The organism is Paracoccus sp. NFXS7 (assembly GCF_040148865.1).
GTDB classification, from domain to species: Bacteria; Pseudomonadota; Alphaproteobacteria; order Rhodobacterales; family Rhodobacteraceae; genus Paracoccus; species Paracoccus marcusii.
In genome coordinates, this window is sequence record NZ_JAKEKV010000001.1 from 390124 (window position 1) to 446574 (window position 56451).

The 56451-nt window shown below is 67.3% G+C and carries 53 protein-coding genes and 1 tRNA gene (2 of these 54 cut by a window edge); 30 read left to right on the forward strand and 24 right to left on the reverse strand.

Annotated features, from left to right (window positions below):
- The 4 genes from LZ686_RS01980 to LZ686_RS01995 form a co-directional block, all read right to left on the reverse strand.
- On the reverse strand, nt 1–1026 hold the 5' portion of the coding sequence (locus LZ686_RS01980) for a response regulator (protein WP_349546834.1). 804 nt of this gene lie to the left of the window's left edge; only the first 1026 of its 1830 coding nucleotides appear in the window; its start codon is at nt 1024–1026; its stop codon lies off the left edge, out of view.
- The gene (locus LZ686_RS01985) at nt 1016–1879 is read right to left on the reverse strand and encodes a CheR family methyltransferase (RefSeq protein ID WP_349546835.1); all 864 of its coding nucleotides are present in this window, start codon (nt 1877–1879) and stop codon (nt 1016–1018) included. The genes LZ686_RS01980 and LZ686_RS01985 overlap by 11 nt, the downstream gene beginning before the upstream one ends.
- Nucleotides 1876–4941: a response regulator gene (locus LZ686_RS01990; RefSeq protein WP_349546836.1), complete on the reverse strand. Its 3066-nt coding sequence runs from the start codon at nt 4939–4941 to the stop codon at nt 1876–1878. Before LZ686_RS01990 ends, LZ686_RS01985 begins: the two co-directional genes overlap by 4 nt.
- A 163-nt stretch (nt 4942–5104) precedes the next feature.
- Nucleotides 5105–5653, reverse strand: a complete 549-nt coding sequence (locus tag LZ686_RS01995) for a cytochrome b (protein WP_349546837.1) — start codon at nt 5651–5653, stop codon at nt 5105–5107.
- 102 nt (nt 5654–5755) lie between these two features.
- Here LZ686_RS01995 and LZ686_RS02000 point away from each other — a divergent pair, with 102 nt between their 5' ends.
- The 5 genes from LZ686_RS02000 to LZ686_RS02020 are packed head-to-tail and all read left to right on the forward strand — an operon-like array spanning nt 5756 to nt 10528.
- Nucleotides 5756–6499 carry a CDP-alcohol phosphatidyltransferase family protein gene (locus LZ686_RS02000; protein ID WP_349546838.1) on the forward strand — a complete coding sequence of 248 codons (744 nt, stop codon included), beginning with the start codon at nt 5756–5758 and terminating at the stop codon, nt 6497–6499.
- Complete coding sequence (locus tag LZ686_RS02005) at nt 6496–8073, forward strand: alkaline phosphatase family protein (RefSeq protein ID WP_349546839.1); 1578 nt, start codon at nt 6496–6498, stop codon at nt 8071–8073. The genes LZ686_RS02000 and LZ686_RS02005 overlap by 4 nt, the downstream gene beginning before the upstream one ends.
- The gene (locus LZ686_RS02010) at nt 8070–9014 is read left to right on the forward strand and encodes a lysylphosphatidylglycerol synthase transmembrane domain-containing protein (protein ID WP_045998988.1); all 945 of its coding nucleotides are present in this window, start codon (nt 8070–8072) and stop codon (nt 9012–9014) included. The genes LZ686_RS02005 and LZ686_RS02010 overlap by 4 nt, the downstream gene beginning before the upstream one ends.
- Nucleotides 9011–10060: a glycosyltransferase family 4 protein gene (locus LZ686_RS02015; protein ID WP_349546840.1), complete on the forward strand. Its 1050-nt coding sequence runs from the start codon at nt 9011–9013 to the stop codon at nt 10058–10060. The genes LZ686_RS02010 and LZ686_RS02015 overlap by 4 nt, the downstream gene beginning before the upstream one ends.
- A gap of 54 nt (nt 10061–10114) precedes the next feature.
- Entirely contained in the window at nt 10115–10528 is a 414-nt protein-coding gene (locus LZ686_RS02020) for a VOC family protein (protein WP_139598691.1), read from the forward strand.
- 3 nt (nt 10529–10531) lie between these two features.
- Here the strand turns inward: LZ686_RS02020 and LZ686_RS02025 are convergent, their stop codons facing one another.
- Genes LZ686_RS02025 through LZ686_RS02035 form a run of 3 tightly spaced genes read right to left on the reverse strand, consistent with a single transcriptional unit; the run spans nt 10532 to nt 12839 of the window.
- Nucleotides 10532–11875, reverse strand: coding sequence for a sensor histidine kinase (locus tag LZ686_RS02025; RefSeq protein WP_349546841.1), 1344 nt, complete (start codon nt 11873–11875; stop codon nt 10532–10534).
- Nucleotides 11872–12534 (reverse strand): response regulator, encoded by a 663-nt coding sequence (locus LZ686_RS02030; protein WP_045981723.1) that lies wholly within the window; start codon nt 12532–12534, stop codon nt 11872–11874. The genes LZ686_RS02025 and LZ686_RS02030 overlap by 4 nt, the downstream gene beginning before the upstream one ends.
- Nucleotides 12534–12839: a PepSY domain-containing protein gene (locus LZ686_RS02035; protein WP_052715076.1), complete on the reverse strand. Its 306-nt coding sequence runs from the start codon at nt 12837–12839 to the stop codon at nt 12534–12536. The genes LZ686_RS02030 and LZ686_RS02035 overlap by 1 nt, the downstream gene beginning before the upstream one ends.
- Nucleotides 12840–12971: 132 nt before the next feature.
- On the opposite strand from LZ686_RS02035, the gene LZ686_RS02040 reads away from it, so the two are divergent.
- Nucleotides 12972–13688, forward strand: a complete 717-nt coding sequence (locus LZ686_RS02040; RefSeq protein ID WP_349546842.1) for a calcium-binding protein — start codon at nt 12972–12974, stop codon at nt 13686–13688.
- Between the two features lie 30 nt (nt 13689–13718).
- On the opposite strand, the gene thyX is transcribed toward LZ686_RS02040, so the two are convergent.
- Complete coding sequence (thyX, locus tag LZ686_RS02045; protein ID WP_045999591.1) at nt 13719–14624, reverse strand: FAD-dependent thymidylate synthase; 906 nt, start codon at nt 14622–14624, stop codon at nt 13719–13721.
- A 137-nt stretch (nt 14625–14761) separates the two neighbouring features.
- On the opposite strand from thyX, the gene LZ686_RS02050 reads away from it, so the two are divergent.
- Nucleotides 14762–15190, forward strand: coding sequence for a VOC family protein (locus LZ686_RS02050; RefSeq protein WP_295167121.1), 429 nt, complete (start codon nt 14762–14764; stop codon nt 15188–15190).
- A 45-nt stretch (nt 15191–15235) separates the two neighbouring features.
- Here LZ686_RS02050 and LZ686_RS02055 read toward each other — a convergent pair whose 3' ends face one another.
- The 3 genes from LZ686_RS02055 to LZ686_RS02065 all read right to left on the reverse strand — a co-directional run bounded on the left by LZ686_RS02055 (nt 15236) and on the right by LZ686_RS02065 (nt 16510).
- A complete protein-coding gene (locus LZ686_RS02055) occupies nt 15236–15691 on the reverse strand; it encodes a MarR family winged helix-turn-helix transcriptional regulator (protein WP_127899388.1) in 456 nt (151 codons plus the stop codon).
- Between the two features lie 176 nt (nt 15692–15867).
- On the reverse strand, nt 15868–16170 hold the full coding sequence (locus LZ686_RS02060) for a succinate dehydrogenase assembly factor 2 (RefSeq protein ID WP_045998985.1): 303 nt from the start codon (nt 16168–16170) through the stop codon (nt 15868–15870).
- Complete coding sequence (locus tag LZ686_RS02065) at nt 16163–16510, reverse strand: helix-turn-helix domain-containing protein (RefSeq protein WP_045981718.1); 348 nt, start codon at nt 16508–16510, stop codon at nt 16163–16165. The genes LZ686_RS02060 and LZ686_RS02065 overlap by 8 nt, the downstream gene beginning before the upstream one ends.
- Nucleotides 16511–16591: 81 nt before the next feature.
- Here LZ686_RS02065 and LZ686_RS02070 point away from each other — a divergent pair, with 81 nt between their 5' ends.
- Together LZ686_RS02070 and LZ686_RS02075 are read left to right on the forward strand one after the other, a co-directional pair.
- Complete coding sequence (locus LZ686_RS02070; protein WP_349546843.1) at nt 16592–17794, forward strand: pyridoxal phosphate-dependent aminotransferase; 1203 nt, start codon at nt 16592–16594, stop codon at nt 17792–17794.
- Nucleotides 17795–17847: 53 nt separating this feature from the next.
- Complete coding sequence (locus LZ686_RS02075; protein WP_139598694.1) at nt 17848–18225, forward strand: host attachment family protein; 378 nt, start codon at nt 17848–17850, stop codon at nt 18223–18225.
- 185 nt (nt 18226–18410) lie between these two features.
- Here LZ686_RS02075 and LZ686_RS02080 read toward each other — a convergent pair whose 3' ends face one another.
- A complete protein-coding gene (locus tag LZ686_RS02080) occupies nt 18411–19193 on the reverse strand; it encodes a 3-hydroxybutyrate dehydrogenase (protein ID WP_148912355.1) in 783 nt (260 codons plus the stop codon).
- 244 nt (nt 19194–19437) lie between these two features.
- On the opposite strand from LZ686_RS02080, the gene LZ686_RS02085 reads away from it, so the two are divergent.
- Nucleotides 19438–21294: an extracellular solute-binding protein gene (locus tag LZ686_RS02085; RefSeq protein ID WP_349546844.1), complete on the forward strand. Its 1857-nt coding sequence runs from the start codon at nt 19438–19440 to the stop codon at nt 21292–21294.
- Between the two features lie 130 nt (nt 21295–21424).
- Nucleotides 21425–21757, forward strand: coding sequence for a hypothetical protein (locus LZ686_RS02090; RefSeq protein WP_045981713.1), 333 nt, complete (start codon nt 21425–21427; stop codon nt 21755–21757).
- Nucleotides 21758–21772: 15 nt separating this feature from the next.
- Here the strand turns inward: LZ686_RS02090 and LZ686_RS02095 are convergent, their stop codons facing one another.
- The gene (locus LZ686_RS02095) at nt 21773–22930 is read right to left on the reverse strand and encodes a choline transporter (protein ID WP_045998981.1); all 1158 of its coding nucleotides are present in this window, start codon (nt 22928–22930) and stop codon (nt 21773–21775) included.
- 285 nt (nt 22931–23215) lie between these two features.
- Between LZ686_RS02095 and LZ686_RS02100 the strand changes: the two genes are divergently transcribed.
- Nucleotides 23216–24103: a cation diffusion facilitator family transporter gene (locus tag LZ686_RS02100; RefSeq protein ID WP_045981711.1), complete on the forward strand. Its 888-nt coding sequence runs from the start codon at nt 23216–23218 to the stop codon at nt 24101–24103.
- Between the two features lie 24 nt (nt 24104–24127).
- On the opposite strand, the gene xth is transcribed toward LZ686_RS02100, so the two are convergent.
- The gene (gene xth, locus LZ686_RS02105) at nt 24128–24913 is read right to left on the reverse strand and encodes an exodeoxyribonuclease III (RefSeq protein WP_349546845.1); all 786 of its coding nucleotides are present in this window, start codon (nt 24911–24913) and stop codon (nt 24128–24130) included.
- 58 nt (nt 24914–24971) lie between these two features.
- Here xth and LZ686_RS02110 point away from each other — a divergent pair, with 58 nt between their 5' ends.
- Nucleotides 24972–25505 carry a hypothetical protein gene (locus LZ686_RS02110; RefSeq protein WP_349546846.1) on the forward strand — a complete coding sequence of 178 codons (534 nt, stop codon included), beginning with the start codon at nt 24972–24974 and terminating at the stop codon, nt 25503–25505.
- Here LZ686_RS02110 and LZ686_RS02115 read toward each other — a convergent pair.
- On the reverse strand, nt 25502–25825 hold the full coding sequence (locus LZ686_RS02115; RefSeq protein ID WP_252927258.1) for a HesB/IscA family protein: 324 nt from the start codon (nt 25823–25825) through the stop codon (nt 25502–25504). The two genes, LZ686_RS02110 and LZ686_RS02115, sit on opposite strands and share 4 nt — an antisense overlap.
- A gap of 74 nt (nt 25826–25899) precedes the next feature.
- Here LZ686_RS02115 and LZ686_RS02120 point away from each other — a divergent pair, with 74 nt between their 5' ends.
- Genes LZ686_RS02120 through LZ686_RS02130 form a run of 3 tightly spaced genes read left to right on the forward strand, consistent with a single transcriptional unit; the run spans nt 25900 to nt 28406 of the window.
- Nucleotides 25900–27066 (forward strand): deoxyguanosinetriphosphate triphosphohydrolase, encoded by a 1167-nt coding sequence (locus tag LZ686_RS02120; protein WP_148912358.1) that lies wholly within the window; start codon nt 25900–25902, stop codon nt 27064–27066.
- A gap of 60 nt (nt 27067–27126) precedes the next feature.
- Nucleotides 27127–27549 carry an OsmC family protein gene (locus LZ686_RS02125; protein ID WP_045999588.1) on the forward strand — a complete coding sequence of 141 codons (423 nt, stop codon included), beginning with the start codon at nt 27127–27129 and terminating at the stop codon, nt 27547–27549.
- Nucleotides 27549–28406: a transglutaminase-like domain-containing protein gene (locus LZ686_RS02130; RefSeq protein WP_349546847.1), complete on the forward strand. Its 858-nt coding sequence runs from the start codon at nt 27549–27551 to the stop codon at nt 28404–28406. The genes LZ686_RS02125 and LZ686_RS02130 overlap by 1 nt, the downstream gene beginning before the upstream one ends.
- Here LZ686_RS02130 and LZ686_RS02135 read toward each other — a convergent pair.
- Nucleotides 28403–29998 carry a peptide chain release factor 3 gene (locus LZ686_RS02135; RefSeq protein WP_349546848.1) on the reverse strand — a complete coding sequence of 532 codons (1596 nt, stop codon included), beginning with the start codon at nt 29996–29998 and terminating at the stop codon, nt 28403–28405. The two genes, LZ686_RS02130 and LZ686_RS02135, sit on opposite strands and share 4 nt — an antisense overlap.
- 160 nt (nt 29999–30158) lie before the next feature.
- Here LZ686_RS02135 and LZ686_RS02140 point away from each other — a divergent pair, with 160 nt between their 5' ends.
- On the forward strand, nt 30159–31550 hold the full coding sequence (locus LZ686_RS02140; protein ID WP_349546849.1) for a hypothetical protein: 1392 nt from the start codon (nt 30159–30161) through the stop codon (nt 31548–31550).
- Nucleotides 31551–31555: 5 nt separating this feature from the next.
- Here LZ686_RS02140 and LZ686_RS02145 read toward each other — a convergent pair whose 3' ends face one another.
- The 5 genes from LZ686_RS02145 to LZ686_RS02165 all read right to left on the reverse strand — a co-directional run bounded on the left by LZ686_RS02145 (nt 31556) and on the right by LZ686_RS02165 (nt 38224).
- Nucleotides 31556–33220 (reverse strand): formate--tetrahydrofolate ligase, encoded by a 1665-nt coding sequence (locus tag LZ686_RS02145; RefSeq protein WP_349546850.1) that lies wholly within the window; start codon nt 33218–33220, stop codon nt 31556–31558.
- Between the two features lie 3 nt (nt 33221–33223).
- Nucleotides 33224–33649 (reverse strand): universal stress protein, encoded by a 426-nt coding sequence (locus LZ686_RS02150; RefSeq protein WP_349546851.1) that lies wholly within the window; start codon nt 33647–33649, stop codon nt 33224–33226.
- Complete coding sequence (locus tag LZ686_RS02155; RefSeq protein WP_127898720.1) at nt 33642–36446, reverse strand: TRAP transporter permease; 2805 nt, start codon at nt 36444–36446, stop codon at nt 33642–33644. The genes LZ686_RS02150 and LZ686_RS02155 overlap by 8 nt, the downstream gene beginning before the upstream one ends.
- An 83-nt stretch (nt 36447–36529) precedes the next feature.
- Nucleotides 36530–37495 (reverse strand): TAXI family TRAP transporter solute-binding subunit, encoded by a 966-nt coding sequence (locus LZ686_RS02160; protein WP_139085344.1) that lies wholly within the window; start codon nt 37493–37495, stop codon nt 36530–36532.
- 138 nt (nt 37496–37633) lie between these two features.
- On the reverse strand, nt 37634–38224 hold the full coding sequence (locus LZ686_RS02165) for a uracil-DNA glycosylase family protein (protein ID WP_349546852.1): 591 nt from the start codon (nt 38222–38224) through the stop codon (nt 37634–37636).
- 169 nt (nt 38225–38393) lie between these two features.
- Here LZ686_RS02165 and LZ686_RS02170 point away from each other — a divergent pair, with 169 nt between their 5' ends.
- The 4 genes from LZ686_RS02170 to LZ686_RS02185 are packed head-to-tail and all read left to right on the forward strand — an operon-like array spanning nt 38394 to nt 42946.
- Entirely contained in the window at nt 38394–39047 is a 654-nt protein-coding gene (locus LZ686_RS02170; RefSeq protein WP_045981699.1) for an ABC transporter ATP-binding protein, read from the forward strand.
- Nucleotides 39031–40803, forward strand: a complete 1773-nt coding sequence (locus LZ686_RS02175; RefSeq protein WP_349546853.1) for a capsule biosynthesis protein — start codon at nt 39031–39033, stop codon at nt 40801–40803. The genes LZ686_RS02170 and LZ686_RS02175 overlap by 17 nt, the downstream gene beginning before the upstream one ends.
- Nucleotides 40800–41642 carry a 3-deoxy-8-phosphooctulonate synthase gene (gene kdsA, locus LZ686_RS02180; protein ID WP_349546854.1) on the forward strand — a complete coding sequence of 281 codons (843 nt, stop codon included), beginning with the start codon at nt 40800–40802 and terminating at the stop codon, nt 41640–41642. Before LZ686_RS02175 ends, kdsA begins: the two co-directional genes overlap by 4 nt.
- Nucleotides 41639–42946, forward strand: a complete 1308-nt coding sequence (locus LZ686_RS02185; protein WP_349546855.1) for a mechanosensitive ion channel domain-containing protein — start codon at nt 41639–41641, stop codon at nt 42944–42946. The genes kdsA and LZ686_RS02185 overlap by 4 nt, the downstream gene beginning before the upstream one ends.
- On the opposite strand, the gene LZ686_RS02190 is transcribed toward LZ686_RS02185, so the two are convergent.
- Nucleotides 42943–44112, reverse strand: a complete 1170-nt coding sequence (locus LZ686_RS02190) for a BaiN/RdsA family NAD(P)/FAD-dependent oxidoreductase (protein WP_349546856.1) — start codon at nt 44110–44112, stop codon at nt 42943–42945. The genes LZ686_RS02185 and LZ686_RS02190 overlap by 4 nt on opposite strands.
- 94 nt (nt 44113–44206) lie before the next feature.
- Here LZ686_RS02190 and LZ686_RS02195 point away from each other — a divergent pair.
- Nucleotides 44207–44281: transfer RNA gene (locus LZ686_RS02195), tRNA-Gln, on the forward strand.
- Nucleotides 44282–44334: 53 nt separating this feature from the next.
- Here LZ686_RS02195 and LZ686_RS02200 read toward each other — a convergent pair.
- Nucleotides 44335–45126: an IclR family transcriptional regulator gene (locus LZ686_RS02200; protein ID WP_304613691.1), complete on the reverse strand. Its 792-nt coding sequence runs from the start codon at nt 45124–45126 to the stop codon at nt 44335–44337.
- 78 nt (nt 45127–45204) lie between these two features.
- On the opposite strand from LZ686_RS02200, the gene LZ686_RS02205 reads away from it, so the two are divergent.
- Genes LZ686_RS02205 through LZ686_RS02240 form a run of 8 tightly spaced genes read left to right on the forward strand, consistent with a single transcriptional unit; the run spans nt 45205 to nt 55574 of the window.
- The gene (locus LZ686_RS02205) at nt 45205–46728 is read left to right on the forward strand and encodes a M81 family metallopeptidase (RefSeq protein ID WP_349546857.1); all 1524 of its coding nucleotides are present in this window, start codon (nt 45205–45207) and stop codon (nt 46726–46728) included.
- Nucleotides 46729–46770: 42 nt separating this feature from the next.
- Complete coding sequence (locus LZ686_RS02210; protein ID WP_127898731.1) at nt 46771–48336, forward strand: ABC transporter substrate-binding protein; 1566 nt, start codon at nt 46771–46773, stop codon at nt 48334–48336.
- Between the two features lie 54 nt (nt 48337–48390).
- The gene (locus LZ686_RS02215) at nt 48391–49332 is read left to right on the forward strand and encodes an ABC transporter permease (protein WP_045981692.1); all 942 of its coding nucleotides are present in this window, start codon (nt 48391–48393) and stop codon (nt 49330–49332) included.
- On the forward strand, nt 49332–50207 hold the full coding sequence (locus LZ686_RS02220) for an ABC transporter permease (protein ID WP_045998965.1): 876 nt from the start codon (nt 49332–49334) through the stop codon (nt 50205–50207). Before LZ686_RS02215 ends, LZ686_RS02220 begins: the two co-directional genes overlap by 1 nt.
- Nucleotides 50207–51880 (forward strand): ABC transporter ATP-binding protein, encoded by a 1674-nt coding sequence (locus tag LZ686_RS02225; RefSeq protein WP_349546858.1) that lies wholly within the window; start codon nt 50207–50209, stop codon nt 51878–51880. The genes LZ686_RS02220 and LZ686_RS02225 overlap by 1 nt, the downstream gene beginning before the upstream one ends.
- The gene (locus LZ686_RS02230; protein WP_349546859.1) at nt 51864–53033 is read left to right on the forward strand and encodes a M20 aminoacylase family protein; all 1170 of its coding nucleotides are present in this window, start codon (nt 51864–51866) and stop codon (nt 53031–53033) included. Before LZ686_RS02225 ends, LZ686_RS02230 begins: the two co-directional genes overlap by 17 nt.
- Nucleotides 53030–54160: a M20/M25/M40 family metallo-hydrolase gene (locus LZ686_RS02235; RefSeq protein WP_349546860.1), complete on the forward strand. Its 1131-nt coding sequence runs from the start codon at nt 53030–53032 to the stop codon at nt 54158–54160. Before LZ686_RS02230 ends, LZ686_RS02235 begins: the two co-directional genes overlap by 4 nt.
- Before the next feature lie 7 nt (nt 54161–54167).
- Nucleotides 54168–55574, forward strand: coding sequence for an amidase (locus LZ686_RS02240; RefSeq protein ID WP_349546861.1), 1407 nt, complete (start codon nt 54168–54170; stop codon nt 55572–55574).
- Here the strand turns inward: LZ686_RS02240 and LZ686_RS02245 are convergent.
- A protein-coding gene (locus tag LZ686_RS02245) for an NAD(P)-dependent oxidoreductase (protein WP_349546862.1) crosses the window boundary here: on the reverse strand, nt 55571–56451 show its 3' portion. It continues 100 nt past the right edge of the window; the window shows 881 of its 981 coding nt (coding positions 101–981); its start codon lies beyond the right edge, outside the window; the stop codon is at nt 55571–55573. The two genes, LZ686_RS02240 and LZ686_RS02245, sit on opposite strands and share 4 nt — an antisense overlap.

Sequence of the window (56451 nt, forward strand, 5' to 3'; positions counted from 1 at the left end):
GTCGATCAGCTGATCCAGCGGCGCGCTGGCCCAAGTCGCATCCGACAGGATCGAATGGGCGCGGGCCAGCGCCTGCAGGCGTCCGCCAAAGCTGGTCTCGAACTCGGGCAGGCTGCCGGATTGACGCAGGCTTTGGCGGGCAATGGCCTGAACGTTGGCCAGGGTGTTCTTGATGCGGTGGTTCAGCTCTCCGATCAGCAGGGCGCGGACCTCTTCGGACTGCTTTCGTTCGGTGATGTCCTGGACCTGCAGCGACAGCGACTGGCGGTTCAGACCCTCGGACAGGACCGATCCATAGACCTCGCAGCAGATCGGGCCGATATCGGCGTGATCCAGGCTGATCTCGGCCGAGAAGCGCGGCACGCCGTCCTGCTGGCTGTCCAGCCAGCCGGTCAGCAGCGCGGCCCCCTGTTCGTCCAGCCAGCCCGCCGCGGTGGCGGTCATGCCCAGCATGTCGCCCGCGGGCCGCCCGAACATGCGTTCGGCCCCCTTGGACCAGCTGCGCACGCACAGGTTCCGGTCCAACGTCACAAACGCCAGCGGCGAATTGTCGGCATGCGCCTTCAGCTGCGCCATCGCGCGGTCGCGGTGCAGCGCGATGTCCTGCATCTCGTCGCGCTGGCGCTGCAGGTCCTTGGCCTGGCGGCCGATGCGGAAGAACACCTCGGCCTTGGATTTCAGCACCACGGGGTCGATGGGCTTGAAGATATAGTCGACCGCCCCCGCCTCGTACCCGCGGAACCTGCGGGCCTCGTCCATCTCGGCGGCGGTGACGAAGATGATGGGCACGCCGCGGGTGCGTTCGGTGGACCGCATCAGCTCCGCCAGCTCATAGCCGTCGGTGCCGGGCATCTGCACGTCTAGGAAGGCCAGCGCGTAATCATGCTGCAGCATCAGTTCCAGCGCCTCGGTCGCGGACCGCGCGGTGTCGACCACCAGCCCGTCGCGCCGCAGCAGCGCCTCCAGCGCCATGATGTTTTCCGCGATGTCGTCGACGATCAGGAAACGGATGGGTCTATCGGGCATGAACAGTCTCCTGGTCGGCATTCCGGCGCCAGATCCGGTCCGGTTCGGCAAAGGCCGCGAAGGACGCGGCATGGGTGGAAAAGCGCAACGTCTCGTGAGAGCCGAGGCCAAGAAAGCCGCCCCGCGCCAGCGCCTCGGCGAACAGGCCCACGGCGCGGTCCTGCAGCGTCCCGTCGAAATAGATCAGCACGTTCCGGCACGACACCAGCTGGACCTCGGAAAAGACCTGGTCGGTGGCCAGGTTGTGCTCGGTGAACACCGTGCGCGACCGCAGGCCCCGGTCAAAGGCCGCGCGCCCATAGGCGGCGGTATAGTAATCCGACAGCGACCCCAGCCCCCCCGCCCGCTGATAGTTCTGCGAGAAGACCGGCAGGCGGTCGATGTCATAGATGCCGGCCTCGGCCCGGGCCAGGGCGCGTCGGTTGATCTCGGTCGCATAGAACATCGTGCGGTCGAACAGCCCCTCCTCGCGGAACAGGATGGCCAGCGAATACAGCTCCTCGCCATCGGCACAGCCCGCCACCCAGACCTTGAGCGAGGGGAAGGTCCGCAGATGCGGGATCACCTCGCGGCGCAGTGCAAGGTAATAGGCCGGATCGCGGAACAGCTCGCTGACCTGCACGGTCATCGCGTCGATGATGTCGGGCAGCACCGCGGGATCGTGCAGCAGGCGGCCCTGCACCTCGGACAGGGTCGCGCAGCCAAGCCTTTCGCGCGCCAGTTTGGCGCGACGGGCCAGCGATGCGCGCGAATAGGACCTGAAGTCGTAATGGTGGCGCCGGTTCAGCGCCTCCAGGAACAGGTCCAGCTCGATCGCGTCGGCCGCGCGCAGGGGGACGGGATCGACGCTCATCGCGGCATCCAGACCCGGGTCAGCGACAGTAGCTTGTCGACATCCAGGGGCTTGGGCAGATAATCGTTCGCCCCCGCCGCCAGGCACTGGTTCTGATCCTCGGCCATCGCCTTGGCGGTCAGCATGATGATGGGCAGGCCCTTCCAGCGGTCGATCTTGCGGATCTCGCGCGTGGCGGTCAGGCCGTCCATCTCGGGCATCATCACGTCCATCAGCACCAGGTCGATCTTGGGCGCGGCACCGTCGTTGATGCGGCCCAGGGCCTCCAGCGCCTCGCGGCCGTTCCGGGCGATCTGCACGGTCGCGCCATGCGGCTCGAACACGCCGGTCAGGGCATAGACGTTGCGGATGTCGTCCTCGACCACCAGGATGCGGCGCCCCTCCAGCTGCGCATCGCGATTCAGCGACGCGGCCAGCATGTCGCGCTGTTTCTGCGGCAAATCGGACACGACCTGATGCAGGAACAGCGTGACCTCGTTGATCAGGCGCTCGGGCGATTTTGCACCCTTGATGATGATCGATTTCGAATAGCGGCGCAGGCGCTGCTCCTCGGCCTCGGACAGGGCGCGTGCAGTATAGACGATGACCGGCGGGAAGGACGCAGTGCCGTCCCCGTCCAGCTGCTCCAGCACCTCGAACCCCGATGCATCCGGCAGCGTCATGTCCAGGACGATACAGTCGACCGTCTGGCTGCGGCAGATCTGCAGTGCCTCGGCGGCGGTACCGGCGCCCACCGTCTCGACCCCGTCGCTGGTCAGCAGCGCCTTGAGCCCCAGCATCTGCGCGGGATCGTCCTCGACGATCAGCACGCGGCGCAGGCGCTGTTCCAGGCGGGTCTCCAGGTTGCGGATCGCCGTGGCCAAGTCGTCGCGCCGCACCGGTTTCATCATATAGCTGATGGCGCCCTGTGCCAGCGCCTCCTTGGTGTAATCGTCGGCCGAGACCATGTGCACCGGGATGTGGCGCGTGGTCGTATCGCGCTTCAGCCGGTCCAGCGCGGACAGGCCCGAATGGTCGGGCAGGCCCACATCCATCACGATCGCCTGCGGCAGGAAATGGCGCGCCGCACGCACCGCGTCATCCGCCCGGCCCACGCAGACGCAGCGGAAGCCCAGCTCCTGCGCCAGACCGTAGAGGATGCGGGCGAATGCCGGATCGTCCTCGACCACCAGCATCACCCGCTCTCCGGCGCCGATGTCCGCGCGGTCGTCTTCGACCCCCGGCAGGGCGTCCAGCATCATCGGCGCGGGTTCGGGCATCGTGGGCGCGGGCAAGGACCGCCGCGCAGGCGCCGGCGATTGCAGCGCCGGGGCGGCGGGCAGGATCAGCGTGAAGGTGCTGCCCTTGCCGGGCGCGCTGGTCAGCGTGATGCGCCCGCCCAGCAGATCGGCCAGTTCACGGCAGATCGACAGGCCCAGCCCCGTTCCGCCAAAGCGGCGGGAGATGGTGCCGTCCGCCTGCCGGAACGCCTCGAACACGGTCTCCTGCTGGCTGGCGTCGATGCCGATGCCGCTGTCCTGCACCGACAGCGCGATCCCCTGCGCCGCCGGGGAAATGTGCAGCACCACCTGCCCCCGTTCGGTGAATTTCAGCGCGTTCGAGATGAAGTTCCGCAACACCTGTTCCAGACGCTGCCGGTCGGAGGAAAACGCCGCGACTTTGGGATCGACCTGCGCCGACAGGGTCAGCCCCTTGTCGCGGGCCTGCGCCTCGAAGGCGCGCACCAGCTTGTCGGCCAGCGCCTGCGGTTCGACCGTGTCGCGCGACACGTCCATCTTGCCGAATTCGATCTTGGACAGGTCCAGGATGTCGTTGATCAGCGCCAGCAGATCCTTGCCCGATGCCTCGATCGTTTCGGCCCAGCGGACCTGCTCCTCGGACAGGTTGCGGCCGCGGTTGTCCGACAGCAGCCGCGACATGATCAGCAACGCGTTCAGCGGCGTGCGCAGCTCGTGCGACATGTTGGCGACGAATTCGGACTTGTAGCGGCTCTCCTGCGCCAGCTCCTGCGCCTGATCCTCCAGCATCCGGCGCGACCGGGCCAGCGCATCGCGCTGTTCCTCCAGCTCCTGCGTCTGGCTTTCAAGCTGGGCGTTCTGTTCTTCCAGCTCTGATTGCTGTGCCTCCAACCGGCGCTGGCTGTCCTGCAGGGCGCGGGTCTGCTCCTCCAGCTCCTCGTTGGACGCCGCAAGCTCCTCGGTATGGGCGCGCAACTCCTCGGCCTGACGGCGGGTCTCCTCCAGCAACTCCTGCAGCTGCTGGCGGTACTGGGCGGATCGCAGCGCAATGCCCAGCTTGTCTCCGATACGCTCGAACAGGTCGATCACGCGAGGCGGCGGGGCGGCATCCAGCCCGAACTCCAGCACGCCGTTGATCAGCTGCCCGTCCCGCATCGGCACGATCAGCGCATGCGCCGTGCGCCCCCGCGCCAGTCCCGTCGCCCAGCCCAGCGCCTGGTCCGGCGCCAGGGACATCTGCAGGATGCGACCTTCGGTGACGGCGCGACCCAGATGGCCTTCGTCATCCGCCACGCGTTCCGCCAGGGCGTCACCGTCGGTGCCCCATTGCGCCAGCCGCAGGTGGCCATGTCCATTGCGGGCATAGGCGACGGCGGCCCGCGCACCGATCCGGTCGGCCAGCACCTGCAGGACCTGGCGGGCCAGCTTTTCCGCGGTCAGGTCGCCCTGGACGGCACGGGACACCGCGACCTGGGTGCCGGTGATCCAGTCGGTGTCCAGCAGCTTGCCGCGGGTGACGATCAGCCTTCGCCCCAGAAATCCCAGGCACAGATACACGATCCCGGCCAAGCCGCGGTTCACGGCCGCCACGGTCGGATCGATGCCGGTGTTGTCCTTCTGGAACGCCAGCGCCATCGCCATGCAGACCAGCACGGCCGTGGCCACCGGCAGCGCGGGCCAGCGCGCGAAGACCGCAAGGCTCAAGGGCAGGATATAGATCAGCCAGACCGCCGTCCCCAACGGCACCATCAGATCAAGGGTGAACACGCCGGCAAGTGCCGCTGCGATGACGACCAGAATCGTCAGGTCTTGGGTCTTGGTCACGATCTCTCCTGGTCGGCGGCATTTTCGACGTCACCGTCGAACGCCGCGACAGGACCTTTCGTTCAACCGCCTGTGATCAATATTTGATAATCTGGTGCGACCCGACGGTCCCCGTCATTCGCGCCGCATGGCCATATCCAAACCGGGCGGTCCTGTCGAGGGCTCAGCGCGCCCGCGGCGGCCACATCCGCGCCCAGACCCCGTCGCGCCGGATCAGCACATGGTGCAGCGCCGCGCCGACATGCAGGGCCAACACCGCCATCAGCGCCCAGGCCGCCAGTTCGTGCAGGCTGCTGGCGGCGTCGGCCAGGGGCTTTGAACGGGGGACCAGCGTCGGCAGGCCAAGCGCATCCAGCCCCTCGATCGGAAAGCCGCCTGCGCGCACGCGGACGTACCCCGACAGTGGCATCACGATCATCAGCCCGTACAGCGCCAGATGCGACAGCCCCGCCACCCGCCGCTGCCAGTCTGGCATGGTCGCGGGCAGTGGCGCGGGCGGATGCGTCAGCCGCCAGACCAGCCGCAGCGCGATGATGACGATCAGCAGGCTGCCCACGTTCTTGTGAAACAGGTACAGCGCGTCGCCCAGGCCGCGGTCCAGCCCGTCCTGCACCATCAGCAGACCCACGGGGATCATCGCCAGGATCAGCGCCGCGACCAGCCAGTGCAGCATCCGCGCCGTGGTGCCATAGCCTGCGGGTCGGTGATCCATGGCGCAGCCCTCCTGTCGCGACAGGATAGCCCGGGATCGTGCTGAGGCAAGCCTGTTCAGAAGTCAGCTTGACGCGTCATGCCCCTGTCATATGTTCACCCGATGCAGATTTCCCGCCCCGACCTTGCCGATCCCACCGTCAGACCGGCCCCCGCCGCAGGCCGCCGCCTGCCCGAGGGGTTGATCCTGGCCATTCCCGCGGGGCTGGCCCTGAACCTGGGCATCGGCGTGATGGTCCTGGGCCAGGGCACGGGTGCCCTGGTCGCGGGCGTCGTCTATCTGGCGGGGGCCGCGCTGGTCTGCGTTGCGATGCGCAGGCATTATCCGCATGCCAGGCTGGGGTCGTGCAACGCGGTGACGCTGATGCGCATGGCGCTGACGACGGCGTTGATCGCGCCCCTGGTCGGCGGGGTCGCGGCGGGCTGGGCAGTGGCGGCGATCGCGACCATATCACTGACGCTGGACGGGGTGGATGGCTGGCTGGCGCGGCGCAGCGGGCTGTGCTCCGATTTCGGCGCCCGCTTCGACATGGAGGTCGACGCCGCGCTGGCCCTGATCCTTGCGCTGCACGCCCTGGCCGGCAGCCCCGTCGGACCCGAGATCCTGGCCCTTGGCGTCATGCGCTATCTGTTCATCGGGGCGGGGCTGGCCTGGCCGTGGATCATGGCGCCGCTGCCGGTCAGCTATGCCCGCAAGGCCGTCTGCGTGCTGCAGCTTGCGACGCTGATCGCGCTTCAGGTGCCGGTCCTGTCGGACGATCTGGCAATCACCCTGGCGCGGATCGCGGCAGCGGCGCTGATCTGGTCCTTTGGCCGCGACGTGCTGTGGTTGCGGGGCCATCGGTGACCCCCCGGCCCTTGTCGGTCCTTGCCGCCATTTTGCTGCTGCACGTCCTGCTGGTGCTGCCAGCGCATCCCGATCAACTGGCCTGGGCCGCGCTGGCACGCCCGGCGCCGGAACTGGCGGTGCTGATCCTGCTGGCGCTGGCCGCGGGCCGGACGGTCGCGGGGCGGCTGCTGCGCGTGGCGGCGACCCTGGCCCTGACGCTGGTCACCGTGCTGAAGGTCGCGGACCTGGCAATGCTGGAAAGCCTGGGCCGCAGGTTCAATCCGGTCGCGGACCTGCCCCTGATCGATGCATCCGTCCGGCTGATCGCCGGCAGCCTGGGCCCCTGGCAGGCGGCGGGTGCGGTTCTGGCCGCACTTCTGGCCACGTTGCTTATCGTTGCGGGCACATGGTGGGCGATGGGCGTGCTGATGCGCCAGGGCCCGCGCGCCGCCTGGATGCGGATCGCCGGTCTGGCAGCCTCTGTCGCGGGGATCGCACTGCTGGCGGTAATGCCGCCCCCGACGGCCGCCTATGCCATCGACCGCGCGCAGCTGTCGGCACGCACCGTGACAGAGCTGCGCCAGTTCAACGAACAGGCGCGCCAGGACACGCTGGCCGGGCTGCAGGATCCTCTGGCGCTGATCGATCGCGACGTTCTGGTGATCTTTCTGGAAAGCTATGGTCGCACCAGCTTTGACACGCCCTTCTTTGCCGACACGCATCTGCCCCGGCTGCGCCAGGGACAGCAGGTGCTGCAAGATCGCGGATTGGCCATGGCATCGGGGTTCCTGACGTCGCCGACGCATGGCGGACAAAGCTGGCTGGCGCATGCGACACTGGCCAACGGGCTGTGGGTCAATGACCAGACGCGCTATCAGGCGGCCATCGCCAGCGGGCGCCGCACGCTGTTCCATCACGCCGCCGATGCCGGGTTCCGCACTGCGGCCGTGATGCCCGCCATCGTCCGTCCCTGGCCCGAGGCGTCGACGATGGGGTTCCAGCGAATCCTGGCCGCGCCCGACCTGGGCTATCGCGGGCAGCCGTTCAACTGGGTCACCATGCCCGATCAGTTCACGCTGGCCGCCACCGACCGCCTGTTGCGCGACGGCAGCGACCCCCGCCGCCTGTTCGCGCAGATCGCCCTGATCTCGTCCCACGCGCCCTGGACCCCGGTCCCCGAAATGCTGCCCTGGGAGGATCTAGGCGACGGCACCGAATTCGACGCGATGGCGCAAGCGGGCGATCCGCCGAACGTCGTCTGGCGCGACCGCGATCGGGTGCGGGCCCAGTATCGTGACACGATCAACTATACGCTGCAGGCGGTGCTAGACTATGCCGCGCGGCAGGCAGAGGACGCGCCCCTGATGATCCTGGTCGGCGATCACCAGGCCGCCACCACCATCGGCCTGGACGACCGCCGAGAGGTTCCGATCCACGTCATCGGCCCGCCCGATCTGGTCGCGCGGACCGACGGTTGGGGCCTGACGCGGGGGTTGATCCCGGAACCGGGCAGCCCGGCGATGCCGATGGAAGCACTTCGCGACCGCTTCATGCGCAACTTTTCCGGGTCCCTGGACGTGCCTCCTGCATGAACGTGACACGCAGTCTTCAAATCCTGGTCGCCTTGGCGGTGATGGCGCTTCTGTGGTTCGGCCTGGACGGCCAGCAGGCGCTGCACCTGCTGGTGCGTGCCGATCCGCTGTGGCTGGCGGCCGCCGCGCTGGCCCTGACGGCACAGACGGTGCTGTCGGCAATGCGCTGGCGGCTGACGGCGCGGCAGCTGGGGCAGACGATCCCCCTGACCCGGGCCATCGGCGAATATTACCTGGCGCAGGTCGTCAACCAGTCGCTGCCCGGCGGTGTCGTGGGCGATGCCGGCCGCGCGGTCCGCGCGCGTCATCAGGCAGGCCTGCGCCGCGCCGGCGCCGCCGTCGCGATCGAGCGCCTGGCGGGCCAGGTCGCGCTGTTCCTGGTGCTGGCTGCGGGCGCGCTGACCGTGACGCTGATGCCGGGCGGGCTGACGCTGCCGTCCTGGGTCATGGGCCTGATCGGCGCGCTGCTGAGCGTCGCGCTGATCGCGATGCTGGCCATCGGCGGTGCGGGACAGCTGCCTGGGCGCGCGGGCACAGCCGCACGCGATCTGCGGGGCGCGTTGCGCGTCACGCTGCTGGCGCCGGGCGCCCTGCCGCGTCAGGTGGCGCTGAACCTAGCGATCACCGGGGCCAACCTTGCGGCCTTTGCCTTCTGCGCCGCGGCCACCGGCACGATGATGTCCCCGGTCGAGACCGCCGTTCTGGTGCCGCTGATCCTGCTGACCATGATCCTGCCGCTGACCGTCAGCGGGTGGGGTCTGCGCGAGGGTGCGGCTGCCGGGCTGTTCCCCCTGATCGGCGCCAGCGCGCAGGCGGGGCTTGCCGCCAGCCTGGCCTTCGGCCTGATGTTTCTGGCCAGCACCCTGCCGGGGCTGCTGGTCCTGCTGGCGCAGCGCCGCGTCAACCGTCCCGCCCCCGCAGCCATACAGGCAGACCCGTGACCGACCCAAAGACCCTGACCTTTGCCTTGCCGGGCGACATCACCACCCTGACCGGCGGCTATATCTATGACCGCCGGATGGTGCAGGGGCTGCGCGACCAGGGCCGGCATGTCGATGTCCTGGCCCTGCCCGACAGCTTTCCAACCCCGTCCGACAGCGACATGCGCCAGGCGCTGGACGCGCTGCAGGCGCTGCCCGCGGATCGGCCGGTGATCATCGACGGGCTGGCCTTTGGCGCGCTGGACCCGCAGGGGGTGGCCGCGATCCGCGCGCCCATCGTGGCGATGATCCATCATCCCCTGGCCCAGGAAAGCGCCCTGCCCGCCGATCTGGCCGACCATCTGTGGCGGACCGAACGCGCGAACCTGGCCCATGCGCACCACGTGATGGTGCCCAGCCCGCATACGCGCGACATGCTGGTCGACCGATATGACGTGCCCGCCGACCGGATCACCGTCGCCCGCCCCGGCACCGACCGCCCGGAACAACCCGCCACGACGCAGGACCCGCCGCTGATACTGTCGGTGGGCATCCTGCACCCTCGCAAGGGTCATGATGTCCTGATCGCCGCGCTGGCGGCGTTGGCCGATCTGGACTGGCAGGCGGTGATCGTGGGCAACCCCTGGGACGCGGCCCATGTGGCCGACCTGCAGGCGCAGATCGCCGCCAGCGGACTGGGCGGACGGCTGGAACTGGCCGGGCGGGTCGAGGCGGATCGCCTGGCGGACCTGTACCGAAAGGCCTCGATCTTTGCGCTGGCCACCCGGTACGAGGGTTACGGCATCGTCTTCGACGAGGCGCTGTCCCATGGCCTGCCTATCGTCAGCACGCGCGCGGGCGCGGTGCCGGGAACGGTTCCGGCCAATGCGGGCCTGCTGGTCGCACCCGACGATGCGCCCGCGCTGGCGCAGGCGCTGCGCCGCATGCTGACCGACCCGGCCGAGCGTGCCGCACGGGCGGCCGCCGCCGCACGGGCGGGGGCGGCGCTGCCGGGTTGGTCGGACACCGCGCGCGTGGCGGGCGGCGTTCTAGACGCGCTGGACTGACTTGCGGGGCGCGGCCCGCGCGTGCATCACTGCCCCGCAACCACGGAGGCCGCGATGAAATCCCTGTTCCACCTTGCCATCCATGTCACCGACCTGGACGCGGCCCGTCGCTTCTATGGCGACATCCTGGGCTGTGCCGAGGGTCGGTCCACCGACACCTGGGTCGATTTCGACTTTTTCGGCCATCAGCTGTCGCTGCATCTGGGCACGCCCTTTCCCACCACCCGCACCGGTCGGGTGGGCGATCACATGGTGATGATGCCGCATCTGGGGGTCGTGCTGCCGCTGGCGGATTGGCTGGCCTTGGCCGACCGCCTGGCCGCGGCGGGCGTGTCCTTCGACATCCCGCCCCAGATCCGCTTCGAGGGCCAGCCGGGAGAGCAGCGGACGATGTTCTTCTTCGACCCCTCGGGCAACCCGATAGAGGTCAAGGGCTTTGCCGATTTCGACGGTCTGTTCGCATCCTGACAATCAGTCCGGGTGGCGCGGCAGGTGCAGTTCCGCCGCAAGGCCCGGCAGCATGTTGATCAGCTCCAGGCGACCGCCCGCGGCCTCGGCGATGTCGGTGACGATGGCCAGACCGATCCCCTGACCGTCGCCGCCCTGGTCCAGCCGCACGCCGCGCTGCGCCAACCGCGCCAGCTCGGCATCGAGCACGCCCGGCCCGTCGTCGCGGATGATGACGGCCGTCCGATCGTCATCCGCACGCATCCCGACCCACACCCGCGACCGCGCATGGCGGGCCGCGTTTTCCAGCAGCGCGCCCAGGGCCTCGGTCAGGTCGTCAGGGTCGATGCGCAGCGCGACCGCCTGCGGCAGGTCGACCTGCCAGTCCAGCCCGGCACCCGCGGGCGTGCGCCGCAGCACCTGCACCAGCCGGGCGACGATCGGGGCGGGATGCGCGCGGGCCTGTGCGGCGTCGGTGCGGATGCGGGCGCGCGCCAGTTCCCGGTCGACATGGCGGCGCATCACGGTGACGACATGTTCGATGCTGTCGGCCTGTTCGGTTCGTCCCTGATTGCGCAACGCCTCGGCATCGCCCAGCAGCGCCTGCAGCGGCGTCTTGAACCCGTGCGCCAGATCGCCGGCGCGGTGGCGCGCACGATCCAGCTCTCGGTCGCGGTCGTCCAGCAGATGGTCCAGCTGGCGGGCCAGGGGCGCGACCTCGGAGGGCAGATCGTCGCCCAGGCGCCGCCTGCGCCCCTGCGCCAGCCCGCGCAGATGCGCGCCGACCTGGGCCAGCGGGCGCAGGCCAAGCGTGACCTGGACGAAGGACGCCGCCAGCAGCAGCGCCGCCAATCCCGCCAGCCAGGGGACAAGGTCGCGCAGAAAGGCCGCGCGGGCCTGCGCGGAATCCTCCATGTCCTCGGCCACGATCAGTCGGATGGGGGACGCGGTCGCGCCCTGCCCGATCAGCACCTGCTGATCCAGCGCCAGCAGGCGCTGGTCGCCCGGCCCGTCCAGCTGCAGCACCCGCCCCTCGCCCGGCGGCGGCGCATCCGCGGGCACGGGCAGCGTCACGTCCCACAGCGACCGCGACCGCAGGGGCTGGTCCCCCAGCCACACCTGCCAGTAATGCCCCGAGAATGGCAGCTGCCACGACGGGTTGCGCGGCTGGTCGCGCATCTGCGGTGGCGTGCCGGGTTCGATCACCGACAGCAGAACAAGCGCCCGATCGCGAAGGTCCGACACGGCGACGCGCTGGACATGGCGGTCGAACAACACCGCCAGCATCGTCACCGACAGCGCCATGACCAGCAGGATGGTCGCCCCGCCCAGCAGCATCAGCCGCAGGCGCAGCGACAAAGGCCTCATGCACCGCCCTCCAGCAGATAGCCGAAGCCGCGCCGCGTCGCGACGATGCCCGGACCCAGCTTGCGGCGCATGCGGGTCACGACCGCCTCCAGCGCGTTGGCCTCGCGCGCGTCATCGTCGCCGTAAAGGTGCTCCAGCAGTTCCGTGGGCGACACGACGCGGTCGCGGTGAACGGCCAGATGCGCGATCAGGCGGAACTCCAGCGGGGTCAGCGGGACCGGCACGCCATCGACCAGCGCCGTCATGCGGTTCAGATCGACGGTCAGGCGGCCCGCCTCGATCCGCGGTTCGGCACGGCCGCCTGCCCGGCGCACCAGGGCGCGGGCCCGCGCCACCAGCTCCTCCATGCGGAACGGCTTGGGCAGATAATCGTCGGCACCGGCCTCGATCCCCTCGACCCGCTCGGTCCAGGCGCCCCGTGCGGTCAGGATCAGCACCGGCGAATCGCACCCCTCGGCCCGCCAGCGTTTCAGCACGGTCAGACCGTCCAGGTCGGGCAGCCCCAAGTCCAGCACGATCAGGTCGTACCCCTCGGTCCCGCCCCGGAACCAGGCGTCCTGGCCCGATGCGGTGCCGTCCACGCGGAACCCGGCCGCCGTCAGCGCCCGGCCCAGATCGGCGGCGATCCGGCTGTCATCCTCGACCACAAGGGCGCGCATTAGTCGTCGTCTTCCTCGTATCCCAGAATCGCCCCCGTGCGGGCGTCCAGCTCTATCTCGATCAGGCGGCCCTCGGGGGTCAGCACCTCGATCTCATAGAGCCACAGGCCGTCCTCGTCTTCCAGCTCGACCTCGACGATGCGGCCGGGATGGCGCGCCTCGATCCGCGCCAGGATCTGCTCCAGCGGCAGCATGTCGCCGCGGTCGACCGCCTGGCGGGCGGTCTCGTAATCGGGGGCGATCGGCTGCGCCGCAAGGGTCAGCGGCAGCAGGATCAGCATCAGGCTGGACAGGGATCGTTTCATTTCCGCGTCCTAGCACGGCCAAGCTGACAGCCCGCTGACAGCCCCCGTCAGCCGGCTGTCAGTGGGCCCGTGATATCGCGATTCGCACAGGGCCGCCGCATGGGAGGCCGACAACATGAAAGGATCGCTTGAATGGGACGCTATAACGGAACCTCGGGTGCGGACCGGATCAACGGCAGCGCGTTGGCCGACCTGATCTATGGGCGCGACGGCAACGACGTGCTGAATGGCAACCGCGGCTTCGACCGCATCTGGGGCGAGAACGGCAACGACGTGCTGAACGGCGGCGCGGGCAATGACAGCCTGGCGGGCGGTGCGGGCAACGACCTGCTGCGCGGCGATGACGGGAACGACGATCTGTGGGGCGGCTTCGGCTTCGACACCCTGTTCGGCGGCCGGGGCGACGACGAGTTGGAGGGCAATCAGGGCAACGACCTGCTCTATGGCGGTCAGGGGCGGGACGACCTGGAGGGCGACGGCGGCAATGACCGGCTGTTCGGCAACGAGGGCAATGACGAGATCGAGGGCGATGACGGCGCCGACATCCTGCACGGAAACCAGGGCAACGACACGCTGGACGGCGGTCGGGGCAACGACATGCTGGCCGGGGGGATCGGCGCCGACCGGTTCGAATTCGACCTGGGCGACGGGCGCGACCGTATCGTCGACTTCCAGAACGGCCTGGACCGGATCGAGATCGACGACCTGGACCGCGGCCAGGTCCAGCGCGCCATCAACGGCGCGGTGCAGCAGGGCGGCGACACGATCCTGACGGTGAACGCGTCCACCGTGATCGTGCTGGAGGATTTCAACCGCGCCAACCTGGACCTGAACGACTTCACGTTCTGATCCGGACGGGGGCGCGTGACGCGCCCCCGCTCAGCCCCAGACGGCTTGAAACTCGCGCCATTCACGCGCGCCCATGCCGGCATTTTCCTGCGTGACGACCTCTCCGGCCAGGCGCCGCCGCAGCGCATCGGCGGCTTGCGCGGACAGGTTCACGGCATTCATCCGGTAATCCTGGAATGCACCAAAGGCGGCGGGCACCCAGTCGCGGGTGATGTCGCACATGATGTCGGCATAGGCCCGGATCTCGTACTGGGCATGGCTGTCGGCGCGCAGGCGCAGGAAATGCAGCAGGTTGTGCAGGTCCACCTTCCAGTACCACTGAGTATAGATGTTTGCGGGCAGGTTCATGCGCGCCAGTTCCCGCGCCAGACCCTGCTGCCCCTCCTGGCTCAGCATCGCCTCATAGCTGTCATAGCTGCGCATCGCGTCCTCGCGCAGCAGGTCCAGCACGCGCTGCGCCTCGGCGCCCTGCAGCACCTCGCCCCGGCCCTGGTGGTTCTGCGACGACTGCGCGGCCAGATGCTCGGGCGCGGGGATGTAGAATTCCCGGTCCAGGATCGAATAGCGGCCGGAATACTCGTTCACGTTGGCGGTGCGGTGACGGATCCACTGGCGGGCCACGAAAACCGGCAGCTTGACGTGGAACTTGACCTCGCACATCTCGAAGGGCGTCGAATGCCAGTGCCGCATCAGATAGCGGATCAGCCCCTCGTCGTTCTGCACCGACTTGGTCCCCTTGCCATAGCTGACGCGCGCCGCCTGACAGATCGCCGCATCGTCGCCCATGTAGTCGATGACCCGCACCAGCCCGTGATCCAGAACCTGATGCGCCACGTACAGGTGGTTCTCCATCCCCTCGGACACGGCGCGCAGCGTCTGGCGAGGCGTGGCGCGCTGGCTGTCGATCTCGGCCTGCTGTTCGGGCGTGAGGGGCATTGCGGCGGTCCTTTCAGGCGGTGCGGTGACCCTCGTCCTAAGTCAAGAACGCGACTGCGGCAACCGCCCCCGCGGGGGTTGCGTTGCGCCGGCGCCAAGACCATGTCTCCTTCAACCCAAACGTCAAAGGATACTCTATGAACATCCGCTATCTGCACACGATGGTCCGCGTGAAGGACCTGGACAAGACGATGGACTTCTTCCGCCTGCTGGGCCTGGAGGAAACGCGCCGTATCGACAACGACAAGGGCCGCTTCAGCCTGGTGTTCATGGCGCCTCCGGGCCAGCCGGAATGCCCGGTGGAACTGACCTACAACTGGGACGGCGATGACGGCCTGCCCTCGGACAGCCGCCATTTCGGCCATCTGGCCTACCGCGTCGGCAACATCTACGAGATGTGCCAGAAGCTGCAGGACGCCGGCGTCACGATCAACCGCCCCCCGCGCGACGGCCACATGGCGTTCGTGCGCAGCCCGGACAACGTGTCGATCGAACTGCTGCAGGAAGGCGATCACCTGCCCCCGCAGGCGCCGTGGTCCAGCATGGAGAACACCGGCACCTGGTAAGGCGCCAGGAAAAGGCACACCCGGCCCCGCAGGGCCGGGTTCAATTCAATAGATATAGCGGATCTGCTCGGTCCAGAACCGCTCGATGCGGCGGCATTGCAGGTTCACCTGATCCAGCGGCGGATCCTCCAGCACACCCGACATGGCCAGCCCTTCGGCGTGGCGGATGAACAGGCGCTGCACCAGGTCGCGCACCGCCTGGCCCTCGGCCGTCAAGCGCACCCGGACCGAGCGTCGGTCCATGTCGCAGCGTTCGTGATGGACATAGCCCATCGCGACCAGCTTCTTCAGGTTGTAGCTGACGTTCGATCCCTGATACATGCCGCGCGACCGCAGCTCTCCGGCAGAGACCTCGGCCTCGCCCAGATTGTACAGGATCATGGCCTGGACCGGGGTCAGGTCGCCCCGGTGCAGGCGTTCGAATTCGTCCTTGACCAGATCCAGCATCAGCCGGTGCATCCGCTCCAGCAGCTGCAGGGATTCCAGATAGGCGTCGGTCATGTCCGACAGGGGCACGTCCAGGGCCGTGGGATCGACTGTCGGATGCTGTTCGCGGGGTGCAGGTGCAAGCATGGCTTCGGGATGTCCTGTCCTGTTCGTCATGACCTCTCAATGACAGAGAAAAGACAATCTTCGGTTAATTGCCGCCTCTTCCTGCGCCAGGAATGCCGAAATTTTTAGCGATCGGCCGCAAAGCGGGTCGCGGCATGTCGCGCGATCCGATCCAGCATCGGGGTCAGCATCTGCGGTGCCTCGCGGGTGGGACCGTCGCCGATCCGCGCGGTGACCCACAGGTACAGATCCTGATCGTTCTCGGCCAGCATGCGTTCGTACAGGTCCAGATCGGGGCCGGACAGCCCGGACAGGCAATCATCGGCGAAGCGGCCCAGAATCAGGTCCATCTCCTTCATGCCGCGCCGCCAGCTGCGCATGTGCAGACGTTTCAGGCGGTTCTCGGGGGTTTCCAGCGTATCAGCCATGCGACAGTGCTTCCTCCAGACGGTCCACGCGGGCGGCGGCCTCGGCCAGAAGGCGGCGCAGATCGGCCAGCTCGGCACGCAGGGCCGCCCCCGCGCTTGCGTCTTGCGGTCCCGCGCCCTGCCCCGTCAACAGCCAAACCGGCGAGACGCCGGTGACCGTGGCGATCCGTCCCATCAGGCTGGCCGTCGGTTCGGCCTGATCGACCTCCCACCCCTCCAGCGTCTCGGGGCGCAGGCCAAGCGCATCGGCCATGGCGGCAATGTCCAGGCCCGCACCTTCGCGCGCGGCGGTCAGGCGGTCGCCAAGGGTCGCCACCGGGTCGGCATAGCTGTCGATCATGTCTCTCGTCCTTGTGAGGGCGTGCGGCGCAGCGTATGCCATGCGGGCCGACAGTTCAAACCGACAGCAGCAAGGTGTCTCATGGCGTTCATCTCGGACCGGCTGGCCCGCATCAAACCCTCGCCCACCATCGCGATGACCACCCGCGCGGCGGACCTGCGCGCACAGGGACGCGACATCATCAGCCTGTCCGCCGGAGAGCCCGATTTCGACACCCCGGAAAACGTCCGTGACGCGGCAAAGGCCGCGATCGACGCGGGCCATACCCGTTATACCGCCGTGGACGGCACGCCGTCCCTGAAACGCGCCATCGTCGACAAGTTCGCGCGCGAGAACGGGCTGGACTATGCGCCTGCCCAGATCACCGTCGGCACCGGCGGCAAGCAGATCCTCTACAATGCGCTGATGGCCACGCTGGACGACGGCGACGAGGTGATCGTGCCGGCACCCTATTGGGTCAGCTATCCCGACATGGTTCTGCTGGCGGGCGGCACGCCGGTCGTCGTGGAATGCGACCAGGCATCCGGGTTCCGCCTGACCCCCGACGCGCTGGAGGCCGCGATCACCCCGCGGGCCAAGTGGCTGATCCTCAACTCGCCCTCGAACCCGTCGGGCGCGGGCTATGACCGGGCGCAGATGGCGGCGCTGTGCGATGTGCTGCTGCGTCACCCGCAGGTCTGGGTGCTGGCCGACGACATCTATGAGCATCTGGTCTTCGACGGCTTCGAGTTCTGCACCCCCGCACAGGTCGAACCCCGGCTGAAGGACCGCGTCCTGACCATGAACGGGGTCAGCAAGTCCTATGCCATGACCGGCTGGCGGATCGGCTATGGGGCGGGCCCCGAGGCGCTGATCAAGGCGATGGCCAAGCTGCAGTCGCAATCGACCTCGAACCCCTGCTCGATCAGCCAGTACGCCGCAGAGGCCGCGCTGACCGGGCCGCAGGATTACATCACCGACAGCCGCGCGGTATTCCAGCGGCGGCGTGACCTGGTCGTGGCAGGGCTGAACGCCTGTCCGGGGCTGGACTGCCCGGTGCCGCAGGGGGCGTTCTACGTCTATCCGTCGATCGCCGGGCTGATCGGCCTGACCAGCGCCGGCGGCACCCCCATCGACAGCGACGAAGCCTTTGCGAACGCGCTTCTGGACGAAACCGGGGTTGCGGTCGTCTTCGGTGCGGCATTCGGCCTGTCGCCGCATTTCCGCATCTCCTACGCCACCAGCGACGCCGTGCTGCAGGACGCGATGGCACGCATCCGCCGCTTTTGCGAAGGCTGCAACTGACCGGTCCCGGCTTGCGTTGAACTCGTGAAAGCGAACGCAAGAAGGAGCTGACCATGCTGCCCCACAATGCCTTGGTCGTCGTCGCCGACGGCCACTCTGCCACCCTGTTCCGCAATACGGCCAAGTCCGGGCTGGAGCTGTCGGAAACGACCAAGGTGACGCAGGAGAGCCTGTCGGGCGACGGCGCGCAGATCGACGAAGGGTCACCCCGGGATGACGAGGAGGCAACCTTTGCGGCCCAGTTGTCGCGTCACCTGAACGCGATGGTGCTGAAGAACAAGTTCGAGGATATCGCCATCATCGCGGACCCGTCGACCTTGGGTGTCATGCGCAAGCACTATCACAAGGAACTGCAGCTTCGGCTGCGCAAGGAAGTCGCCAAGACGCTGACAAATTCCGACATCCAGACCATCCAGAACAGTCTGTCCTGAAGACCCCGGACAGACCAAGGGCGCCCCTCATCACGGGGCGCCCTTTCGCATCAAAAGATGCCCAGAACGTACAAGATCACGATCACAACGACCGGAACCCCCAGAAACCATGCCACAAGACCCTTCATCACCATCTCCTCACATTGTGTTGATATGGAACGGCAAGGGACGCAGCGCGGTTCCCGTCACAGGGCGGTCCAGCCCCCGTCGACGCTGATCGTGGTCCCGGTGATCTGGGCCGCGGCGTCGCTGCACAGGAAGACCGCTGTGTCGCCCAGCTGATCGGTCGTCGCGAACTCCTTGGACGGCTGGCGTTCCAACAGGACCTTTTCGATCACCTCATCCCGGCCCATGCCGTATTTCTCCATCGTGTCCGGGATCTGGCTTTCCACCAGCGGCGTCAGCACATAGCCCGGACATATGGCGTTGGCGGTGATCGCCTCGCGCGCGGTTTCCAGACCCGTCACCTTGGTCAGACCGACGATGCCATGCTTGGCCGCCACATAGGCCGACTTGTAGGGACTGGCCGTCAGTCCGTGGGCCGAGGCGATGTTGATCACCCTGCCCCATCCCGCTGCACGCATCAGCGGCAGGGCCGCCGCGGTGGTGTGGAAGGCGGACGACAGGTTGATCGCGATGATCGCGTCCCATTTCGCCGCCGGGAAATCGGGGATTGCCGCGACGTGCTGGATGCCGGCATTGTTTACCAGGATATCGCAGGCGCCGGCCTTTTCGATCAGCGCGCGGCAGTCGTCGCCCTTGGACATGTCGGCCCGGATGTAGCGGACCTTGACCCCGTGTTCGCCGGACATGCCTTCGGCCAGCGCGTGATCCTCGTCGGTGTCGCTGAAGCTGTTCAGGACCACGTCCGCGCCGGCGCGCGCCAGCCTGTGGGCCACTCCCAGCCCGATGCCAGAGTTGGATCCGGTGACGACGGCGGTTTTGCCCTTGAGGAATTTCTCGAACATCGGCTGCTCCTTGACGGCCCCGAAAGGCGGTTTTCAGGTGCAGCATGGGCAAAAAAAAACGCCCGCACAAGGCGGGCGCAAGTTATGAGGCAGGTTTCATACAGGCAAGAAACCTATCGAGCAGTGCCCTATTTATACGCGAGGAACCGCGCGAGTCCAACAGCGATCTTGCCACCTTGGTTGACGCCCCCCGGTCAAGCCTGTTGATAATGCGGCCAAACAAGAAACGACCGGGCGGCAGGCAATGCGAATCTTCGAAAACCTTAACAAATCCGCGATCAGGGGGGCTGCCTTGGGTCTGCTGACCCTGACGGGCGGTGTTGCATCTATGCCGCTGGCAACCCTTGCCGAACCTGTCCATGGCATTGCAATCTATGGAGAACCTGCCCTGCAACAGGGCTTTGCACATTTGCCCTATGCCAACCCGGACGCGCCCAAGGGCGGTACGATTCGGCTGGCGGAACCGGGCGGGTTCGACAGTCTGAAACCTTGGGTGCTGAAGGGCAATGCCGCATGGGGCGTGGGCGTTCACGTGACAGAGTCCCTGATGATGCGGTCGATCGACGAACCGTTCACCCTTTACGGCCTGCTGGCCGAGACGATCGAGGTCGCGCCCGACCGGCAATGGGTCGAGTTCACCCTGCGCGAGGAGGCGCGGTTTTCCGACGGCAGCCCGGTCACCGTCGACGACGTGATCTGGTCCTATGAGACGCTTGGGACGCAGGGCCATCCCCGCTATCTGGCGGCTTGGTCGCGCGTCGACAGGATCGAGGCCACGGGCCCACGCAGCGTGCGCCTGACCTTCACCGAACCTGACCGAGAGCTGCCACTGCTGATGGGGTTGCGTCCGATCCTGAAGAAGGCCCAGTGGGAGGGGCAGGATTTCGCCGCCTCCTCGCTCGAGGTGCCGATCGGCAGCGGCGCCTATGTCGTCGATCAGATCGAGCCGGGGCGGTCGATCAGCTTTCGCCGCAACCCCGACTATTGGGGCCGCGATCTGCCCCTGATGGCGGGAGTGAACAATTTCGACGTCATCCGCTATGACTATTTCGCCGATGCCAATGCAATGTTCGAGGCGTTCAAGGCCGGTGCCGTCACCGTCTGGCGCGAACTGTCGGCGCAGAAATGGGCCCGCGAATACGGCTTTCCACTGATGACGGACGGACGCGCGGTCCAGGCAGAGATCCCGAACGAACGCCCCTCGGGCATCGTCGGCCTGGTGATGAACACGCGCAACCCGGCCTTCGCCGATTGGCGCGTGCGGCAGGCGCTGATCGAGATGTTCAACTTCCGTTTCATCAACCAGACCCTGAACGGCGGTGCCGATCCCCGGATCACGTCCTATTTCTCGAACTCGGTCCTGGCGATGCAGGACGGGCCCGCGACGGGGCGCGTGGCGGAACTGCTGGCGCCCTTCGCGGCCGACCTGCCGCCCGGCACGCTGGACGGCTATACCCTGCCCGAAGGATCGGACCGCGCGATGGACCGCGCCGGCGTCCGCCGCGCGATGGCGCTGATGGCCGAGGCCGGCTGGACGGTTCAGGACGGCCAGCTGAAGAACGCGCAGGGCCAGCCCTTCGCCTTCGAGATACTGCTGAACCAGAACGGCACCGCGATGCGCAGCGGGTCCGAGGTTCAGCAGATCGTGAACATCTATGTCGAGGCGCTGCGCCCCCTGGGGATCACCCCGCGCATCACCCTGCTGGATTCCGCGCAGTACATCGAACGCACGAACAACTATCAGTTCGACATGACATGGTACGAACGCGGCCTGTCGCTGTCGCCGGGCAGCGAACAGCGCCTGTACTGGGGTCGCGACGGCGTGTCCACGCCCGGCAGCCGCAACTGGATGGGCATCGACAGCCCCGCGGCCGAGGCGATGATCGACGCCATGACGGCCGCCGACACGGCCGAGGATTTCACCGCCGCGGTCCGGGCGCTGGACCGCGTGCTGACGGCGGGGCGCTATGTGATCCCGGTCAGCTTTTCGCCGATCTCGCGGCTGGCCCATGCCGCGGATCTGAAATACCCAGAGGAAATACCCATGTACGGGGACTGGCCGGGCTTTTTGCCCGAAGTCTGGTGGCAGGAGACGAACTGATGCGAATGTTTTGGGTTACTGTAGCGGCTTGCACGATGCTGGCCGGTTGCAACACCGTCGCCGGTGTCGGCGAGGACATTACAGGGACGGCGCGCTGGTTCCAGGGCAGCCTTCCGACAGGAGGTTATTGATGAAGTGGCACCATGTTCAGGAAAACTGGGCGGCCTTCTATGAGGCGATCATCGACAAGTGGCCCGAGGCCGAGGACACCGAGCTGGACGAGATCGACGGCGACCAGCGCGCCTTCATCGCCTATCTGGTCGAGGTGACCGGCCAGGAGCCCGCCGAGATCCGCGAGGAGCTGCGCGAATGGCTGGTCGGAGAGATCCCGTCGGACGTCGTGATGGACCCCGTCCATGACAACCATTCGATCGCGCTGTCGTCCAAGTTCGTCAACGAGGGCGAGGACGAGTTCTCGGACGATTCACGCTTTGGCGACGACGACAGCGACAAGGACGACTGAGAGGACGTCCGCCCCCTATCCCGCGGCGGGGCGGCCGATGCCGCCCAGCTTGCCCATGTGCCGCGCCAGCAGCACATAGATCACCCCGTACAGCGCCGCGACGATCAGGCCGACCCACTGGATCTCGAACGGGGTGAAGACATAGGCGCCGACCAGACCCAGCTGCAGCAGGAAATGCAGCGGGTAATAGCGCCGGTCCCCCAACGTCTCGCGCGACCAGTTCAGGTTCGTCGAATACAGCCGGATCAGGCTGTCCAGAGAGTTCACGACGAAGACCACACCGACAGCGATCATGAACCAGTTCAACCAGCCGGGGATCACGATCCCGCCCTGGTGATAGACGAACAGCACGCTGAACCACAGCCCCAGGGGGATCGCCGGCAGGGCCACCATCGCCAATGCCAGCTGCCAGACCCTCAGCCCACCGACGAAGCGCGCGACGAACTGGCCGATCATAATCGACCACGCGAACCACCAGAACAGATAGAATTCATGGTAATCCGAAATGGGCGTGGCAAAGCGCGGCAGATGCGCGAAGTACCCGCCCAGCAGGCCGACGCTGTCGAAGAAATCGCCCAGACCCACGCGGCTGTAGACGAAGGCGATCATCGCCAGTGCGGTGAAGGCCAGCATGCCGAACCCATAGCTGGAGATGATGGCCAGCCACTTCATCACCGCCATGTTGCCGCTGGACAGGACGGCGGTGGCGATCACCACCACAACCAGCGCCCAAACCGCGCCCTGCGGCAGGTCCGGGGCATAGGTCGGCAGGTTCGACATGAACAGATAGCAGGTGAACGAGCAGGTGGCGATGACCGTCAGGTTGTAGACCCACTTGACCGCCGGGATCTGGAACAGCTGCAGGCGCGGCTCCAGCGCGATGAAATAGAAGGTGGCCACGAAATACATCAGCCAGACCAGCGGCCCCCACATGCCGAATTCCACGGCCAGCGCGTTGGTGAACCCGAAGGCGGGGTCCTCCTCATAGATCGGGAATTCCGCCAGGGGCAGCATGACCAGGCCCATGTCCAGTCCGGCGGTGAACAGCAGGGCGATCAGGGTGAACAGGCCGACGGGCTCTTCGCCCTGCAGCCGCAGGCGGGGCCAGCGGATCAGGACGAACAGCGCGCAGGCCAGAACGCTGAGATAGGCGACGGTGATGATTGGCGTCATGGGCGCAATCCTCCTTAGACAGATGAACGATCAGCGCCACAGTGCAGCCGGGCATGTGGCCCGCTGCACGCGCATGATCGCAGCCAAGTGGCCGCATGTTTCTTTGATACTCTAAGGATGCTTTATATTGAGTGACGGGTCAATCAACAAATGAAATGCGTGTCTATCCGGCAGCCGAACGCCTATTGTGCGCAAATGGCTGCAACCGTGGCTTGAGATTTCACAAAGCATCTGCGACATGCTGCGCCTCATACCCATCCCGTCCATGGCCAAGGGGACGATCTGATGTCCAGCAGCCTGAAAATCGCCGTCGGCAGCATCTTTGTCGGCTTGATCGTGCTTGGGCTGAAGACCCTGGCCTGGTACCTGACCGGGTCGGTGGCGCTGCTGTCTGACGCGCTGGAAAGCATCGTGAACGTGGCGACCGCGGTCGCGGCGCTGGTCGCGATCTCGGTGGCGCAACGACCGGCCGATCAGTCGCATCCCTATGGCCATCACAAGGCCGAATTCCTCAGCGCCGTGCTGGAAGGGGTGCTGATCATCGTGGCAGCCCTGCTGATCCTGCGCGAGGCGTGGCACGCCTTCCAGAACCCGCGCGAAATCCAAGCCGTCGGCATGGGCATGGCCATCAACGCCAGCGCGGGCGTGCTGAACGCGATCTGGTGCAGCATCCTGATCCGTCAGGGGCGGCGGCTGCGCTCTCCGGCGCTGGTCGCGGACGGCAAGCACCTGCTGACGGACGTGGTGTCGTCGGGGGGCGTCCTGCTGGGCGTGGGGCTGGCGGTGGCGACCGGCTGGTCGATCCTGGACCCGGCGCTGGCGATGCTGGTGGGGGTGAACATCCTGTGGTCGGGATGGAAGGTCATGGCGTCGTCCGTCTCCGGCCTGCTGGACGAGGCCGTGCCCGAAAAGACGCTGGTGACCATCCGCGACATCATCTCGGACAAGGCCAGCGGCGCGCTGGAGGCGCATGACCTGCGCACCCGTCATGCGGGCGCCGTCACCTTCATCGACTTTCACCTGGTCGTGGACGGCCAGACCACCGTGTCCGACGCCCATGACATCTGCGACCGGGTCGAGGCCAGCCTGAAGGCCAAACTGCCCGACGCCCAGATCACCATCCATGTCGAACCGGAACACAAGGCCAAGCATTCCGGCGTTCTGGTGATCTGACCCGCCGCCGGGCGCCGCCTGCCGTCAGGCGGCCAGGCGCACCCAGACCGGGACATGGTCGCTTGGCTTTTCACCGGCCCGCGCATCGCGGTCGACGCCCGTCTCGATCATCAGGTCGGCCGCCTGGGGCGACAGCAGCAGATGGTCGATGCGGATGCCGTTGTCACGCTCCCACGCGCTGCCCTGATAGTCCCAGAAGGTGAACGGCCCGCGCGTGGCCCAGGGGTCGCGGATGCGCACCGCATCGGTCCAGCCTTGGTTCACGATGGCACGGAACGCCGCCCGGCTTTGCGGCAGGAACAGCGCATCCTCGGTCCAGCGGTCGGGATGGGCGGCGTCGCGCGGCTCGGGAATGATGTTGTAGTCGCCCAGCATCACCACCGGCATCTCGGATGCCAGCAATTCCGCCGCGCGCAGGCGCAGGCGTTCCATCCATGCCAACTTGTAGTCGTATTTCGGCCCCGGCGCGGGGTTGCCGTTGGGCAGGTACAGCCCGGCGATGCGCACCGCGTGGGTGCCGACCACGGTCGCCTCGATATAGCGGGCCTGTTCATCGGCATCGTCGCCGGGCAGGCCGCGGGTCACGTCCTCCAACGGCAGCCGCGACAGGATCGCCACGCCGTTGAAGCCCTTCTGGCCGTGGGTTTCCACCTGCCATCCCAGGTCCTGGAAATGCTCGCGCGGGAACCCCTCGTCCACGGATTTGATTTCCTGCAGCACGACCAGATCGGCATCGGTCGAGGCCAGCCAGTCGGTCAGGGCCTGCACGCGGGCCTTGACGCCATTGATGTTGAAGCTTGCGATTTTCATGGGCGGCATCTTTAGCGCCGCCTGCGCGTTTGGCAACACGAACCGGAAAGGGGCCGCGATGATCCGACTGCTGATCCTACTGATGGTCCTGCCCGTGGCGGCCGCCGCGCGCCCGGTCACCGGGCTGTTGGAAAAGGCAAGCCCCCTGCCCGCGACGATCCCCCTGCAGGTCCGCGCCCCCGCCGACATGGATCACGCGATCATCCTGACGGATGACCAAGGCACGCCCGTCATCAGCGGCTATCTGCGCGGCGGCGCGGTTCTGCGGCTGCTGGTGCCCCCGGGAGATCACCGCCTGACGGTGGCCAGCGGGCCCGCGCAGGACTGGCAGGGTCTGCCCGACATGTTCGGCGCGCCTGCCATCGCGTTGCCGCAACCCTTGCCCTTCTTCATCGATGGCACGCGGCGCGAGGGGCAGGCGATCACGCTGTCGAAGAAGGGTGACGGCCTGCGGATCACCGACCGGCAGAACCGTGTCATTTGTCAGAACGCCGGATGGGACAGCACGCGCATCGTCAAGACGCTGCCCTCGGGGACCCAGTTCCGTTATGTGGAGCAGCGGCTGGACCCGCGCAGCATCCCCTGCGACTAGATTGAGAAGCTGGTCCCGCAGCCGCAGCTTGCCGTGGCGTTCGGGTTCTCGATCACGAAGCGCGCGCCGATCAGCTCGTCGGTGAAATCGATAACCGCCCCCGCCAGATAGGGCAGCGACACCGGATCGACGACAACCTTCTGTCCCGATTTCTCCAGGATCAGATCGTCGGTCTCGGACGCGTCCAGGCGGATGTCGTACTGGAACCCGGAACATCCCCCGCCCAGCACCGCAATGCGCAGCGGTACCGGGTCCTTGCCCGCATTGATCTGGGACAGGCGGTCAAAGGCGCGGTCGGTCACTTTGGGCGGCAGGTTCATGGGGCGTTCCCGTTTTCGTCTGGTCGCATCAAATATAGGGTCCGCCGGGTGAACCCGCAAGGAAGGCTGACCCCGTGACCGCACTCGCGCCCTATGCCTGCCATCCGCAAGACAGCCGCGGGCGATTGCAGGACGAAAGCCTGTCCACCTTCCGGTCGCCTTGGCAACGCGACCGCGATCGCATCATCCATTCCAGCGCCTTCCGCCGGCTGAAACACAAGACCCAGGTCTTTGTCGAACATGATGGCGAAGGCTATCGCGGCGATTATTTCCGCACCCGCCTGACCCATACGATCGAGGTCGCGCAGGTCGCGCGCACCATCGCCGGGGCGCTGCACCTGAACACCGACCTGGCCGAGACCGTGGCCCTGGCCCATGATCTGGGCCACCCGCCCTTTGGTCATACCGGAGAGGACGCGCTGTCCGCGCTGATGGCGCCCTATGGCGGGTTCGACCACAATGCGCAGGCGCTGCGCATCGTCACCAAGCTGGAACGCCACTATGCCGATTTCGACGGGCTGAACCTGACCTGGGAGAGCCTGGAAGGCATCGCCAAGCACAACGGCCCAGTAACCGGGCCGCTGCCCTATGCCCTGGCCGAGGTGAACGCGCTGTGGGATCTGGAACTGCACACCAATGCCAGCGCCGAGGCGCAGGTGGCGGCGGTGGCCGACGACGTGGCCTACAATCACCACGACCTGCATGACGGGTTGCGCGCGGGCCTGTTCACCGAGGACGATCTGGCGGAACTCCCCGTGATCGGCCCCGCCTTTGCCGAGGTCGACCGCCTGTATCCCGGCCTGGACCCCACGCGGCGCCGCTACGAGGCGCTGCGCCGCGTCTTCGGCGTCATGGTCGAGGATGTGATCGCCGTTGCCCAGAACCGGCTTGCCGGGCTGCAGCCGCGATCGGCGGACGACATCCGCGCGATGGACGGGGCGATCATCCGCTTTTCCAAGCCGCTGTACCAGAACATCAAAGCGATCAAGTCCTTCCTGTTCCAGCGCATGTATCGCGCGCCCTCGGTCGTCGTCGAACGTACCCACGTCACGCAGATGCTGAACGACCTGTTTCCGCTGTATCTGGATCATCCCGACCGCCTGCCCGACCAGTGGCGCGATGCGGCCATGCGCCTGAACGATCCGACCGAACGCGCGCGTCTTGTGCTGGATTACGTCGCAGGGATGACCGACCGCTATGCGATTGCGGAACATCAACGTCTGATTCAGCCACAGTCCTGAACCTTGGATGGTGTTGCCGCGTTGGGCGGGCAACACTGACCAAGGAAAAGGATGGATCACATGATTACCCGCACCGGATCGGCTGAATGGACTGGCGGCCTGAAAGAGGGCAAGGGCCAGGTCTCGACCAAGTCGGGCGCGCTGTCGGCGCAGCCCTACGGCTTCAACACCCGCTTCGAGGACAAGCCCGGCACCAACCCCGAGGAACTGATCGGCGCCGCGCATGCGTCGTGCTTCTCGATGGCACTGGCGATGATGCTGGAGCAGGAAGGCATCTCGGGCGTGTCGATCAAGACGAAGTCCGATATCTCGATGGACAAGGAAGGCGACGGTTTCGCGGTCAAGAAGGCCCACCTGACCACGACCATCACCGCTGATGCGGACCAGGCGAAGATCCTCGAAGTCGCCGAAAAGGCCAAGGAAGGCTGCCCGATCAGCAAGCTGCTGAATGCCGAAATCACGATGGACGCGTCGGTTTCCTGATGCGCGTCCGGGTCGGTCACGAGTTCCGTATCAAGGTCGAGCAGCCGACCCCCCTCATCTGCCTTGTGGCCCCCGAGGCGACACGGCACGACGATTTCACAGCCCCCGAACAGGTCACGACCGTTCCTCATGTCGACGTGCATGAGTACCGCGACCTGTTCGGAAACATCTGCCGCCGCATGGTTGCCCCTGCAGGCGAATTTGTCCTTCGCGGGGATGTCACCCTGAATGACGATGAAATGTGGGACGATGTCGATTTCGCGGCCCAGGAAACGCGGGTAGAGGATCTGCCCGACGATGCGCTGATCTACCTGATGGCGTCCCGCTATGTCGAAAGCGACGTCCTGTCCCAGCAGGCCTGGGACCTGTTCGGTCATCTGCAACCGGGCTGGGGCCGTGTCCAGGCGGTGCTGGACCATGGTCACAAGGTGCTGACATTCGACTATGGCACGGCGTCGGTCTTTCGCACTGCCCATGATGCCAGCAAGGGCGGCATGGCCGTCTGCCGCGATTTCGCACACCTGGCGCTGGCCTATCTGCGGGCGCTGAACATCCCGGCCCGCTATGTGAACGGCTATGTCGGCGATATCGGCGTGCCCAAGGTCGACGCGCCGATGGATTTCGCCGCCTGGATCGAGGTCTACCTATCTGGCCGCTGGTGGACCTTCGACCCGCGCAACAACGAACGCCGCCTTGGCCGCGTCGTCGTCGCACGGGGCCGCGATGCGGCCGATGTGGCGATGCTGGCCAGCTTTGGCCCGCATCAGCTGCTGGACTTCACCGTCTGGTGCCACCCGGTCGACGAGACCGGGCAGGAGTTGGACGGCATGGCCTTCGGTCAGGAGACGCGGCGCTAGACCATCATCTCCTTGGTCGCGGTCAGCCTCAGGTCCGGGTGATCGCGACCGATCCGGTCGATGTCCCATTGCAGGCGGGTCAGATAGACCAGATCGCCATCATGGTCATGGGCCAGATGCGCCTTGTTCGTTTCGGCAAAGGCTTCGACCACCGATTTGGCGCCACTGACCCAACGGGCGCTGGTGAACTGGCTGCCCTCGAACCGCACCGGGATGCCGTATTCCAGCTCGATCCGGCTGGCCAGCACCTCGAACTGCAGCGCGCCCACGACGCCCACGATGAAGCCCGATCCGATCGCGGGCTTGAAGACCTTGGCGGCCCCCTCCTCGGCGAACTGCATCAGCGCCTTTTCCAGGTGCTTGGCCTTCATCGGGTCCGTCGCGCGCACCGTCTGCAGCAGCTCGGGCGCAAATGACGGGATGCCCGTGAAACGCAGCGTCTCTCCCTCGGTCAGGGCGTCGCCGATGCGCAGTTGGCCGTGGTTCGGAATGCCGATGATGTCGCCGGCCCAGGCCTCCTCGGCCAGTTCGCGGTCGGCGGCTAGGAACAGGACCGGGTTCGACACGGCCATCGGTTTCTTCGTACGGACGTGGACCATCTTCATGCCACGTTCGAAATGCCCCGATGCCAGCCGAACGAAAGCCACGCGGTCGCGGTGCTTGGGGTCCATGTTGGCCTGAACCTTGAACACGAAGCCGGTCACGGTGTTCTCGTCCGGGGAAATCTCGCGCTCGGCACTATTCTGGGGCTGCGGCGGCGGGCCATAGGTGCTGATGCCCTGCATCAACTCCTGCACGCCAAAGCTGTTGATCGCGCTGCCGAACCAGATGGGCGTCATGTGCCCCTCCAAGAACGACCGATGGTCGAATGTCGGCAGCAGCTCGCGGGCCATCTCGACCTCCTCGCGCAGCTTGGCCAACAGGTCGGCGGGAACGTGATCGGCCAGCCGCGGGTCGTCCAGCCCCTTCATCGAGATCGACTGCGCCACCTTGTTGCGGTCGGCCCGGTCCATCAGCTCCAGCCGGTCGCCCAGCATGTCATAGCAGCCGATGAACTCTCGCCCCACGCCGATCGGCCAGGATGCCGGCGCCACGTCGATGGCCAGGTTCTCCTGGATCTCGTCGATGATCTCGAACGTGTCACGGGATTCGCGGTCCATCTTGTTGCAGAAGGTCAGGATCGGCAGGTCGCGCAGGCGGCAGACCTCGAACAGCTTGCGGGTTTGCGATTCGACACCCTTGGCCCCGTCGATGACCATGATCGCCGCATCCACCGCGGTCAGCGTGCGATAGGTATCTTCGGAAAAGTCGCTGTGGCCCGGCGTATCCACCAGGTTGAAGCGATGTCCGTCAAAATCGAACGACATCGCCGACGCGGACACCGAGATGCCGCGATCCTGCTCCATCTTCATGAAATCTGATCGCGTGCGCCGCGCCTCGCCCTTTGCGCGAACCTGCCCGGCCATCTGGATGGCGCCACCGTACAGCAGGAACTTCTCTGTCAGCGTTGTCTTGCCGGCATCGGGATGCGAGATGATCGCAAAGGTCCGGCGGCGGGCGATTTCGGGTGGAAGCTGGGGGCGGTTTGTCATGCCGCCGCTTTATCCTGCGCGCGCGTCCGACGCAATTCCCGGCATCATGCCGCCAATGGCGCGAATTGTCTGCATCCGGTTCTTGAACCCGCGCGTCCTTGTCGCATGATCAACCGCGAAACGGACGAGGGCGCAGATGGACGGATCATGGGACCAATTGATGCGGCTGCTGTCCAACCGCGGCCTTGAATGGCTGCGCCAGCGCATCATGGCCCTGCCCGATCCCTGCCCGCTGGATCATCCCGACATCGGCGCGCTGGCGCTGGTGGGACAGATCGCGCCGGTGCTGTCGGGCCTGCGCGGGCGCATCTCGCCGATCGAGGTGATCGTGCTGCGTCGCCTGACGCCCGATCTGGTTCGCCAGGGCGCCTTGCGCGTTCTTGACGGCGCGCGGGACGATGCGCTGGTTCGCCTGACGCTGGCGGGCGGTCTGGTCGGCCAGACCGACCCCCTGTGGCAACTGGCCTGCGAGGCGCTGGCCGACGACCCCGCCCTGCCCCTGCCGCACAGGTTAGCGCTGTCCGACGACCCCGTCCTGTTGGCAGAGGCCGAGGCCGTGCTGACAACGCTCCCGGCCTCGATCACCCCCGATCACGTGGCACAGGTGGCGCAGCTGCTGAAGCAGCTTTATCATCATGGCGCGCGGCGTCCCCGCCTGTCCCACCCGCGCGCCTATACGCTGATCTTCGACCACCTGAGAATGCTGGCAACCTGGGCACAGGGCGCGGGATGCACGGGGTCGGTTGCCCGGATCGCGTTTTGCCTGCGGCTGCTGGACGACGACCACCCGGTGGCGGACATGCTGTCCGACCTGATCCAGGTCCAGCGACCCGACGGATCATTTCCCGTCAGGCTGGGTTTTGCCACCGCGGACCAGACATTCGCGGATGCGGTCCAGCCGACGGTCCATGTGGCGATGGCGCTGCACATGGCGGCGTGGAAACGCTGGCGCGGTCCCGCGCCCGTCTGGCTGCAGCCCCATCCCGTCCAGACCACCGCCCGCCAGCTGGCCGACCGGATCGCCGCGATGGACATCCCCAAGGCGCAGGCCCTGCACGCGGCAACCAGCCTGACCCGCGCGACCGGAGAGAACTGGTTCGCCCGCCTGTCCCCCTCGCGCCAGGCGATGCCCGATGACCTGACCCGATTGGGGCGCATCTGCTTTCGCGACGCGGTCGCGGCCCGGCATCTGCGCGCATGGCTTGGCCTGACGCGTCACGGTGACCGCCCCTCCGGCCTGGACGGACCCGAGGCCGCATGGCTGACCGGGCGCATCGTGGCCATCGCGACCCCCCTGCCGGATGCCGTGATGCGGCTGTGGGACCGCGCCGCGCTGGCCGGTGACGTCGCGGCCTTCACCGACTGCGCCCGCATCGCGCAGCATCACGCGGACGGCCCGGCCAGCCCCGCAGTCCGCGCCATGACCCGCCGCCTGTGCGTCGAGGCGCTGACGCAGGATGCGCCCCTGCCCCGGATGCTGGACAGCCTGGATCGCCTGACCCTGCTGTCCCGCCTGTTCGAACCGGAAGCCAAGGAAGTGGCCGCCGCCTGATCGGGTCAGAACAACCCCTCGACCTGTCCCAGATCGTCCAGCCGGATGACCTCGGCTGCGGGATGGCGCGGCAGGCCCGGCATGGTCATGATCTGCCCGCAGATCGCCACGACAAAGCCCGCGCCCGCGTTCAGCCGCACCTCTCGCACCGGTATGACATGCCCGGTGGGCGCGCCGCGCAGGTCCGGATCGGTCGAAAAACTGTACTGCGTCTTGGCGATGCAGACCGGCATATGCCCATGGCCCGCCGCCTGCCAGGCGGCCAGTTGATCCAGGACGCCGGGACCGGGTTCGACCCGCGCGGCGCGGTGGATATGGGTGCAGACCGTCTGGATCTTGTCCCACAGCGGCATCGCGTCGGGGTAAAGCGGCGCGAATGCCGCAGGCTGTTCCGCCAGGGCGACGACCGCGCGGGCCAGATCCTCGGCACCGGCGCCACCCATGGCCCAGTGCCGCGCCAGGATGGCCTGCACCCCCTGTTCGGCGCAGTAGTCCTGCAGGGCCGCGATCTCGGCCGGGGTGTCGCCATCGAAATGGTTCAACGCCACGACGACCGGCAGGCCAAAGCTGCGGATGTTCTCGATGTGCCGGCCCAGATTGGCGCAGCCCGCGGTGACCGCCGCGACGTCTTCCGCCGCCAGATCGGCCTTGGCCACGCCGCCGTTCATCTTCAGCGCCCGCACCGTGGCCACCAGCACGACGGCCGCCGGCGCAAGCCCCGCAAGGCGGCACTTGATGTTCAGGAACTTCTCGGCCCCCAGATCGGCGCCGAAGCCCGCCTCGGTCACCACGTAATCGGACAGGCGCAGGGCGGCGCGGGTCGCGATGACGCTGTTGCAGCCATGGGCGATATTGGCGAAGGGGCCGCCGTGCACCAGCGCTGGGTTGTTCTCCAGCGTCTGGACCAGGTTCGGCTGCAAGGCGTCCTTCAGAAGGACGGTCATCGCGCCATCTGCCTGCAGATCGCGCGCGGTGACGGGTTGGCGGTCGCGGGTATAGCCCACGACGATCCGGCCAAGCCGGTCCTGCAGATCGGCCAGATCGCGCGACAGGCACAGGATCGCCATTACCTCGGACGCGACGGTGATGTCGAAACCGGTCTGGCGCGAAAACCCGTTCGCCGGACCGCCCAGCCCCACGACCACATCGCGCAGCGCGCGGTCGTTCATGTCCATGACCCGCCGCCAGGTGATGCGGCGCGTGTCCAGGTCAAGCGCATTGCCCCAGTGGATGTGGTTGTCGATCATCGCGGCCAGCAGATTGTGGGCCGAGGTGATGGCGTGGAAATCGCCGGTGAAATGAAGGTTCATCTCCTCCATCGGCACGATTTGCGCGCGCCCGCCCCCGGCCGCCCCGCCCTTCATGCCGAAGTTCGGGCCAAGGCTGGCCTCGCGGATGCAGATGGTGGCGCGGTGGCCAATCCGGTTCAGGGCATCGCCCAAGCCCACGGTCGTTGTGGTCTTGCCCTCTCCCGCAGGGGTCGGGTTGATGGCGGTGACCAGGATCAGGCGGCCTTCGGGGCCGGTCAGACCGGCCAGCGCGTCATGCGTGATCTTGGCCTTGTCATGGCCATAGGGCAAAATCTGGTCGGGGGTCAGACCAAGACGGGCGGCGATGTCGTTGATCGGCCGCTTGGTCGCGGCGCGCGCGATCTGAAGGTCGGTCTGCATGTCCTAGCGCACCACCATGACCGAGACCGGCGAATGGCGCACGACGGCGTTGGCATCGCGGCTGACCAGGATGCTGCGCAGCTCGTCCGGCTTGTCGCTGGCCATCACGATCAGGTCCGCCTTGTGCCGGGCCGCGGCCTTGAGGATCGTCTCGGCCACATGCCCGTGGCCGACATGCACCTGCACGCGCGACTGGTCGGGGAAATGCTGGCTGGCGAAATCGTCCAGCGCGCCCTTCATCTTCTGCAGGGCCTTCTGTTCGTACCCCTTGGGCAGGAAGGTCGCCACCATCGAGCTGCCGAAATCATGCACGATCCCCAGCAGGTGGATCACGCCCTCGTCCCCCGCCAGCCGCATCGCGGCCGGCAGGGCCTTTTCCCAGCTTTCGGGATGCTGAAGGTCGATCGGCAGCAGCACGACGTCATGCATGGCGCGGTCCTTTCACGGGCTGGGGGCGCGTCTCGCGCCGACGCTGCGACCAGATCACCAGCCCCATCAGCAGGAAGGCCGGGATATAGATCCAGTACCGCGACGGCGCTGCCGCCGGGGCGTTCACGGCAAGCACGGTCTGATCCCAGTCCAGCCCCGCCGCCTGCGCCGGGCTGTCGAACGCCACGTTATCGATCAGCGTGCGATCACCGTCCTGGATCAGGGTGATGCCGGCGGCCTCCAGCCGTTCCTCTCCGGTGGCGCCTTCGGGGACGGGCAGCAGGGCCGTGAACTCAACGGGGTTGCCGATGTCGTTCAGCCCGGCGATGCGCAGGCGCAGGCCGTCGCCGACCTCGCTGTCCTCCAGCGCCTGGACCAGTTCCGCGCCCGAACGCTCCTCGAACGGCGGGAAGACGTAGCCCCAGAAGAAGCCGGGCCGGAAGATGGTAAAGGCGATCACCAGCAGCAGGACCGTCTCCCACAGCTTGCTGCGGACCAGGAACCAGCCCTGGGTCGCGGCCGCGAACAGCAGCATCGCGATGGTCGCCGTGATGAAGACGAAGATCCCCTGCCCCCAGCCCACGTCGATCAGCAGCAGATCGGTGTTGAAGATGAACAGGAACGGCAGGACCGCCGTGCGCATGCTGTAGCCGAAGGCGACGACCCCGGTCTTGATCGGATCGCCCCCCGACACGGCCGCCGCGGCAAAGGATGCAAGGCCCACGGGCGGGGTCACGTCGGCCATGATGCCGAAGTAAAACACGAACAGGTGCACCGCGATCAGCGGCACGATCAGCCCGTTCTGCTGACCAAGCGTCACGATGACCGGCGCCAGCAGTGCCGAGACGACGATATAGTTCGCCGTCGTCGGCAGACCCATCCCCAGGATCAGCGACAGGACCGCGGTCAGGCCAAGGATGGCCAGCAGATGGCCGCCCGACAGGACCTCGACCACTTCGGCCAGGGCCGATCCGACGCCGGTCTGACTGACCGCGCCCACGATGATGCCCGCGGTCGCCGTGGCGATGCCGATGCCGATCATGTTGCGTGCGCCCGAGATAAGCCCGTCCACCAGATCGTCGAACCCGGCACGCAATGCGCGCCCGGTGCGGGCGTTTCCGGTGCGGTCGGACCCGCGCAGCAGCACCATCAGCGGTCGCTGCGTCAGCAGGATGAAGATCATGTAGGCGGTGGCCCAGAAGGCCGACAGGCCCGGCGACAGGCGGTCGACCATCAGCGCCCAGACCAGCACGACCACCGGCAGGATGAAGTGCAGACCCGACCGGACCGTCGGCCCCGGCAGCGGCAGTTCCGTCACCGGCGCGTTGGGATCGTCGATCTGCAGCGGCTCCTCGCGCGAGGCGACCCACAGCAGGCCGACATAGGCCGCCGTCAGGACGGCAAAGACCACGTAGGGGGCGGCCGCACCGAATGCGGGCCGGATCCAGCCCATCAGGTAATAGACCGCCAGCGACAGCGCGCAGATGCCCGCGATAAGGAAGGCCGCGAACATCAGCCGGCGCAGCAGCGGCGGCGGCGTATAGGCACGTGGCAGGCCCTGCATCCCGGCCTTCATGGCCTCCAGATGCACGATATAGACCAGTGCGATATAGCTGATCGTGGCGGGCAGAAACGCGTGCTTGACGACGTCGAAATAGGGAATGCCCACATACTCGACCATCAGGAAGGCTGCGGCGCCCATGACGGGTGGCATGATCTGGCCGTTGACCGACGACGCGGTTTCGACCGCCCCGGCCTTTTCGCTGGAAAAGCCCACCTTCTTCATCAGCGGGATGGTGAAGGTGCCGGTGGTGACCACGTTGGCGATGGACGAGCCCGAGATCAGGCCGGTCATGGCGCTGCTGACGACGGCGGCCTTGGCAGGCCCGCCGCGCAGGTGGCCCATCAGCGAAAAGGCGACCTGGATGAAATAGTTGCCCGCGCCCGCCTTGTCCAACAGCGCGCCGAACAGCACGAACAGGAACACGAAGCTGGTCGACACCCCAAGGGCGATGCCGAACACGCCTTCGGTCGTGACCCACTGGTGGTTGGCGACCTCGGCCAGCGAATTGCCGCGATGCGCGATGATCGACGGCATATAGGGGCCCAGGAAGGTATAGGCCAGAAACACCGTGGCGACGATCATCAGGGCCGGCCCAAGGCTGCGGCGCGTGGCCTCCAGCAGCAGCAGGATGCCCACGACCGCCACGATCAGGTCCGTGGTGATCGGCGCGCCGACCCGGCGGCCAAGCGCGTCGCTGTTGATAAAGACGTACATGGTGACGACCACGCCGGCCAGCGCCAGCAGCCATTCCCATGGCGGAACGCGGGTCTTGGGGCTGCCCAGCAGCACGGCCGCCACGACGCCAGCCCCGGCCAGTGCCAGCCACCACAGCGGCATCGCGGCGGGCGCGCCATAAATGAACAGCCCGGACAGGATCACCGGAACCGACACACCAAGGGCCAGCTGGAAAGGCGACTTTTCAGCAGGATAGGCCATGAAAGCCAGAAACAGCGCGAAGGCCAGATGGACCGCGCGGGCATCCGTGGCGCTGATGATGGCAAAGTTCAGCATGAAGGGCAGCGGCGAGGCGATCCACAGCTGGAACAGCGACCAGCACAGGGCCACCCCCAGGATCAGCTTGCCCACGAAACCCGGCGGAGTGCGCGCGCCCGTGTCCGACGAGGCGACCAGTTCGTCCAGTTCCTCCTGGGTCAGGGCGCCGTGGCCCGACGCCTGCATCTCGACCGCGCTGGCCTGCTGCTGGCGTTCCCTGGTCTTGTCGTCGTCGCTCATCACGGCACCCCCTGCGATGCATCTTGTTGTTCGTTGGTCATGATGAAGGGCGGCCCGATGGGGCCGCCCCGGTCAGGCCTGGATTACTGGATCCAGCCCTGTTCGCGATAGTAGCGCTCGGCACCGGGGTGCAGGGGCGCGCTGTTGCCATCGGCGATCATCTCCTCGGGGGTCAGCGAGGCGAAGGCCGGGTGCAGGCCCTTGAAGCGATCGAAGTTGTCGAAGACCGCCTTGACGACCTGGTACACCGTCTCGTCCGGGATCGCGGCCGAGGTCACGAAGGTCGCCTTGACGCCGAAGGTCTCGGTGTCGTCGTCGTTGCCGGCATACATGCCGCCGGGGATCACGACCTTTGAGTAGAACGGATTGTCCGCGATCAGCTTGTCGATCGCCTCGCCGGACACGTCGACCAGGGTCGCGTCCACGGTCGAGGTCGCCTCCTGGATCGAACCGTTGGGATGGCCCACGGTATAGCTGATGGCATCGACCTGGTTGTCGCCCAGGGCAGCCGACTGTTCGGCGGGGCGCAGTTCCGACGACAGCGCAAAGTCGTCCATGCTCATGCCCATGGCTTCCAGGACGACCTCGAACGTGCCGCGCGATCCGGAACCGGGGTTGCCGACGTTCACGCGCTTGCCCGCCAGGTCGGTAAAGGTCTCGACGCCGCTGTCGGCACGGGCCACGACGGTGAAGGGCTCGGGGTGGACGGCGAACACGGCGCGCAGGTCGGTGAATGCATCGCCCTCATAGTCCGAGCTGCCGTTATAGGCGTGGAACTGCCAGTCGGACTGGGCCACGCCCATCGTCATGCCGCCGGACCGGATCTGGTTGATGTTGTCGATGGATCCACCGGTCGCGGGCGCGGTGCAGCGCAGGCCAGTGGTCGCCGTGTCGCGGTTCACCAGGCGGCAGATCGACTGACCCACGACGTAATAGACGCCCGTCTGGCCGCCGGTACCGATGGTGATGAACTGTTCTTCCTGCGCCATCAGCGGCGTGGCACCCAGTGCCATGGCGGTGCTCAGCAGGATCGGTTTCAATTTACCCATGTCGGCGTCTCCCTAACGATGATTGGCGGGAAGGCATGACAGGCGCGTTCCCGCTGGATGGTCTTATCGTCACGGATGCGTGTGCGAAACACAAGCCCGCACGGCCACAAAGCGTCCCGGGCGTGGACCTGGCCTTGATCAGCCCAGCAGGGTCGCCACCCGGTCCCGCAGCACGGGCAGCAGGTCGGTCGCGAACCACGGATTGGCGCGCAGCCATCCGGTGTTGCGCCAGCTGGGATGGGGCAGCGGAAACACCGCGGGCGCATGGGTGCGCCAGTCCCGGACGGTCTGCGTCACGTTGCGCCCGCCCAGATGCCACCGCATCGCATGCCCGCCGACCAGCAGGGTCAGCTGCGGGTTCAGCTGGTCCATCACCTGCCGCCGCCACGTCGCCGCGCAGATGGGCGGGGGCGGCAGGTCCGACCCCTTGGCGTCGTAACCCGGAAAGCAGAAGGCCATCGGCACGATCGAGATCCGGTCGCGGTCATAGAAGGTGTCCGGCTCCACCCCCATCCAGTCGCGCAGCCTGTCGCCGGAACGGTCGGTGAAGGGCCGCCCGCTGTCATGGACCCGCGCGCCCGGCGCCTGCCCCACGATCAGGATCCGCGTTCCCGGCCGGAACCAGACCACCGGTCGGGGCGCATGGCGCGTGGCGGTCACGGCAAAGCGGTCCGCGCACAGCCTGCAGGCACGGATACGGTCGGCCAATGGGGCGTCGTGATCATACATGCGTCGCATTTATGGCGAAATTGCGGCGATATAAGGCTGGTCAGATCACAAATTATCGGGCCCGATGGCAAGACTGGACACCCCGTCCGCCCCACCCTAATGTCGCCTTGGCAGTCGAGGCACCCGGCATGGCACGCCTCGTGCCGAAACGCGTTGGTATAACAAGGCCATGCTTGAATTCGACAATGTGTCCAAATCCTTCTGGACCGGCAAGCAGCACAAGATCATCCTCGAGCAGGCCTCGTTCAGGGTCGAGCTGGGGCAATCGCTTGGCATCCTGGCCCCCAACGGCACCGGCAAGACCACCCTGGTGAACATGATGTGCGGGCTGGAAAAGCCCGACGAAGGCAAGATCCGCCGCGAATGCCGCATCTCGTTTCCCCTGGGGTTCATGGGTGGCTTGGTCACGCGCCACACCGGCAACGAGAACGCGCGTTACATCGCGCGCATCTATGGGCTGGACCCCGATTACGTCGCGGCCTTCACGCGGTGGCTGTGCGACATTCACGAATATTTTGACATGCCGGTCGGCACCTATTCCACGGGCATGCGGCAACGGTTCAACTTCTCGCTGCTGCTGGCGCTGGATTTCGACATCTACCTGATCGACGAGGGCATGCCCCAGACCACGGATGTGGAATTCAATCGCAAGGCCGGTCGCGTCCTGTTCGAGCGGCTTCAGACCGCGACCACGGTGATCGTGTCCCACCAGCCCAGCACGATCGAGAAGTTCTGCAACCGCGCCGCGATCCTGCGTGATGGCAGGTTGTATCTGTTCGAGACCCTCGACGAGGCCAAGCAATATTATGACTACACCTCCTAAAGCGCGCCGGTACAACACGCAGGCGATGGCCTCGATCACGCCCCAGACGCCCCCGCCGGCAGAACCGACCGCATCGGACAGCCCCGCGCCGCCCCGGTTGGAGGTCGCGCGCCGCAGCGATGCCCCCGCCTCTGACGCGTCCGAACGCCAGGCGCGGCTGGAACGGTTCCTGGCCACCGAACCGATCGACGACGGCCTGGGTGATTTTCGCCTGACCAAGCCCGCAGCGCCGTCCCCCGAAAAGGACATGCCGGCCGCACCCTCTGCGGATTCTGGCGACATGGAGGCGCGACTGGCCGCCATCCGCGCGGAGAAGCTGACCGAACGCCAGCTGCGCATCGCCAAGCGCATCGCCGCCCTGCACCAGATCGAGGTTTCCTCGGCCGAGGAGGCCGTGCTGCGTCTGCGCGAGCGGGGGATCGATCCGTCCCACCGCACCGCCGTCGGCAGCATCCTGTCGTCGGAGGGCACGCGCGCGCAGGCCGCCCCCTCGCCCAACGCGCCCGCCGTGCGGCAGGCCCCCGTGCCGTCGATCCTGCCCGACCGCAGCCCGGCGCCCCCCGGCCGCCCCGCCCTGCCGTCCCGCGAAGAACTGACCGAGGAAAAGCGCGCCGCCGAAATCTATCGCATCCAGCGCGACCTGGCCCGCCGCCGCCGCCGCCGCATGGCAATGCTGGCGATGCGGCTGGCGCTGTTCGTGTTCCTGCCGACCGCACTGGTCGGCATCTATTACGGCCGCTATGCCTCTCCGCTTTACGCCACGGTGTCGCAGTTCCAGATCCAGTCGGCCGAAAGCGGATCCGGCGCCAGCGGGCTCAGCGGGATGCTGGGCGGGTCGGGGTTGGGCACCAACCAGGACGCGGTCGCGGTGCAAAGCTATCTGACATCGCGCGACGCGATGCTGCGGCTGGACGAGGATCTGGGCTTCCGGCGCGCCTTCCAGGACCCGTCGGTCGATGCGATCAAGCGCCTGCCCGAGGATGCCACGAACGAGGCCACGTTCAGCCTGTACAAGGATTCCGTCAAGATCGGCTATGACCCGACCGAAGGCGTGCTGAACATGGAGGTCATCGCGCCCGACCCGCAGCTGAGCGAACAGTTCTCGCGCGCGCTGATTTCCTATGCGGAACAGCTTGTTGACGCCCTGACCTCACGCATGCGCTCCGACCAGATGGACGGCGCGCGCGAGACCTATCAGGACGCCGAGGAGAAGATGCTGGCCGCCCAGCTTCGCGTCCAGGAGTTGCAGGAGAGGCTGGGCGTCCTGGACCCCGTCGCGGAAAGCGGCGTGGTCATGGCGCAGGTCAGCATGCTGGAGGGCCAACTGGCCGAAAAGCAGCTGGAACTGGGCCAGTTGCAGTCGAATGCCCGCCCCCTGCAAAGCCGCGTCGATGCGGTGGAGGGCGACATCGCCCGCCTGCGCGACCTGATCACGCAGACCCGCCAGCAGCTGACGCAGGGCAACGACACACGCAACTCTCTGGCCGCCATCGGCGGAGAGCTGCGCGTCGCCGAGGCCGAGATGCTGACGCGCCAGGAAATGCTGGCCGCCGCCGCCGCCCAGATGGAAACCGCGCGCATCGAGGCGAACAAGCAGGTCCGCTATCTGTCGCTGTCCATCGCGCCCATTCCGCCGGATGAGGCGACCTATCCCCGCGCGTTCCAGAACACCCTGGTGGCATTCCTGGTGTTTTCGGGTATCTATCTGATGCTGTCGCTGACGGCCTCCATCCTACGCGAACAGGTATCGACATGACGACTGCCAAGCATATCCCCATCGGTTCGATCACTTGCGGCAACGACCTGCCGCTGACGGTGATCGCCGGACCCTGCCAGCTGGAAAGCCTGGACCACGCGCTGATGATCGCCGAAGTGATGGCCAAGGCCTGTACCGATGCCGGGGCGTCCTTTGTCTTCAAGGCCAGCTATGACAAGGCGAACCGCACCTCTTTGTCGGGTCGCCGGGGCTTAGGCATCGACGAGGGGCTGGAGATCCTGGCCGCGGTCCGCGAAAGGTTCGGCTGCCCCGTGCTGACCGACATCCATGACGCGGACCAGGCGGTGCGCGCCGCGCAGGTGGTCGACGTGATCCAGATCCCCGCCTTTCTGTGCCGCCAGACCGACCTGTTGCTGACTGCGGGCCGCACCGGCGCGGTGGTCAACATCAAGAAGGGTCAGTTCCTGGCCCCCTGGGACATGCCCAACGTCGCGGACAAGGTCGCCTCGACCGGGAACAGTAACATCCTGCTGACCGAACGCGGGGCCAGCTTCGGCTATAACACGTTGGTGGCCGACATGCGGTCGCTGCCGATCATGGCGCGCACCGGCTATCCGGTGATCATGGACGCGACCCATTCGGTCCAGCAGCCGGGCGGTCAGGGCGGCAGTTCTGGCGGACAACGTGAATTCGCCCCGGTCATGGCACGGGCCGCTGTGGCCCTGGGCGTGGCCGGCGTCTTCATCGAAACGCACGAAGCCCCAGACACCGCGCCGTCCGACGGGCCGAACATGATCCCGCTGGACCGTATGCCCGCGCTGATCGCATCGCTGATGGCCTTCGACCGGCTGGCAAAGGCCGACCCGCTCCCGGCATGATCCGCGTTCTGCTGATCCTGTTGGCGCTGGCGGCCCCCGTGGCCGCCCAGGTCGCCGATCCGTCAGCACCGTCGACGCCAAGCGGCGCGATCTCCACACAGGACAATCGGGCGACCGACCTGGCAATCCTGTCGAGGATTTCCAGCATCCTCGCGCAAGTCCCTGAATTCGATGGCGTCCGTGCCAGTGTCGATGCGGGGATCGTGACCCTTGTCGGCGAGGTGACCGAACAACAGACCATTTCGCGCCTTGAATCGCTGCTGGCACGTGTCGAGGGGGTCGTCGCGATCGAGGATCGGGTGACCCTGTCCACCGACCTGGGCACGCGGCTGGTTTCGGTCCGCGATAGGTTTCAGTCCCGCCTGACCGCTGTTATCGCGGGACTGCCCTTCATGGCACTGGGCTTGGCCGTGGGGGCGATAATCGTGCTGGCCGGCGGCTGGCTGTCGCGGCGGGAACGAACCCTGTCGGGGATCGCACCGAACCCGTTCATCGCCGGGTTTCTGGCACAAACGATCCGGCTAACCGCATGGATCGTGGCGCTTGTCGTGGCGCTGGACCTGATGGGTGCGCGGGCGCTGTTGGGGACATTGCTGGGTGCGGCGGGCATCTTCGGCCTGTCGCTGTCCTTTGCCGCCCGCGACACGATCGAAGGATTCGTGGCCACGATGCTGCTGTCGCTGCGCCAACCCTTCAACCCGAACGACCTGATCGAGGTGAACGGCCTGCGCGGTCGGGTGATCCGCCTGACCAGTCGCGGCACCACCCTGCTGACGCTGGACGGCAATCATATCCGCATCCCGAACCAGATCATCTACAAGGCCGTTCTAACCAATTACACGCGCAACCCCGAACGCCGGTTCATGGTCGACCTGACCATCGACCCTGGCGCCGATCTGGGCCGCGCGCGCGATCTGGTGCTCAGGGCGCTGGCGGGGATGGATTTCGTGCTGAAGCGTCCCGAACCCGTCGCCTGGCTGGATGCCCAGGGGCCGGATCACGTTGTCATCCGCGCCGGGGGGTGGGTCTCGCAGGACGGCACCGATTTCGACCTGGCGCGCGGAGAGGCGTTTCGCCTGCTGCGCCATGCGCTGGACAGCAAGGGCTATCTGGTGCCGGAACCCGTCCACCGCATCCGCCTGGAACAGCCCGAGGCGGAGGCGCGTCCAAGCCCTGCCCGCCCCTCACGCCCCGCCGATGCGCGCCTGTCCGACCTGAACCCCGACGCCGCGTTCGAGGAGATGGTCGAACGGGGTCGTATCGATGACGGGCGCGACCTGCTCAGCCCGACGCCACGGACCTAGGCGGCGCGCCCGGCGGCATCCGCTGACGCCCAGGCCCACTGAAAATTATAGCCGCCCAGCCACCCCGTCACGTCGACGCATTCGCCGATGAACGCCAGACCGGGTACTTGGCGCGCCTGCATGGTCCGCGCGTCCAGATCGCGGGTATCCACGCCGCCCAAGGTGACTTCGGCGGTGCGATAGCCTTCGGTCCCCACGGGTCGGACCTGCCACCGGTTCACGCGCGCGCCCAGCGCGTCCAGCCGGGCGTTCGGCTGATCGGCCAGCCGCGCCTGTGCCAAGCCCGCGTCCGCCGCCACGGATTGGGCAAGGCGTTCCGGCAGCATCTGGGCCAGGATGGTCGCCACCTGCGCCTTGCCGCCGCGTGCGGCCTTCAGGTCGGCGGCGATGTCGCGGTCGGGCGCAAGATCGATCGTCAGCACCTCGCCCGCCTGCCAGAAGCTTGAGATCTGCAGGATCACCGGGCCGCTCAGCCCGCGATGCGTGAACAGCAGCGCATCGCGAAAGCTGCCCCTGCCATGCGTGATCCGCGCCTCGACCGACAGTCCGGCCAGCGGACGGCACAGCGCCAGATCCTGTTCCGCAAAGGTCAGCGGCACCAGCGCGGGCCGCGTTTCGACAAGACGCAGCCCGAACTGGCGCGCCAGATCATAGCCTAGCCCCGTCGCGCCGATCTTGGGAATCGACTTGCCGCCCGTCGCCACAACGACCCGTCCCGTGCTGATCGGCCCGCCGGAGCTCGCGACCACGAACTGATCACCATCCTGGCTGACGCCGTCGATGCGCGTGCCAAGGCGCAGGTCCGCCCCAGCCATGCGGTCCAGCAGCATGTCGGTGATCTGCGTGGCCTTGCCGTCGCAGAACAACTGGCCTTGGGTCTTTTCGTGCCAAGCGATTCCCGCCCCGTCGACCAGATCGACAAAGGCCTGCGGACGATACCGCGCCAACGCACTGGCTGCGAAGCGCGGGTTGTCCGACAGGAAACGGTCCGGCCCGGTCGCGAGGTTGGTGAAATTGCACCGCCCGCCGCCGGAAATGCGGATCTTTTCGGCGGGCGTCGGCGCATGATCCAGCACCACGACCCGCCTGCCCTGCGCGACGGCAGAGCCTGCGCAGAACAATCCGGCCGCCCCGGCCCCCAGAATGACGATATCGGCGTGTTCCATGGCGCGTCGATACCGGGGCTTTGGGACGGGGGCAAGATTTCTGCATTTTTCGTCTTGCACCCATCTGCGGGCTTGGGTAATCACCCTCCACAGTTGGGGCGTGGCCAAGTGGTAAGGCATCGGTTTTTGGTACCGTGTACCGTAGGTTCGAATCCTACCGCCCCAGCCAATATCCAGAAAGTCGAATGATCAGCCGTACTTGGCGGCCATACATGATGTCGCCTACGCTGACATGATGCTGCGCACGGCCTCTGCGGCCAAGGGTGCGTTGCGGCGGCGGAACTCCTCCGGATCCCATTCCGACAGCGATCCGGCGATGTGGATCGCCGCGATCGGGCGGCCCGATGCGTCCGGGATCGCCACGCCAAGGGCCACCTCTCCCATCAGGATCTGCTCCAGCGCCAGCGCGTGGCCGGCCTCTCGCGCCAGCGCGACCTGATCGCGGATCGCGTGGGGATCGGTCAGGGTCCGGGGCGTCAGCGGCCGAAGACTGGCCTGGTCCAGGATCTGGTCGACCTCGGTCGGGGGCAGCATCGCCATGACGGCCCAACCGCCCGACGTGCAGGTCGTGGGCACGCTGTTGCCCACCAAAGTCGCAAAGAACGTCTCGCGCTTGCTTTGCATCCGGGCGGCATAGACCATGCGCTGACCATCGAACAGTGACAGGTCGACCCGTTCGCGGACGTTGCGACGCAGGTCCAGCAGGATCGGACTGGCGCGACGTACCAGCGGGTTCAGGCGCAGATAGTCGTGCGTCAGGTCCAGGATCGGCAGGTCCAGACGAAAGCCGCGACCATCCTCGGCCAACGTCAGATAGCCCAGCGTGCGAAAGGTGTGCACCAGACGCTGCGCCGCGCTGCGCGTCAGCCCGGTCCGCGTGGCGATCTGGCCAAGCGACAGTGCCCCGTCGGCATCGCGAAACGCTTCCAGAACGCTCATTCCGCGGGCAAGGGATTGGACGAACAAGGCATTCTCTGCCTGCGGACCGTCCGGATCGTGATTCTTGCGCTGCATGCAATCTCCGACATTGACATGATCAATTTTGGGTTAATACACTCGTGATACAATGCAACTGTATCGGAAGACAATACATTGCTGACCCAGACGATTCCTGCCCGTCCTTTGCGGATCGCCCTTGCGGGCTTCGTTCATGAGAGCAATTCCTTTGCCCCAAGCCCCGCCGACATGGCGGCCTTTGAACAGGGCGGCGGCTATCTGCCTCTGTGCCGCGGGGCGCAGATCATCGATCGGGCGCGGGACGTGAACCTGCCGATCGCCGGCGTCATCGCGCATGGCGAAAAGCAGGGCTGGCAGATGGTGCCTGTCGTCTGGGCCGGCGCGGTCCCATCCGCGCCGGTGACCGCCGATTGCTACGCCGCCCTGACCGAGGAGATCGTCCAGGGCCTGCGCGATGCGGGGCCACTGGACGGCGTCTTTATGGACCTGCATGGCGCGATGGTGGCCGATGGGGCGCCGGACGGCGAAGGCCTGCTGTTGGAGCGGGTGCGCCAGGCAGTCGGGCCGAATACGCCTGTCGTCGCGGCGCTGGACCTGCACGGCAACATCACGGCGCGGATGGTGGACAATGCCGACCTAATGGTGGGGTTCCGCACCTATCCGCATGTCGACATGGCCCTGACCGGGCATCGTGCGGCTCAGCAACTGGACCGCCTGATGAGCGGCGCGCCCAACGCCAAGGCATTCCGGCAGCTGGATTTTCTGATCCCGATCGCGTGGCAGGCGACCGATGCACAACCCGCAGCCGGGCTTTATGACCGGGTTGCCGCCTGCGACGGTCAGGGCTGTGCGTCGCTGTTCATGGGGTTTCCCGCGGCCGATTTCGCCGACTGCCGCCCCTCGGTCATCGCCTATGCCCAGACGCAGGCACAGGCCGACGCGATGGCCGACGGCCTGGCACAGGCCCTGCGCGAGGCCGAACCCGCGTTCCGCGGCGAATGCCTTAGCCCCGCGGGCGGGGTGGCAGAGGCAATGCGCCGCGCCACCGATCGGCCGGTGATCCTGGTCGACACGCAGGACAATCCCGGCGCAGGCGGCAATTCCGACACGACCGGCATGCTGCGCGCCCTGGTCGAGGCCGATGCCCGGGACGCGGCCATCGGCCTGATCATCGATCCGGAGGCGGCGGCGGCGGCCCATGCCGCGGGGGTGGGCGCGACCATCGATCTGGCCCTAGGCGGTCGGTCCGGCATTCCGGGCGATGCGCCATTTCAGGGCCAATTCACCGTGGACGCGCTGTCCGACGGGGCCTGCCATGCCACGGGCCCGTTCTATGGCGGCGCGCATCTGGCGCTTGGGCCGTCCGCCTGCCTCAGCGTCGGGGGCGTGCGGGTCGCCATCGCGTCGGAAAAGGCGCAGATGGCCGATCGGCAGATGTTCCGCTTCCTGGGGATCGTCCCCGAGGAGCAGGCCATCCTGGTCGTGAAAAGCTCGAACCATTTCCGTGCCGATTTCGCCCCCATCGCGGCGGCGATCCTGACCTGCGCCGCGCCCGGGCCCATGCCCGTCAGCCCGGCCAGCCTGCCCTTTCGCAACCTTGCCCCGGGCATCCGGCTGGAGCCGGGCGGCGCACCCTTCACACCCCCCGCGCAAGGCTGACGCCAAGATCACCCCGCGGACCCGTTCAACAGAGAGGACACCATGCTCAAGAAATTGACTGCCACGCTTCTGGCCTCGACCATGCTGACAGGCGCGGCCTGGGCCGAGACCACCGTCAAGGCCGTGATGCATTCCGGCCTGCGCGTGCTGGACCCCGTGATCACCACCGCCCACATCACGCGCAACCATGCCTACATGATCTACGACGTGCTGATCGCGCAGGATTCCGAATTCCAGCCGCAGCCGCAGATGGCCGACTGGACCATCTCGGACGATCAGCTGACCTATACCTTCACGCTGCGCGACGGGCTGACCTTCCATGACGGCGCGCCGGTGACGGCGGCCGATGCCGTGGCCTCGCTGCAGCGGTGGGGGCAGAAGGACGCGGGCGGACAGGTCATCATGGACCGCACCGCCAGCCTTGAGGCGACCGATGACAAGACGATCACCTGGACGCTGACCGAACCCTTCGTGCCGATGCTGGACGTGCTGTCCAAGCAGTCGGCCCTGCCCCCCTTCATCATGCCCGCCCGCGTGGCCGAGACCTCGGCCGACGAGGCGATCACCGAATATGTGGGCTCGGGGCCGTTCCGCTTTGTCGAGGCGGAGTTCCAGCCGGGGCTGATGGTCGTCTATGAGAAGTTCGACGAATACGTGCCGCGCGACGAACCCGCCGACTGGATGGCCGGCGGCAAGGTCGTCAATGTCGACCGCGTCGAATGGGTCAACATGCCCGACGTCCAGACCGCCGTGAACGCGCTGTCGGGCGGAGAGATCGACTATATAGAGGCGATGCAGGTCGACCTGATCCCGCTGCTGGAGGGTGATCCGAACATCGTCGTCGAAACGCGAGAGCCGACCGGCATGCAGACGATGACGCGGATGAACTTCCTGCACCCGCCTTTCGACAACGTCCAGGTCCGCCAGGCGGCCATCAAGGCGATCACCCAGGAACCGGTCCTGGCCGCGATGGTCGGCAACCCCGAATATTATTCGGTCTGCGGCGCCATCCTGGGCTGCGGCACGCCACTGGAGAACGCCACCGGCACCGAAACCCTGACCCAGGGCGGCGGCGCCGAGGAGGCGCGGGCGCTGCTGGAACAGGCGGGCTATGACGGCACGCCGGTCGTGCTGATGGCACCCACCGACATGGTGGCGCTGGCCACCCAGCCCGTCGTCGTGTCGCAGATGCTGCGCGAGGCCGGGTTCCAGGTCGAGCTGCAGCCAATGGACTGGCAAACGCTGGTCACGCGCCGCGCCAGCCAGGCGGCCCCGGCCGAGGGGGGCTGGAACGTGTTCATCACAAACTGGATGGTGCCGGAGATCTCGAACCCGATCTCGAACCCGATGCTGAACGGACGCGGCGACGACGCTTGGTTCGGCTGGCCGACCGACGAGACCATTGAGGGTCTCAAGGAGGAGTTCATCGACGCCCCCGACGCAGCAGCCCAGGCTGCGGTCGCCGAGAAGATCCAGGCCCATGCCCTTGAGAACGGCCTGCTGATCCCTCTGGGTCAGTACACCCTGCCGCAGGCCCGCCGCACCACGATCACCGAGATGATCAACTCGCCCGTGCCGGTCTTCTGGGGCCTGCAGAAGTCCGAGTGATCGAAAGCAGGGGGCGGTCCCGCCGCCCCCCACCCACCTGATCGGAGAAACCTGATGCTGGGGTACATCCTGCGGCGCATTCTGGCCGTCATCCCGGTGATGCTGCTGGTCGCCGTCTTCGTCTTCCTGCTGCTGCGCCTGACGCCGGGCGACCCGGCCGCGATCATCGCGGGCGACATGGCGACCCCCGCCCAGTTGGAGCGCATCCGCGAGGCCATGGGCCTGAACGACCCGCTGCACATCCAGTTCGTGACCTGGGTCGGACAGCTGCTGCGGGGCGATCTGGGCGTTTCGCTGATCTCGAACACGCCGGTGGCCACGATGGTCGCCGACCGCATCGCGCCGACCCTGTCCATCGCGGTGCTGACCATCGTGATGTCGGTCGCGATCGCCGTGCCGATGGGCGTGCTGGCCGCGTGGAAGCATCGCAGCATGGCCGATTACGCGGTGATGACCTTCTCGGTCCTGGGGTTTTCGGTGCCGGTCTTCGTGATCGGATACCTGTTCATCCTGGTCTTCTCGCTGCAGCTGGGCTGGTTCCCGGTGCAGGGATACACGCCCCTGTCGTCGGGCCTGGGCGGGTTTCTGTCGAATGCCTTCCTGCCCGCGCTGACGCTGTCGACCATCTATGTCGCGCTGATCGCGCGCATGACGCGGGCCAACATGCTGGAGGTGCTGGGCGAGGACTATATCCGCACAGCCCGCGCCAAGGGGGCCCCGGAACGCACCGTCCTGTTCCGCCACGCGCTGAAGAACGCGGCCGTGCCGATCCTGACCGTGATCGGCACCGGTTTCGCCCTGCTGATCGGCGGCGTGGTGGTGACCGAGACCGTCTTCAACATTCCCGGCGTGGGCCGCCTGACGGTCGATGCGATCCTGGCGCGCGACTATCCGGTCATCCAGGCGATGATCCTGCTGACCAGCTTCCTCTATGTGCTGGTGAACCTGCTGATCGACCTCAGCTACAGCCTCTTTGACCCAAGGATCCGTTACTGATGGCACAGGTACCGCAACCGACCTCGGCGATGCAGCCGGTCCTGCGCGCGCTGCGCCTGCCGCATCTGGGCGCAGGCAGCAAGATCGCGGCGCTGGTGCTGGCCGTCATCGTCGTCCTGACGCTGCTGGCGGGCTGGATCGCGCCGCATGACCCGCTGGCGATGAACCCCATGGCCCGCCTGCAGGGCCCGATCGAGGGCCATCCCCTTGGCACCGACAATTTCGGCCGCGACATCTTCAGCCGCGTGCTGATCGGGGGACAGCTGTCGCTGATCATCGGCATCGCCACGGCGGTGGTGTCGGTCCTGCTGGGCCTGATCATCGGCATGATCGCAGGGTTCTTCCGCACGGCCGATGCGATCATCATGCGGGCGATGGACGCGCTTATGGCGATCCCCTCGATCCTGCTGGCCATCGCGCTGGTGGCTCTGAACGGCCCGTCGGTCGGATCGGTCATCGCCGCGATCACCATCCCAGAGATCCCCCGCGTCGTGCGCCTGGTCCGCGCCGTTGTCCTTTCCGCGCGCGAGGAGCCCTATGTCGAGGCCGCGATCGCGCTTGGCACACCGATGCGCAAGATCCTGGTGCGCCACCTGGTGCCGAACACCACCGCGCCCCTGATCGTGCAGGGCACCTACATCCTGGCCAGCGCCATCCTGACCGAGGCGATCCTGTCCTTCCTGGGCGCAGGCGTCAGCACCGAGACCCCCACCTGGGGCAACATCATGGCCGAGGGTCGGCTGTTCTTCCGCATCAAGCCGGAGCTGATCCTCTATCCCGGCATCGCGCTGTCGCTGTGCATCCTGTCGATCAACCTTCTGGGCGATGCGGCGCGCGACATGCTGGACCCGCGGCTGAAGAAAAGGGCAGGCTGATGCAGTTCAAGACACGCAATTTCGACGCGGCCGACGTGGTGCTGCAGGCCCGCGACCTGACCGTGACCCTGCCCGAGACGCCGGGAAACCCCGCGGTCCTGAAGGGCATCGACGTGACCATCCGCGCGGGCGAGACCGTCTGCTTGGTGGGCGAGTCCGGGTCGGGGAAATCCGTCACCTCGCTGGCGATCATGGGGCTGCTGCCCGACGCGCTGCGCGTCGCGGGGGGCACGATCCAGTTGCAGGGGCGCGACCTGCTGCCCCTGACACAGGCGCAGATGCGCGACCTGCGCGCGGCCCGCGTCGCGATGATCTTCCAGGAGCCCATGACCGCACTGAACCCGGTCCTGCGCGTAGGCGACCAGATCATGGAGGTGATGGAGCTGCACACCGACCTGCCCGCCGCGGAACGCCGCCGTCGCGCCGTGGCGATCATGGAGCAGGTCCATCTGCCCGATGTCGAACGCATCTTTCGCAGCTATCCGCATCAGCTGTCGGGCGGCCAGCGCCAGCGGATCATGATCGCGATGGCGCTGGTTCTGGAACCCGTCCTGCTGATCGCGGACGAACCCACGACCGCGCTGGACGTGACCACGCAAAAGCAGATCCTGGCGCTGATCGACGAATTGCAGAAGGGCCACGGCACGGCGGTGCTGTTCATCACCCATGACATGGGCGTCGTCGCCGAGATCGCCGACACCGTCTATGTCATGAAGCAGGGCGAGATCGTCGAACATGGCGCGGTCGAGACGCTGCTGCGCAGCCCGCAGGCGGACTATACCCGCAAGCTGCTGAAGGCCGTGCCCAGCCTGTCGCCTCGGGAAGCCCGGCCTCAGGCGGCGGATGCCGTCCTGCGGGTCGAGCGGCTGAACAAGATCTATGGCGGCGGCGGCATCCTGCGCAAGCTTCCGCAGGCGCATGCCGCCCGCGACGTGACCTTTGCCCTGTCGCGTGGCCGTACCCTGGGGATCGTCGGCGAAAGCGGGTCCGGCAAGTCCACCGTCGCGCGCTGCATCATGCGGCTGATCGACCCCAGTTCGGGGCGCATCCTGCTGGATGATGCCGACATCGCGAACCTTTCGCGCGGCGCGTTGCGCCCGCACCGCCAGAAGCTGCAGGTGGTGTTCCAGGACCCGATGCGGTCGCTGAACCCCCGCTGGACCATCGGCGAGAGCCTGATCGAAGGGCCATTAAACTATGGCACCAGCCGTGCGGACGCGATGGCCGAGGCCGCGCGCCTGATGGGCGTCGTGGGCCTGCCCGCCGACGCGCTGGCACGCTATCCGCACCAGTTCTCGGGCGGGCAGCGGCAGCGGATCGCGATCGCCCGCGCGGTGATGATGCGCCCCGACGTGCTGGTGGCCGACGAGGCCGTGTCGGCGCTGGACGTGTCGGTGCAGGCGCAGGTGCTGGACCTTCTGGACCAGCTGCAGCGCGACCTGGGCATCGCCATCGTCTTCATCACCCACGATCTGCGCGTCGCCGCCCAGATCTGCGACGAGGTGATCGTCATGCAACGCGGCGCCGTCGTGGAACACGGCCCCGCGGCCCAGGTGCTGGCCGCGCCCGCCCATCCCTATACCCGCGCCCTGATCGAGGCCGCCCCCGGCCGGTCATGGGACTTCCAGAACTTCCGTGCCATGCCAGAGGTGAGACATGCCGAACCTGCCTGAGATCGACGCCGCCGTCCCGGAACTGACCGAGATCTTCCGTGACCTGCACGCGCACCCGGAGATCGGCATGGAGGAGGTCCGCACCAGCGCGGTCGTCGCGGCCAAGCTGCGCGAATGGGGCGTGGACGAGGTCCACGAGGGCGTGGGCCGGACCGGCGTCGTGGGCATCGTGCATGGCCGGGGCCAGGGCAACCGCCGCATCGGCCTGCGCGCCGACATGGACGCGCTGCCGATTCAGGAGGCGACGGGGCTGCCCCATGCCTCGACCCAGGCCGGCAAGATGCATGCCTGCGGCCATGACGGGCACACGACGATGCTGTTGGGGGCCGCGCAGTATCTGGCGCGGACGCGCAATTTCGACGGCACCGCGGTCCTGATCTTCCAGCCCGCCGAGGAGGGTCTGGGCGGCGCCCGCGCCATGATCGCGGACGGGCTGTTCCAGCGGTTCCCGGTCGACGAGGTCTATGGCATGCACAACCAGCCGACCGGCCAGCCGGGCCGCGCGACGCTGTGCAAGGGGCCGGCCATGGCGGGGGCGTCCTTCTTCGACATCACCGTAACGGGCAAGGGTAGCCATGCCGCCATGCCGCAGCAGTCGCGCGACGCGCTGGTCGCGGCATCGGGGCTGGTGGGGCAGTTCCAGACGATCCTGGGCCGCAACGTCGCGCCGCTGGATCAGGCCGTGCTGTCGGTGACCCAGATCCATGCGGGCAGCGCCTACAACGTGGTGCCCGAAACCGCGACCCTGGCCGGCACGATCCGCTTCTTCCGCCCCGAGGTCCGCGACCTGATGCAGGCGCGGATGCGCGCCATCTGCGAGGGTGCCGCGCAGGCCTTCGACCTGCGGATCACCTGCGACTTCCGCGAGATCTTCGACGTGCTGGTGAACGATGCCGAGCTGTCGGACGCCTGGACCCAGGCCGCCGCCGACGTGCTGGGCGCAGACAATGTGCGCGACGATTCCCAGCCCTTCACCGGGTCCGAGGATTTCGCCGACATGCTGCAGCAGGTCCCCGGCGCCTATGGCAACGTGGGCCATGCGGGAACGGTGCCGCTGCACAATCCGGGCTTCGTACTGGACGAGGGCATCCTGCCCGTCGGCGCGTCGATCTATGCGCGGCTGATCGAACGCCGCCTGCCGGTGGCGGCATGAGCGCGTTGGATCTGCCCTTCGACGCGGAGGAGATGCTGACGGGCCTGCGCCCCTGGATCGAATGCGAAAGCCCTACCTGGGACGCCGCCGCCGTCAGCCGGATGATGGACCTGGCCGCGCGCGATCTGTCCGCGATCGGTGCCGCGGTCGAGACGGTGCCGGGCACCAAGGGCTTCGGCACCTCGATCCGCGCCACCTTTCCGCATGCCGATCAGGGCAAGCCGGGCATCTTGGTGTCGGGGCACATGGACACGGTCCATCCCCTGGGAACGCTGGAGAAGCTGCCCTTCCGCGTCCAGGACGGCAAGGCCTGGGGGCCAGGCATCATGGACATGAAGGGCGGCAATTACGTCTTTCTGGAGGCAATGCGCCAGATCGCGCGGGCCGGGCTGAGCACGCCCTTGCCGGTCACGTTCCTGTTCACCCCCGACGAGGAGGTCGGCACCCCCGCCACCCGCGGCCTGATCGAGGATGCCGCCCGCGGCCAGCGCGCCGTGCTGCTGCCCGAACCCGCGCTGCCCGACGGGGGCGCGGTGATCGGGCGATACGCCATCGCGCGGTTCGACCTGCTGACCCATGGCCGGCCCAGCCATGCGGGCTGGGCGCTGAAGGACGGGCGGTCGGCCATTGCCGCCATGGCTCGCCGCATCCTGGAGATCGAGGCGATGACCACCGAGGACTGCACCTTTTCGGTGGGCGTCATCCATGCCGGGCAATGGGTGAACTGCGTGGCCTCGGAATGCCGGGCCGAGGTCCTGTCCATGGCCAAGACCCAAGACGACCTGGACCGCGGCGTCGCGGCCATGCTGGCGCTGCAGGGCGAACGGGACGGTGTGGAGTTCACCGTCACCCGCGGCGTCACCCGCCCGGTCTGGGAGCCGCAGCCGGGCACGATGGCGCTGTATGATCTGGCGCGCGACCTGTCGGCGCAGATCGGGTTCGAGCTGTCCTCGGACCGGTCGGGCGGCGGGTCGGACGGCAACTTCACCGGCGCGATGGGCGTGCCCACGCTGGACAGCATCGGCGTGCGCGGCCGCGGCCTGCACACGCTGGACGAACATATCGAGATCGACAGCCTGCCCGAGCGCGCGCGCCTGGCCGCGGGCCTGCTGACCCGGATCATCTGAGGACCCCATGACCGCATATGCCGACCTGACCGCCGCCGCGATGACCGCGGCCTTTGCCGAGCGCAGCCTGTCCCCGGTCGAGGTGACCCGCGCCGTGCTGGAGCGCATCGACGCCTGCGAGCCGGTGCTGAACGCGATGTGGACCGTCGATCACGACCAGGCGCTGGAGGCCGCCCGCGCGTCCGAGGACCGCTGGCGGCGCGGCGCGCCGTTGACGGTGGGCGCCGTGTCGCTGGACGGCGTGCCCATCACCATCAAGGAGAACATCGCCACCCGCGGCATGCCCATGCCCCTGGGCACCGCCGTCAGTGACATGACGCCGCGCACCGAGGACGCTCCCCCCGCCGCCCGCATGCGCGAGGCGGGGGCAGTCTTTCTGGGTCGCACGACCATGCCCGATTTCGGGATGCTGTCCTCGGGCCTGTCCAGCTTTCACCGGCTGGCGCGCAATCCGTGGAACACCGCCATGAACCCCGGCGGTTCCAGCGCGGGGGCGGGAGCGGCAGGGGCTGCGGGCTATGGGCCGCTCCATCTGGGGACCGATATCGGCGGATCGATCCGGCTGCCCGCCGCGTGGTGCGGGCTGGTGGGGCTGAAGCCCAGCCTGGGGCGCGTGCCGATCGACCCGCCCTTCATGGGGCGCGCGGCGGGACCGATGACGCGGACCATCACCGATGCCGCGATGGCCATGGCGGTGCTGTCCCAGCCCGACGGGCGCGACCACATGTCCCTGCCACCCGCCACGATCGACTGGATGGACCTGGACCGCGACCTGAAAGGGCTGCGCGTCGGCCTGCTGATGGACGCCGGCTGCGGCATGGCGGTCGACCCGCAGGTCAGCGACGCCGTGACCGCCGCGGCGGCCCTGTTCGAACAGGCTGGTGCCGTCATCCGGCCCATCGATCCGTGGATGACCCCCGATCTGCTGCAGGGCCTGGATGATTTCTGGCGCACGCGGGCCGGGCTGGACGTGCTGGCGCTGTCGCCCGAACAGCGGGCCCGTATCCTGCCGCTGGTGCGGGAATGGGCAGAATCGGGTCTGGGCCGGTCCGGAGAGGACGTCTGGCGCAGCTATGGCGCCACGGTCGAGATCCGTCGTCGCACCACGCAGGCCATGGCTGATCTGGACCTGATCCTGTCGCCCATCTCTCCGAATGTCAGCTTTCCGGCGGATTGGGCCTATCCGGCCGACAATGACGTGACCCGCGCGATGCAGCATATCGGCTTTACCGCGCCCTTCAACATCGGCGAACAACCGGCGATCAGCGTGCCCTGCGGCCATGACCGGAACGGCGTGCCCATCGGGTTGCAGATCGCGGGCCGCCGGTTCGACGACCTGGGCGTGCTGCGCGCCGCGCGGGCGTGGGAACGGATCGCCCCGCCCGCACGCCCCTGGCCCGTGGTCACGGGCTAGTCGTGCGAGGGCTTGTCCTGCGGAAAAAACAGGGCCGCGGCTTCCGACAGATAGCTGTCGGCGAAACCGCCTTGGGCCAGCCCGTCCAGGGCTGCCCCGACGCCGTCTGCCGCGTCATGCGCGGCGCCCACGTCCCGCGACAGCTGCCGGTAATAGGACAGGTCCTTGGCCGCATTCGCGACCGAAAAGCGCATTCCCGACGTGTCCCCCGACAGCAGGAAAGGCGCGATCCGGTCCAGCGCGGCACCGTGCCCGCCGCCCTTGGACAGCACATCGACAAAGGTCGCGTCACGGATGCCCGCCTGCCGCGCACAGGCCGCGGCCTCGCTGATCAGGGTCGCGCAGCCGATCGAGACAAAGTTGTGCAGCAGCTTCAGCGTATGGCCCGCGCCGACGTCGCCCGCGTGAAAGATGTTCTCGGCGAACGTGCCCAGCAGGGGGCGCATGCGGTTGAACAGATCACCGTCCGCGCCCACCAGCAGGTTCAGGCGGCCTTCCTCGGCCTCCTTCGGGGTGCGGGTCATGGCCGCGTCCATGAATTCCCCGCCCGCCTCGCGCGTCAGCCCCGCCAGGCGCAGGGTCGATGCCGGGATCGCGGTCGAACAGTCGACGATCACGGTTCCCGGACGGATCGCGGCCAGCAGACCGCCCGCGCCCAGCAGCACCTCTTCGACCTGGGGGGTGCCGGACAGGCACAGGATGACCGCGCGGCATTCCGCCAGGGCCTCCAGCCTGTCGAGGCGGCGCGCGCCAAGCGCCGTCAGGTCACCGACCGGCTGGTTGCCGGGATGATCCAGAAACAGCAGCGGCCACCCCTTGGCCGCAATGTTTCGCGCGATGCCGTGGCCCATCAGACCCACGCCCACCATGCCGACCG

Coding starts and splice junctions, on each gene's coding strand:
- LZ686_RS01985 (WP_349546835.1), bottom strand. CDS start 1,879: ATGAGCGTCGATCCCGTCCCCCTGCGCGCGGCCGACGCGATCGAGCTG.
- LZ686_RS01995 (WP_349546837.1), bottom strand. CDS start 5,653: ATGGATCACCGACCCGCAGGCTATGGCACCACGGCGCGGATGCTGCAC.
- LZ686_RS02000 (WP_349546838.1), top strand. CDS start 5,756: ATGCAGATTTCCCGCCCCGACCTTGCCGATCCCACCGTCAGACCGGCC.
- LZ686_RS02010 (WP_045998988.1), top strand. CDS start 8,070: ATGAACGTGACACGCAGTCTTCAAATCCTGGTCGCCTTGGCGGTGATG.
- LZ686_RS02020 (WP_139598691.1), top strand. CDS start 10,115: ATGAAATCCCTGTTCCACCTTGCCATCCATGTCACCGACCTGGACGCG.
- LZ686_RS02025 (WP_349546841.1), bottom strand. CDS start 11,875: ATGAGGCCTTTGTCGCTGCGCCTGCGGCTGATGCTGCTGGGCGGGGCG.
- LZ686_RS02030 (WP_045981723.1), bottom strand. CDS start 12,534: ATGCGCGCCCTTGTGGTCGAGGATGACAGCCGGATCGCCGCCGATCTG.
- LZ686_RS02035 (WP_052715076.1), bottom strand. CDS start 12,839: ATGAAACGATCCCTGTCCAGCCTGATGCTGATCCTGCTGCCGCTGACC.
- LZ686_RS02040 (WP_349546842.1), top strand. CDS start 12,972: ATGGGACGCTATAACGGAACCTCGGGTGCGGACCGGATCAACGGCAGC.
- thyX (WP_045999591.1), bottom strand. CDS start 14,624: ATGCCCCTCACGCCCGAACAGCAGGCCGAGATCGACAGCCAGCGCGCC.
- LZ686_RS02050 (WP_295167121.1), top strand. CDS start 14,762: ATGAACATCCGCTATCTGCACACGATGGTCCGCGTGAAGGACCTGGAC.
- LZ686_RS02055 (WP_127899388.1), bottom strand. CDS start 15,691: ATGACCGACGCCTATCTGGAATCCCTGCAGCTGCTGGAGCGGATGCAC.
- LZ686_RS02060 (WP_045998985.1), bottom strand. CDS start 16,170: ATGGCTGATACGCTGGAAACCCCCGAGAACCGCCTGAAACGTCTGCAC.
- LZ686_RS02065 (WP_045981718.1), bottom strand. CDS start 16,510: ATGATCGACAGCTATGCCGACCCGGTGGCGACCCTTGGCGACCGCCTG.
- LZ686_RS02070 (WP_349546843.1), top strand. CDS start 16,592: ATGGCGTTCATCTCGGACCGGCTGGCCCGCATCAAACCCTCGCCCACC.
- LZ686_RS02075 (WP_139598694.1), top strand. CDS start 17,848: ATGCTGCCCCACAATGCCTTGGTCGTCGTCGCCGACGGCCACTCTGCC.
- LZ686_RS02080 (WP_148912355.1), bottom strand. CDS start 19,193: ATGTTCGAGAAATTCCTCAAGGGCAAAACCGCCGTCGTCACCGGATCC.
- LZ686_RS02085 (WP_349546844.1), top strand. CDS start 19,438: ATGCGAATCTTCGAAAACCTTAACAAATCCGCGATCAGGGGGGCTGCC.
- LZ686_RS02090 (WP_045981713.1), top strand. CDS start 21,425: ATGAAGTGGCACCATGTTCAGGAAAACTGGGCGGCCTTCTATGAGGCG.
- LZ686_RS02095 (WP_045998981.1), bottom strand. CDS start 22,930: ATGACGCCAATCATCACCGTCGCCTATCTCAGCGTTCTGGCCTGCGCG.
- LZ686_RS02100 (WP_045981711.1), top strand. CDS start 23,216: ATGTCCAGCAGCCTGAAAATCGCCGTCGGCAGCATCTTTGTCGGCTTG.
- xth (WP_349546845.1), bottom strand. CDS start 24,913: ATGAAAATCGCAAGCTTCAACATCAATGGCGTCAAGGCCCGCGTGCAG.
- LZ686_RS02110 (WP_349546846.1), top strand. CDS start 24,972: ATGATCCGACTGCTGATCCTACTGATGGTCCTGCCCGTGGCGGCCGCC.
- LZ686_RS02115 (WP_252927258.1), bottom strand. CDS start 25,825: ATGAACCTGCCGCCCAAAGTGACCGACCGCGCCTTTGACCGCCTGTCC.
- LZ686_RS02125 (WP_045999588.1), top strand. CDS start 27,127: ATGATTACCCGCACCGGATCGGCTGAATGGACTGGCGGCCTGAAAGAG.
- LZ686_RS02130 (WP_349546847.1), top strand. CDS start 27,549: ATGCGCGTCCGGGTCGGTCACGAGTTCCGTATCAAGGTCGAGCAGCCG.
- LZ686_RS02135 (WP_349546848.1), bottom strand. CDS start 29,998: ATGACAAACCGCCCCCAGCTTCCACCCGAAATCGCCCGCCGCCGGACC.
- LZ686_RS02140 (WP_349546849.1), top strand. CDS start 30,159: ATGCGGCTGCTGTCCAACCGCGGCCTTGAATGGCTGCGCCAGCGCATC.
- LZ686_RS02145 (WP_349546850.1), bottom strand. CDS start 33,220: ATGCAGACCGACCTTCAGATCGCGCGCGCCGCGACCAAGCGGCCGATC.
- LZ686_RS02150 (WP_349546851.1), bottom strand. CDS start 33,649: ATGCATGACGTCGTGCTGCTGCCGATCGACCTTCAGCATCCCGAAAGC.
- LZ686_RS02155 (WP_127898720.1), bottom strand. CDS start 36,446: ATGAGCGACGACGACAAGACCAGGGAACGCCAGCAGCAGGCCAGCGCG.
- LZ686_RS02160 (WP_139085344.1), bottom strand. CDS start 37,495: ATGGGTAAATTGAAACCGATCCTGCTGAGCACCGCCATGGCACTGGGT.
- LZ686_RS02165 (WP_349546852.1), bottom strand. CDS start 38,224: ATGTATGATCACGACGCCCCATTGGCCGACCGTATCCGTGCCTGCAGG.
- LZ686_RS02170 (WP_045981699.1), top strand. CDS start 38,394: ATGCTTGAATTCGACAATGTGTCCAAATCCTTCTGGACCGGCAAGCAG.
- LZ686_RS02175 (WP_349546853.1), top strand. CDS start 39,031: ATGACTACACCTCCTAAAGCGCGCCGGTACAACACGCAGGCGATGGCC.
- kdsA (WP_349546854.1), top strand. CDS start 40,800: ATGACGACTGCCAAGCATATCCCCATCGGTTCGATCACTTGCGGCAAC.
- LZ686_RS02185 (WP_349546855.1), top strand. CDS start 41,639: ATGATCCGCGTTCTGCTGATCCTGTTGGCGCTGGCGGCCCCCGTGGCC.
- LZ686_RS02190 (WP_349546856.1), bottom strand. CDS start 44,112: ATGGAACACGCCGATATCGTCATTCTGGGGGCCGGGGCGGCCGGATTG.
- LZ686_RS02200 (WP_304613691.1), bottom strand. CDS start 45,126: ATGCAGCGCAAGAATCACGATCCGGACGGTCCGCAGGCAGAGAATGCC.
- LZ686_RS02210 (WP_127898731.1), top strand. CDS start 46,771: ATGCTCAAGAAATTGACTGCCACGCTTCTGGCCTCGACCATGCTGACA.
- LZ686_RS02215 (WP_045981692.1), top strand. CDS start 48,391: ATGCTGGGGTACATCCTGCGGCGCATTCTGGCCGTCATCCCGGTGATG.
- LZ686_RS02220 (WP_045998965.1), top strand. CDS start 49,332: ATGGCACAGGTACCGCAACCGACCTCGGCGATGCAGCCGGTCCTGCGC.
- LZ686_RS02225 (WP_349546858.1), top strand. CDS start 50,207: ATGCAGTTCAAGACACGCAATTTCGACGCGGCCGACGTGGTGCTGCAG.
- LZ686_RS02230 (WP_349546859.1), top strand. CDS start 51,864: ATGCCGAACCTGCCTGAGATCGACGCCGCCGTCCCGGAACTGACCGAG.
- LZ686_RS02235 (WP_349546860.1), top strand. CDS start 53,030: ATGAGCGCGTTGGATCTGCCCTTCGACGCGGAGGAGATGCTGACGGGC.
- LZ686_RS02240 (WP_349546861.1), top strand. CDS start 54,168: ATGACCGCATATGCCGACCTGACCGCCGCCGCGATGACCGCGGCCTTT.